We start from the raw sequence: 56,098 nt of genomic DNA on the forward strand, positions 1-56,098 counted from the left end.
ACCGACCAGTGGCTTCAACGATGTCGGTGGCGAGTGCTTCGAGTCGGTTCTGTTGTTCGCTCTGACGGTATTCTCGCCAAGATTGTTCAATCTGGATACCGACGTAGGGAGACGTTCCTCCCCATTCAGACTCGACTGCACGTTCAAACCGTTCTAATTTTGAAGCAGGTGCGTCCCAACCCAACTGGACACGATTGCCTTGACTCACGAGTTACCACCTCTACATGCCGAGTTGTCGGTGTGACAACAACGCATCAGTTCAGCTAACACGTTGTTGTCGTTTCGACAACTGACAGTAGTAGTGTAGTAGTGGCACCAGCCACTGCCACTGGCACCGCTACTGCAGTTATCCTTCTGCAGTCTTGCGGTTAGATGTGTTCGGGGAAGCTGTACTCTGGTAGGGCTATACTCTCTCCCGGCTTGTTCAGAAAAAAATGTTCTGAGTGAGTTGGCTCGGTTAGCCATATCCACGGTTGATCGGCTGGCGATGGTCCTCAGTCCTGGTGATTGATTGGTCGTGTGTTTTTCCATCTGTTTCTTCGGCTGAGACTCTAAGACCGCGCCCCCGACGCCGTCGATCGACGTCAGGTCCGTCGCCCAAACTACTGATAGTTGTAACTGCTTGGGAAACGCTTATAAACGGACCCACAGAAGGAATAAAGCAAGTTCGAGGTGATGTGGTGGTACGCATTGCACCTCGAACCTCCGGTTCTTCCGTAGGCTGGTACTGTGGTCTCGCCTTTGACCCCCTTATTATCCGGCTGTATATAAATGTCTGTGTGGGTGGTCGTTCAAACTAACCGCTGAGATCCCTACCCATTTCGATTGATGTCCAGAGTAAACATACAGCGTGCGTCTCTTACACGTCACCTCCTACTTCTTTGCAGATGGTCCTAAGTGAGTTGGTATGTCCGAAGTCCCAACAACAGTAGCGGATCGGCTCAGTGTTGTCGTCTGGTGAACGCTGTATCCCCTCCCTGCTCGCGCCTCCCGTTCGGTCGGCACTCGCTGAGGAAGGGGGCTTAGCGCCTACTTTCAGCTAAATTGCCTTGCCCTTCGACGAGTAGAATTGCGTACGTACTTTTAATTCAAGAACCTACCAATATGTGCAGCCCGATGCCCTAGTGATGTAGTCACGAAAGGGCCGCGTGCTAGAACACGCGACCGGGCTGTTCCAATCTAATCGAACAGCAATGTCCACTACAACCTCTAACCCACAAAAGGCTCTCGGCACTCTCTCGCCGAGAGACGTTCCTATCCAGCAACTGCCAGTCGTTGAATTGTCCGCTAAGCACGTTCGCCGAGCAGGTGAGTTGGCGAAAGATCGTAACAAATCGTACCATCAGATCGACGGAGGAACCACCTTCGGTGCGAACGATTCGCTGACGAGTCATCAAACCGGGATTTTAGGGGAGATGGCCATTGCCGAACTATACGCCACTGATATCGATACCGAGGTCCATCCCTTCGGAGACGGTGGAATTGACGTCCACCTTTGGGAGGGGGTCACAGCGGATGTGAAGGCAACTAAAACAGACAAGATGCAGTATCCGCAGCTCCTGGTCTGTGACGATAACACACTCACCGCCGATCTGTACTTTGTAACGCATATAACTGATTGGCACTCGGACGCTGCAAAGGTTCGTGTACTCGGCTATGCCACGAGAAGCCAGGTAGCAGAAAAAACACCCTATCCCCATCCTGGTTCCACGAAGAACTATGTGGTTGAACCGGAAGAGCTGACACTCCCGCCGCTGGTGCAAGCCTCCCATGAGTAGGTTCAATATGGTCGTGGTGACCACCGGCGCTGTTCTGGTACTATCTGGCTTGTGGATTGCCAACACCACTCTGCGCGATGTAGGATGGCTGCCCGAAGTTGGGCCTTCGACGGTTGCACTTACCGCTCTAATTGGTCCGATCATCTACTACGCAGACCGTTTGTCTGAATCGGGTACCTCTACAACAAGCAACGACGACAGAGCCGAGATAGACCCGGAGGATCTGAAAGCACGAACGGAGAGGTGGTCGGAGGAGGCCATGATCAATCCGGCCTTCCCATCAGGGCACGGACCAGAGGAGGCATCGGGTGACGGAAACTTGGCTGCGGGTAATGAATCCAACGAGGCCGCTGGCGATTCTGATGACACGTCAAGGACCTCGAAGGATGATACAGAGGTCGAAGATTCGGAATTCGAGTTCAATTGGTTGAATGAGACGGGGGTCAACTTCGCAGATATCGGTGGTATGGAAGGCCAGAAGCAAGAGCTTCTGAGAGACGTCATAACGCCGTTAAGCAATCGTGAGAAGGCAAATGCGCTCGGTGTCACAGCTCCGAATATCGTTTTTCACGGTCCGCCAGGTACCGGGAAAACCTATCTGGCGAAGGCCCTTGCGACTGAACTCGATTTGCCAGTAGCGCTCTTGAGTGGCGCTGACATCCAGAGCAAGTGGATCAACGAGTCTGCATCAACGGTCAGGGCTCTATTTGCTGAGGCTCAAGAAGTGGCTTCAAGCGAGGGTGGGGCAGTCGTGTTCATCGACGAGGTGGATTCCGTACTGAAACAGCGGACAGGTGGTGGAAATACGCATGAAGAGGACACTAAAGTTGTAAACGAGTTCTTGGGTGGCCTGGAAGAAACTGGTGAGCATAACATCGTTTTCATCGGTGCTACGAATCGTCTAAACGCGCTGGACGATGCTGGTATGCGGTCTGGACGTATCGATAAGAAGGTCCACATTGGGAAACCAGATACCGCAGCGCGTGAGGCGATTCTCCGTGCGCAACTCGACGAGCGTCGGCACGATATCTCGGATGCTGAAATCAAAGAATTGGCTGCTAGAACCGATGAAGCCGTAGCAGCAGATTTGAAAGCCATCATCGACAAAGCCGCTAAAAAGACCCTTGTCCGTGGGGGTACCGTTGTTCGTTCTCGGGACCTCCGCTGAACCAGACGAAGCACCCATTCTGTCACCGACTTTGGTCGTCGATAATACCGTTCAAGCTGTTACCCTGCAGTTAGTCGCGTTCGAGAGGCTTGAAACCGTTTCCTGAAGCAGTACTCAGACTCCCCGCCGATAATCACGAAAGTGGTTAGAAATGCATGAGTATAAGTTGATTGTCAACAGCGGTTCTATGTGCCCTCTAAACAAACTCTCGCAGTCGAGATAGACGGGACCACAGCTGGATCTCCGTCAGGTGACGCCGAATCTCCAGGGCGATTGGCGATTTCGAATCGGGAAGACACCTCTTCAGTGTTGGAGTACATACCAGTTAGAACCAGAGAAGAAACGCTGGTGATGATGTGATTATGCAACACGAGCACAGTCTCTTCGACCCGCTCTCAGGCTTGACTCTTCACGTCGGGGGCGAAATGCAATTGTTGGAGCGGGCACGTCAGTCCCCGGAACCGAAGGAGCTCGTCGTTGCGCCCGTGGAGTTACACCAACGGAACGTTCAGCGCCGACTGCGTGAAGCGAACAGGCCGAAAGACGTGTTCGAGTTCGACGATCCGGTCGGTGTGTGCCGTACCATCCTCCGCGGGGAGAGCGAATCCACGGAAGCCATCGACCGCATAGATCGTCTCGCTCTGGTCCGGGACCTACTTGACAACTCGCCGGAATCGGTGACTCCAACGGTATCTTTGCCCGCTGGAATTGACTCCCGTGGCCCGCAGCATGTTGAACAGGTCCGGGCGGAGGTAGAGGCGGTCACTAACTTCCATCCTGAGCGAATCGCGGCGTGGGAAGACGCGAGTACCGAGCTGTACGACCCGATTGATTTGGATACCGCTGAATTACTCGAAGTGGCGCTTGACGTCGAACACGGTCTCCGAGAACCGACACCGAAAGCCACCTCCGAAACGGAGCTCGTGCGTCGAGCTACTCGGGCACTGACCGCCACGGACGGGGGAGCGTGGACGAACGTGTTCGCGCATATCGATCGGCTGTCGCTCGTGGGACTCAGCAGTATCTCCGCGGACCTCGCAGATTTCGTTCACGGGCTGGTTGCGACGACGACGCTCGACGTACACGTACACTTCCGGGCGGCGACAGGGGAATACCTCAAGAGCCGGGTGCCAGCCCTGTTTGACGTGTCCGAACCCGGTCAGGTGATGTTCGAATGACTTCACCAGAGCGCCGCGCGCTGGCGCGGCCACCGCAGTCGCCCGAAGTTCCCGTCGTCGAGATGGTATCAGAGACACGCCGCGATGAAGCGCGGAGCGTGATGGCACTGGTCGCCGCTCTCAAGCAGAGAGGGGTGCCGATTCGTGATATCGCCGTCGTCGCCCGCGACCTCGATACTTATGAAGAACCGCTTTCCCGAGCCGCGGTACGACAAGGAATTACACCAGTGTTTTGGACGCAGCTCCGCGTGACGCGGACCCGTCCGTACGCACTCGTTGAATCAGTCTGTGACGCCGTCGGCGACGACGAGGTCGACAAGCGAACGCTCCTCAGACCGCTGGAACATCGGTGGACCCCATCCGATATCGATGAGGTAGACTGGCCTATAGAACCGCAGACCATCCAACGAGCGAAATCCTCCCTGCCAGAGGGAGCGCTGTCTCTCGATGAATGGATAGAGTTGGTAGAGGGGAGCGATGACGTCGATTACCGAATCGGTAGGTTCGTCCGATGGCTCGCTGACACACCGGAGCCTCACCCGGATCAGGTCGAATCTGTCCTCAGCGACGTCGTCGAGGCGTACGCCGAGCACGGGCTTCCGGAGACGGAAGCCGCTGATTCTCCAGCGCTCATGAAAACGGAGACCGAAGCGCGTGCAATCATTCGTATCCGAACCCTCGTGGAACAGCTTCCGCACAAGTTCGCAGACCGCCTCGATGAAGGATCCCTGGACCAGTCGTGGAACGCAGTCGCTGAGCTGGCGAACGTCATCGCCACGCAGCGTCCGGGGCGACGGGAACACTCGAACGCGCGCGCCGTTGACGTGCTGGAGGCTAACGACATTTGGGCGCTCGATATCCCCTATGTCCTCGCTGTCGGGTTAACGGCCAACGAGTGGCCAAGTGAAACGGCGTCCCCGATTCAACCGGAGTTTCAGGAAGCGGTGCTTCGCGGAGACGGCGAAGCGTCGAAACTCGCGCCCGACGCGTCGTGGACCGATGGCAGAGACCGAGATCACCTAGCGGACACGCTCCGTGCAGCGGCGCACGGCGTAGTCGTGACCCGTCACGTGGAGACTATCAGCGGTGACCGTGTTCACCCGTCTCCGTTTCTGGAATCTCTCGACGTCAAGGCCGTCCCCGAGACAGAGCTGCAGCGGCTGAGGAGTACGGATAGGGCGTTACCGGCCGAAGTTCGGAGGATGTTAGCTGACGAGACGGTGGAGGAAACAGATGACTGAGAACGACGACCAGAGCGGTGAAGAGCCGATTCGCCTGAGGGGCGCACAGCGAGACATCAGAGACGCGTATTTCGGTCACGACAGCGGTCTCTTCACGCTGGCTTGCGTCGCGGGTGCCGGGAAGTCGACCACCGCGTATCGTATTGCCGCGGAGGACATCCTCCGACGCTACGTTGACGGCGACTACACGCCGGAACAGCACGTTGCGGTTCTCTCTTTCAACAGCGATGAGGCTGCTGATATTGTTCCAAACGTCTGTGAGCAGCTTCGAACCATCGTCCGACACGACATCAGTCAGGTGGCGTCTGAAGTGTCCGAGGCTGAGGTCGAGATGTTGGTCCAACGCCTTCAGCAAGCGCCGTTTATGGGTACCATCGACAGTCTCTTGCGCGGCGTCTTGCGGGACTTCGCCCACGATGTCGGTTTCGACGAAATGCCATCCATAGGCAACGAGGCTCTGCTGAACCGAGTTAACGCAGAATGCTACGAGCGGCTTGAGACCGACCCGTCCCTTGCGGGACGACTCGCAGCGCTTGAGTCGGCGTACCCCTCTGGCGACTACGACGACGGTGTCGCAGACATGCTGGAGAGCGCCGTAACGTACTGCCGAGACCGGCAGCTCTCGACGTCGGCGTTCCGTGAGAAACTCGAACAGACGCGCGACGCTGTGTACGAGGACGAGCCAAAGTCGTTCGACGATATCGTCGCGGCTGTAGAGCGTATGGTTGGCGATGACGACGTCGAGGACGCTGTTCGGACAGAGATCGATCAGGGAGACCGAGAGCGACTCGTCACCGCTGACAGGACTCTCTATGCAGAGTGGTGCGGGCGAATCGATGACTTCTGCGCGTTGCTATCGGCCTACCGAGAGACGTATCGAGAGCTGACCCGCGAGTACGGTGTCCTCTCTCACACTGACGTGGCATATCTCGTTGCGTCATACCTCGACGGTACGCTTTCAGATTCCGCACAGGTGGAGAGTATCGATGCTGCTCGACGTCGGCGTGTCCTTCAGCGGTATCACGGTCGGTTGGAGAGCCTGATCATCGACGAGGCGCAGGACGTGTCCAAGGTCCAGCACGCGGCACTCTCGCAACTTGTTCGACCGGACACGCGCGTCTTCGCCTGCGGTGACGTCTTCCAATCGATCTATCGCTGGCGACACGCCGATCCGACGCTATTCCAGTCGGCGACGGCTGACGGAGAGTACCTCGGAATCGACTGGCGAACCCATTGCAACGAGACCGCGACGACGACCCATCGGTGCGTTCCGGAGGTTGCCGGAGCCATCAATTCAATTTCCGAGCCGCTGTTCTCTGATCCGGCGCGCGGTGACATCGGGGACCTCCAGACGGTGTTCTCTCCTCTCGAAGCCGCTCGGGAGGCAACAGCGGGTAAATCCGTCCACGTTTCCTCGTTCTCAAGCAATCACCGCCCGGGTTCTCCGGAGTGGGCAAACCCTGACGAAGCGAAGGGAGAAGCGGACATCTTGGCGAGGCATATCAAACAGGGACTCGCCGACGGAACGTTCACGGATCAAGACGGCGACCCGCTCGGCATTACCGTCCTGTTCCGAAAGGGCACACGGATGGGGGAATATGAATCCGCATTCGATTCCGAGGACCTCCGTGTTAGGACTGCCAGCGGGCACCTCTTCGACGACCCCGCAGTCGATGCGGTGTTCGAGGTCTGTGACTGGCTGGTCGACCCCGGATGCTCGGAGCGGACACGGCAGCTCGTGAACGCGGGTGATTTGGGCTTGGCATCACTCGATACCGCCTTCGAAACGCACAATTGGAATCTCCGCGCTGTCCTCACAGAAGCCGATGACATCTCGGAGTCGCAGAGAAAGACGCTCACCGGTCTGCAGCGACTTCGTGAGCAGCGTGACGTCGTCGAGATGCAATCTGCATCGGCGTACTTGGAAGACGTCATCGAGATGCTCGCGCTTCGCGCTGCCTCGAACAAGCGCTTCCCCGGAGTGGATGCGGAGCAGCGCGTCGCCAACCTCGACGCGCTCGTCGAGACAGTCGCTCAGTGGGAAGGAGACGAACGGTACGGCCCGAAGGAGCTACTCGACCTCGTCGCGCCGTTCCGTAACTCGCCGAGCGATGGGCCGATGCAGCCCGACATCTCAGGCTCGAATTACGACGTAGAATTCCGCACGGTCCATCGAGCCAAAGGGGATGAGGACGACGTCGTCGCCATCGCCGATCCGGGATTCGATATGTGGTCTCAAGGCCCACAGTCAGAGCGATTCGTTACGCAAGGTCCAATTGCTGGACTCGCCCCGCCTACAGACACGGAGGTGCCGACAGATATCGATATCCCACCCTTCGCCGGTGGTCTGTACAATCCCGATACAGGCCGAACACGCGATATCGGTCTCCGGTGGGCCACTGCCCGATGGCGCGATACTGTAGCTGATACCACAGACGCCGACGGACTCGTAGGACCTGACCGGCTCCAGCAAGTGGTTAGCAACGAGCGGGGCGAGGCCTGGCGGTTGCTCTACGTCGCGTTGACTCGCGCACGAGACCATCTCGTTCTTCCACTCCCACAGTCTCTCCCCTCGGGAAGCTATCGAGATCGCTGGCTCGAAAGCCTGCGAGACGGGATTTCGTTCGACGGTGGCACAGAATCCTACACCGCCTCAACCCCGACAGACCAGATAAATATCGGCGTCAACGACGTCAAGCCGTTCGCCAAACGAGAGCGAACGTCACAATCGTCGATCTCCCCCTCTGTCGCGGTTAAGCCGATACGAAGAGACCGCCTGGAGTCGTGGGTGCCGAGATTCGTCAACCCGAGCACGTTGTACCCACTCACCGAGGACCCCGACGAGTTCGCTCTCGCTCATCTCCTCGATGAGTCACTCCACACGGAAGCGAACGACGTGTCCGACGAACTTCCGCTAGAGTTCGACGAACTTGGGCCCGAAGAGGTCGGATCGGAGGTCCACGAGATTCTCACGGCCTTAGTCGACCACGGTGTTTCAGAAAATGAGCTCCGGTCGATGGACACAGTAGTCAGAGAGACCTTCGAAGAGACCCTCGATGACCGGATCAGTGACGGTGAACGTGACGGACTGTGGTCCTTCTTCGACGATGTCGTCGACGACTTTCTGTCTTCGGATCTGTGGGATTCCATCCAGAGGGCGGAGTCGGTTAGCGTGGAGAAGCCGGTCGACGGGCTTGTCGAAGTCGCAGGTGTCGAGGTCGAGGTACACGGAGAGGCGGACTTCGTCGTCGACTTACCGTGTGGCGACCGTCGCGTTACCGATGCGAAGATCACGCTCACGGAACAGACCGCGGAAACAAAGAGAAGATACGAACTACAGGTCGCCGCTTACGTGTACCTCTTCGAACAGCAGGGTGAATCGACTGAATCGATCGAACCGGCGGTCGAGACGTTCGGCGTCGAATCGGATACGGTGATGTCCGTCTGGCCAAACGAAATTACTGAACGTCGTATAGGCGAACTCCTAGATTAGCGGCTCTGTTGAAATCCTGTGCGTTCGACATCATCGTCGATGAAATAACCGTTAGGTAGATGTGCGTATCTGGCACGGATACCCGGAAGAGGACCATCTATTCGGATCGGTCAATCCACTCAGCAGGTATCAAGAACGAGCCATGCATATATCGGCCACCGTGTGTGTAATCAATGAGTTCTGCCGTCGAAGTAGTCATCCAACAGCTTAGTGCCCGCTGTACCTCTTCATCATCGACATGCGAATTCTCAAATGCGGCTTTACTGAAAGGCTCCTCAATCGAGATGATGGCGTACTCTTTAGACTCGTACACTAGATCGATTATTTCAGATTCCTCAATATCGAACTGATTTAGTGCCGATTTGAATTGGCTATAAAAATCAAAGGCAGCCCGCTCAAGCCGAGCAGAATCGTCCACCGGTATATAACCCCTCTCGACTGTGTCAAACAGCATCTCGTCCGACAGAGGGAGTTCTGCGATGCTCATACAGCACGTTAACCTCCGAACTCGCAAATATGCTTGGGACCGTGGGGTGCTTGATAGGGTCGGGCTCGGCGATCAAACACGGCTTCGTATGTTTCTTTGTCCGGAGTGTGGATCGACGCGGCACTATGCTCCGTTTTCTGGTAGCACATAGGAACCGTTGCCTACATTTTGCAAGATACCGTTCTGTATCTAACGATAGCTTGGACTCGACACCGTCGGTGTATGAAATCTTCCATGACACGCTCCTCACTCCTAATTGAGTATCAGCGAATGAAGACCCCCATTTAGGCGATGAAGAGACGATAGGCCAATTCGAACTTGTCTGCCAATAGTGATTGAAGATTGGCCAACTCAGCAAGCAGTGTAGAAATAGACGTCGAGAGCGCGTCGAATGGCCCTTTTCTGCTGGATCCCATAAGGACTAGTCAGAGATAGCTAAGAGCGTGCGAAAGAAGAACGAGATAATTCATTGAATTAGTCACTGAGAGCCAGAGGTTTAAGTCAAACAATTTCATAAACCGGTTCACTTCGAAATGGTCGACGTTTGCCTAACCATCTATCGAGCGGTCCACCAGGAGGTGGGAGACGAATGACGATTTATAAAGAAAATGGGTCAGTCGTCTCTGACGAGGAGTTACGTCCACTGAACAACCGACAAACTGAGATATACAAATCAAAACTAGAAGGGTTCGCTGACTACCTCCTCACTCAGGGGAAGGTCCCGAAGAAAAATATTGGCTACGCGGAGCGGTCTGTCAAAATAAGAATCAATCGATTCCATCGGGTCATGAAGTGGACCTGGAACAATAGTGAGAATCCATCGATTGAGTTTCTCAGAAGCAATGGTGATTCGGTGAATCAAGCTTTGGAAACGGATTCACTGAGACGGTATGACGGTGAGCGCTATCCTGGCGGCACGAAACGAAAATTCAACGATATGTTGAATAACTGGTTTGCGTTTCAGTCCGTTGAGTGGGAGCCTGAATACGAATTTAGGGATCAGGAGCCACAAAACCAACCTGACCCGTTCCGGAGAACGGAGCTCAAACAACTGTGGGAAGCTTCGCTCACATTCAAATCAATTCCGAGTTACAACAATTTGACTCCGCAGGAACGGCATCGGTGGAAAGCCCATATAGCCCAAGAACTCGGAAAACCCAAGAAGAAGGTTCAGCCCGATGATTGGGACCGGATTAACAATTGTTGGAAGATCCCTTCAATTGTCCGCACAACGCGATCACAGGGCTGGAGACCAGATCTCATCGGGAGAATGAAGGTAGATTGGTATGATCCCGACTCTCAAACGGTTCATATCCCTGCAGGTGAGGCCCCGAAGAACGATTCGTCGTGGAACCCTGAACTGACCGATGAAGGTGCAGAAACTCTTGAAAACTGGTTAGAGCAACGAAAACTCAGGGAGATCTACGACGGCCGAGATGAGATCTGGCTCACTCGGGAAGGAAACCCCTACAGCTCGGGTACACTGAACGATTTGCTCGACAGGCTCATTGAGGAAGCGGGCATCAATGAACGTGGCCGAAAGATAGTGTGGTATTCCTTTAGACATGCAGTGGGGACCTACGTCTATGAAGAGTTCAAAAGCCGGGAGATCGTCGCGGAGCAGCTCCGACAAAAAAGCAAGGAATCAGCGAGCCAATATATTCATCCGCTCCCTGAGACCAAGCGAGAAGCTTCCAACGTCCTGTGAGAGTGCTGTTATCCCATCCGATCAAGCGCGTCCTGTCGGTCCTCCACCGGCGTTTGATCGTATTTCATAGTGGTCTCGGCACTCTTGTGTCGTAGTTGGGCCTGCGCTGCAGCCAAGTCCTCTTCGCGGGTCATGTACGTACCTACGGAATGTCTAATCGCATACCAACTCATCTGCCGGTGTTCGGTGTCGATGTCGGCAATCTCGCACAGGCGATGCAACAGATATCGAAGCGCTGAAACGCCGAACGGATTCCCCTCACGAGTTAACCAGATACTCTCTGTGTCATCGTACTCGGGATACGCTCGACGTTCTTGACACCACCGAGATAGCATCTCCGCTGTTCGATCCCGTAGCCCGACAACCCAATGTTCGCGGTTCTTGGCGCTTTCTTCCTTCGGGATTCGTAGTACACTGTTATCGGTATCAATCCAGGATGTCGTCGACCGTTCGACCTCGGTCGGCCGTAATCCAGCGTCGAGACTCGTCCACACGAGGGAGGGAATTTTCCATCCGTTGGCACGCTCCCAATCCTCGGGTACTACATTTGATTTCGGTTTCTCGAATCGTTGGGCCAGGTGCTGCTTCCAGCGGTCGCGTTCAGCGGGTACCAGATTGTTGTAAGAGGGGATCGAGCCATACTCAAGCGCAGCATCACTAATCGCTCCTCTCTCTTCCTTGGTGAGATAATCTCGGGGCTGCGTACTGCTATCGGCAGCAAAGGTGATCTCGGGCTCCCACTGTCCTTTTCCTCGTTCGTGACGCAACCACTTGTAGAGCATCTTCACCGACTTCTGGCAGTTCCGTTTGTGGGTCGCGCTCACATCACGGTGAGCAAGATGGTCCATCCAAGCATCAGCATGGTCGTGGGTGAGATTCGCGGTATATCCACCTTCCATCTCCCACACGAATCGGTAGAATCGATCCATGCGATATGAACGGGGCTTGACTGTGCCCCCGGCATAGCCCGCTGCCTCGTCTGGTTTCTTTCCGTATGTCAGCAACCATCGGAGGCAGTCCTCGCGCTCGGATCGATAGTCCAGTAGCTGTCGTTGGTTCAGGAAGGACTCCGCGTTCTCAGTGACCACCGGGTACTCATTGAGGTCAAGCATTGGGGGCCTGCCCTCCGGCGGTTCGATGCGGGTCCTGTGAGTCTATTCGTAGTGACCTAATTCTGCAATCGCAGGACTGCGACGGGTGTTCGGGCCGTTCCTGCGAGTCCAATAGGTTGGCAATATTGGGAAACCGCAAGACGGCGCGGCTGTGTGTGAATCCTTCGAGTTGGCTTGGTCTGAGCATTTGGTGATCGCTCCTGAGTCTAGCAAGCCAAAACCGCAAGAAGACGACCGAATTGGATGCTCCGTCAGGGATTCGAACCCTGGTCCTTGCCGTGAGAGGGCAAGATGATTGGCCGGACTACACCAACGGAGCGGTGTGTGCACTCTGTGGTAGTTGGTGGGTACGTTTAACGGTTCTGTTTCGGCGGTGCTGTGTGTGGGTTTCACGTGTCCTGGTCGTCGTCGTCGAAGGGGGAGCCGGCGACGTCGGGTTCGTGGCCGTCGAGGCTGACGATGTTTTCGCGGCCGACGCGGAGTTTGGAGATCTGGTTGTCGTCTTCCATGTCGGAGAGGAGCATGCTGACCTTCGATTTCGACCAGCCGGTTTCGTCGACGATGTTGACTTGGCGCATGCGGCCGCCGTGGTCTTCGAGGAGGGAGATGACGCGGTCTTCGTCGGTGAGGAGTTCTTCGTCGGTGACGGCGGGTTCGGCGCTCGTCGAGCTCGCTTCGCTCGTGGTTGCTTCACCCGTGGTGGCCTCCGTTCCACCTGCGTCAGCCTCTACGGTCCCGGTTGGCGCATCGCCGCGGGTGTCGTCGTCGGTGGTGACGAGGTCGCCGCCGTATTCGCGGTAGGCGAAGGCGGCGACGAGGACGGCGACGAGTGCGAGTGCGAGCATGGGGAGCATGCCGAGGCCGTCGCCGTCGCTGTTGCCGGGGTTGGTCGTTCCACCATCGCCGCCGTCACTGCCGTCGCCACCGTCGCCGCCGCCATCGCTCGTGGTGGTGGGCGCGCTCGCGGGTTCGAGGACGGCGCGTGGGCGTTCGTCGCTGAAGTCGCGTTCGCCTTGCCAGGTGACGGAGTCGCTGGCGGCGAGGGTGTCGCCGGACGCTGCGCCGTCGGGGTCGACGCTCGCGAATTGCAGGTTCTCGCCGTGGGCGAAGACGAGTGATTGTTTGGGGCCGAGGTAGATGCCGCCGTCGAAGACGTCGCCGACGACGATCCGGCCGTCGTCGCGGACGACGGCGAACGCGTGCCATTGGAAGGAGAGTTCGAGGATGCCGATGGTGTTGAAGCGTTCTTCGATGCGCGCGCTCCGGCGGAAGTTGGTGGCTTGCATGTCGCGGCCGGTGGCGTTCCGGCCGGCGGCGGTGAGGGCGTCCGCGCGCGCCTGGAAGTCGCTGTAGAGGTCGGTGCTCTGGTTCTCGAAGCGCGTGGCGTACGTCTCGAACTGGTCGCGTTCGGTGTCGTTGGTGAGCCGGCGTTCGTACCTGATGGTGAACGTCGCGCTCCCGTTCTCGTGGGTCGTGATGAGGAACGTCGTGCTGTCGAACGACTGCGCGGTCGACGGTTCGGTTGCGTTCACTTGCGCTGCTGCTCGCGGTTGGTTCGGGTCGACGACGAGGGACCCGGCGACTACGAGCGACAGCACGAGCGCGACGACGACGAGGCGGCTCACCCGACGCATTCACACTCGCTTTGTCGGGGGGTACAAAAGAACCTATGCCTCGCTCCGTCGGTCGTTTCGGCTGGGCGACAGCTACGCCGTCGGTCGTTTCGGCTGGGCGACAGCTACGCCGTCGGTCGTTACGATTGGTCGACAACTGCTCGGTCGGTCGTTTCGGCTGGCCGACGGCTTTCCTGGTCGTCGGGTGCCCGACGCAGTGCTCTCGTCGGTCGCGCGGCTGTGGGGTGTGAGGGAATGGGTGGGGGAAGATGCCCGCGCGTTTGGGGGGATTGGCGGGCGTTGGGGGGTGGGGTGGGGGGTCCGTTGTAGATGGCAACGGACGTGGGTCGCTTGCAGGAGTGCGAGGCAGGTTACGGTTCCACGCACCGTGACGTTCGTCCTCGCATCCTACACCGTCCTTGTGGCCCAACCCACATAAAATCACCGATGGAAATTTACAAAGGCGATATGCCCGGTAGATTGCCATTAGATAGAAATAAAGGGAGCGGTATAGTATGTGGTAGGAAGGGACAACCCTATGAGACTCAGACGACCAACCGACTTCCTGATCCTCGAAGCACTGCAGGCTCACGGCCGGAACGTGGCGACGAACCTCGCCGACCACACCGGAAAGAGCCGTAAGAACATCAACAGCCGCCTCCCGGTCCTCGCGGACTACGGGCTCGTGGACAAGATCGGCCCGGCGACCCGGTCTGGCCTCTACGAACTCACGAAGAAGGGGAAGGTGGCGCTCATGTACCAGGACAAGTACGACGAGGTCGAGGACTTCGGCGAACTCGTCGAGGGCCCGCACGCGGCGGACGGCCCGTCGGCCGCGGACGCAGGCGCCGGCGCGGAGGCGGCGATGGTGCGCGGCGAGAACGAAGACGAGCTCGACGACGACGAGTAACTACTCGCGGCCGATCGCACCGAGTCCGGGCGTCGATCCCTCGACGGCGGCCACTTCCTCTCGGTGTTCGACGCAATCGAGACACCAGACCTCCGTCCGCGCGTCGGCTTCGGCGAGCGCGCCGACGGCGAACCGTGACTGCACGCGCTCGCAGCGATCACACCGGAACGACTCCTCGGGGACGTCCTGTGCGGCGATAGCTTCGTCGATGCGCGCGTACTCGCGGCGTCGCCGCCGCACGCTCGGCAGGACGGCTTCGACGGTTGCGACCGCGCGCCCGGACCAGTTACGCATACCTGTGATTGCGTCTCGTATACTCCTTAGTACTCGTCAGCTACTCTCGCCGGCAATCACCGTAGGACCGTCATGCGAGTCGTTCTCACGACGTGAGAGTGCGTCGCTGGCGCTCGATTTCAGGGCGCGAGCCGGTTCTTCCGGTTCCGCATGTGCTCGTCGTAGTACTCGAACGTGATCGGGCACCACTCGGCCGCGAGGTCGAGCACGCGCTCGGTCATCTCGCGGATCTCCCACTGCGCGTCCGCCGCTGCGCGCATGTCCGCGACGTGCATCAGCATCCGCGCGTTCATCGACATCACCATGTTCACCTCGGTCCCGATGGGGAGCACGAACCGCGCGTCCTCCGGCGGCATCCCCAGATCCAGCAGCCGCTGGTACTCCTCGACGCTGCGCGCGACGGACTCGCGGAACACCTCCTCGCGTTCCGCGACCGTCTCCTCGTCGACCTGCCCCGTCTTCTGGTTGCGTCCCACCCAGTCCGGGTCCGTCGCCGACGGCGGCGTCACCACCATCTCGCCCTCGCGGACGTCCGCGGGGTCGACCTCGTCGAAGCTCACGTACCGCATACTGCGGACGTCGAAGCTCACGTGTCGATGCCGCGTGATCTGCGCCATGCACGACCGACTGATGCCCTTCACGGCGAACACGGCGTTCGCGTGCTCGAACGGCCCATAGTGCCCGTGCGAGAGCAAATGTCCGATGAGCGTCTCCTTCTTCTCCTCGATGTCTTCACCGTCGACCGTTGCCATCGTCTCCTCGAATGACTGGTCGCCAACGAACGCTTCGCTGTAGTCGTTGCGCGCGCCCTTGCAGATTATCTCCTCTGGATTCTCCGTCGCTTCGAGTAACTGGACTTCCATTTGCGTCGATGGTCGCGGGCCGCCGGTATCAAATTGACCATCGTCCCTTGGGGACGTTGAAGGCATTGCGTGCCGTATGCTGTCGTATGTCGTACACGCTCGCTGCGGCCAGTGACGTCGAATCGGTGATGGACGAGGACTACGGCGCGATGTGGTTCCTGCGGGACGCGCTCGCGACGGAGGACCTCGGCGTCACCATCCTCGAGCTGGAGCCGAGGGCGCGCGGGAAGGAGCACGACCACGCGCACGACGGCCAGGAGGAGGTGTACGTGTGCGTGCGCGGCGTCGTCGACGTGGACTTCGACGGTGGCGCGGACGCCGACGGCGGGGAGACGGTGCGGCTTGCGGAGAACGAGGCGGTGCGCGTGAGCGCGGGGCAGACGCGCCAACTCCAGAACCGCGGCGAGGAGCGCGCGAAGCTCGTGCTCGTCGGGACGACGCCGGCCGCCTGACCGCGTTCGCGCGAGCCGGTGCGCGGGCGGCCGTTACCGCAACCAGTAACTCCGTGCCGCCGGTACTCGCTGGTATGATTTCGAATCTCGCGCGCGGCGTTCGGGCGTTCACGAGCAACGCGTTCTACGTGGACGGCGAGCGCCGCGTGCTCGTGGACGCGGGCGCGAACTTCGACGTCGTCAGTCGCATCGAGGAGCACGGTGGCGTGGATGCGCTCGTGTTGACGCACACGCACCGCGACCACGTCGGGAACCTCCCGGAGGTCGTGGACGCGTTCGACGTGGACGTCTGGGGGTTCGATACGGACCAGTCCGGCGTCGACCACGCCATCGCGGACGAGGAGCGCGTCGCGCTCGGTGACCACGAGTACGTCGCGTACCACACGCCCGGCCACAAGGACGACCACCTCTGCTTCCACAGCCCCGACGCGGGCGTGTTGTTCGCGGGCGACCTCGTCTTCCAGGGCGGGTCGTTCGGCCGCACCGACCTTGAGGAGGGCGACCATCCGCTGCTCGTCGACAGCATCGAACGCATGGTCGACGTCCTCGACGACGACCTCGCGGCGATGCACACCGGCCACGGTCCCTCGGTGACCGACGGGCCGTACCGTCACGTCGAGGCCGCGCTGGAGTCCGCGCGCGCCGCCGGCGGTCGTCGCTGACCGGCGCTACGAGAGCGCGGTGGAGACGAGCGCGTCGTACGCGACCTCGTAGGCGTCGGCGACCGCAGCGGGGTCGCGTCGGGCGTCGCTCGCGAGCGCGGGCAACGCGACGGTCGCTTCGGGCTCGCAGTGCTCGAGGACGTCGCTCGCGGTCTCCTCGAGGCGACCCTGGCGGGCGCTGCCGCCGACGACCGACCGCGCTTTCAGGTAGCGGTCGCCGTCGTAGACGCGAGCGCGCCCCGGGTCGACGACGCCGACGGCGTCGAACCCGACGTCCGAGAGCGGGACCGCGACGTCGCCGTAGGATTCGACGACCGCGCGGTCCCGAGCGCGGACGGCCTGGGCGACCGCCTCCAGTGCTCTCGCGTGCAGGTCGCGCATGACGTCGTTGAACGCCGACACGGAGTCCACGCGAACCGCGTCCGCGAGCGGCAGGCTGGACGCGGCGGACGCGGGGAGGTCCGCGTCGGCGTGCACGACGTACTCGTCGGTGCCGTCGACGGTCACGCGGTCCAGCACGAACTCGCGGTGGCTCGCGCCCAGGAGGCCGCTTCCCCCGCCGGCGCTCGGCCGCCAGAGCCGATGCAGTGGGTTGATGGCTTCGGGCGTGACCGCGTCGGCGCTCGCCGCGGCGAGGCGTCTCGCGTCCTTCCCGAACATGCGGCCGTCGCTGGTGGCACGCTGGTAGTCGTCGTGGTCGAACCAGTAGTCGTTCCCCGCCCGCGGCTTGAACCCGGTCGCGTCGACGTGCTCGCACAGTCCCGTGGAGAACGTCGTCTTCCCCGCGTCGACGCGGTCGCCGCCGGCGACGAGCAGCCTCATTCCGCGTTCTTGACGCCGTAGTACCCGGGTTCGTCGTCGCTCTGGGGTTCCGCGATGACGAGGTCGTCGCCGTTGTACACGATCCACGGGATCGCCCAGTCGAGGAGCACCGCCTCGGTGGATTCCTCGAGCGCGGCGTCCGCGTCGAGCCCCTGCATGAGGCGCGCGATCTCGTAGAGCGTGTACATCTGGTCGGGTTCGAGCAACTTCTCGGGCGTCGGGAAGTCACACGGCAGAAGTTCGTCGAAGTCGTCCTTCGGAACGGGCATACCCCTCGATTGGGTGACGGGCGTCGTAAACCAACTGGTCTCCGACGGCACACGCACGCCTCCGCCGCGACCTTGGATACGAAAGGTCTCGACGGCGCTCGGGCGGGACGCGTCGAGCACGGGCCGAATCGCTTTTGTTCCGTGACTCGGATTTCGCATCTAACGATGGTCTCGGTCACAGAAACGTACCTGATACTCCTCATCGGGTCGACGCCGTTCATCCTCGCAGCATTGAACAAGGTCCTGAACAACCTGCATCGACGCGGGTCCCGGCCGCTCGCTGCGCTCCTCGTCGGCACGCTCGTGTGGATGCTCTCCGCGCTCGCCGTCGAGGTCGCGCCCTCGTTCCGCGTGGGACTGTACGCGAACCGCATCCAGTACTTCGGTATCACGGTGGTTCCGGCGGCGTTCCTCCTGTTCGCGCTCGCGTACGTCGACCGCGAGGAGTTCGTGAACCGGTACAGCGTCGGACTGCTGTCGCTCGAACCGCTCGCCGCCATCGCGCTCGTGTGGACGAACCGCAGTCACGACCTCTGGACCGCGGGCGGCGTCGTCCGGAAGGGCGCGACGTACGTCTCCGACGGCGCGCAGGTGACGTGCGACGCCGTCATCTGCTTCGGTGACAGCGGGCAGGCGTTCGTCGCTCACACGTTCTACTCGTACGCCATCCTCCTGGCGGGCGCGGTCCTCGTCCTGTCGCGGCCGCTGCGGTCGTCCGCGGTGCCTCGCGGCCAGGCGGTGTCGATGGCCGTCGCGGTGTTCGCGCCGCTGGCCGCGAACGCGCTGTCGCTGTTCGTCCTCCCGAACGGGTTCCCTGACCTGACGCCGATCGCGTTCGGGGTGTCCGGCGTCGCCATCGCCGTCGGCCTCTACCGCTACTCGCTCGTCGAGACCGACGCGCTCACCGGCGCCGCCGGCATCGACGAACGGGACGGCGGCGCGGTCGTCGTCGACGACACGTCGGTCGCGGACCTGAACGTCGAAGCCGCGAAGGTCCTCGGCGTGGACGCGGACACCGCGGTCGGCGCCCCCGTCGAGGAGGCGTTCGCCGGACAGTCGGTCCTGCTCGACGCGCACCGGGACGACCCGCACTCGGTCGCTGACGAGACCGTCTCGGACCCGATCTCCGGCGAGACCTACGAGGTGACCGTCGAGACCGTCGAGCCCGACGGCACCCCGCGAACGGGCTGGGTGTACGGGTTCGAGACGACGGAGTGACCGAGTGCTAGGCGCGACCGCTGGTCGGTCGTGGGCGTCGCGAAGAAAATGCGGTGATGTGTTCGACTCGTCGAGTTGGGACGCGACTTACTCGTGCTTGCTGACCGTGTTCTGGTACTGCTTGGCGACGTTGTCCCAGTCGATGACGTCGAAGAAGCCGTCGATGAAGCTGCCGCGGTCCGGGCCGTAGTCGTAGTAGTACGAGTGCTCCCAGACGTCGCAGGCGAGGATGGGGTGGCTGCCCCAGAGCGCGCCCTGGTCGTGCTTGTCGACCTTGACGTTGCGAAGCTGCTTCGCGACGGGGTCGTAGACGAGGAGCGCCCAGCCGCCGGCGGCGCCGGCTGCGGCCTCGAACTCGCCCTTCCAGCCCTCGTAGGAGCCGAAGTCCTCCTCGATGCGTGCGCGGAGGTCGCCCTCGGGTTCGCCGCCACCGTTGGGGTCCATGTTCTCCCAGAACAGCGTGTGGAGGTAGTGTCCGGACCCGTTGTGCGTGACGTTACCGATGGCGCCCGCGGACGAGGAGAAGTCGCCGGATTCGCGGTTCTCGGCGAGTGTCTCTTCGGCGGCCTGGAGACCGTTCACGTAGCCCTGATGGTGGGTGTCGTGATGCCACGTGAGGACCTGTTCGCTGATGGACGGTTCGAGCGCGTCGTAGTCGTACGGAAGGGGCGGCAGTTCGGGGTTTGAATGTTCAGACATGAAGTCTCACCTCGTGCGAATATATCTCGCGTGAGCTACTTAACCGTTTAGCAGAGGTATGCTAGCACGTGGCGCACAACGGCGTGCCATCGCGATGGGGTACCACCGACTCGTGGGGAACTCACCGCGAGCCCGGGCCGACTGCGGTCGGCGTGGGGTCACGCGGCGAGTGCGACGACGAGGAGGACGAGTCCGTAGTTCGCGTCGCGCAGCAGGCAGACCCGGGCGTCGTCCCGGCCGGTGTCGACGCACCTCGTGACGCCGACGGAGGCGACGGTCGCGACGCCGAAGACGACGCCGACGGCGACGGGGAGGACGCCGGTCGCGGTGGCGGTGGCGTAGGCGGCGAGCGCGGTCGCGTCGACGGCGTACAGGAACCGGCGCGTGCGTGCGGTCCCGAAGACGACGGGGAGCGTCCGGACGCCTTCGGCGCGGTCGCCGGTGACGTCGCGGACGTTCCGGACCTCGAACGCGACCGCGGTCTGGACGAGGTAGAACGCGAACGCGACGCCGGCGGTGGCGGTGAACGCGCCGTCGACCCAGACGATGGGGAGTGCGACGGTCGGGAGCGCCCAGCTGACGGCGACGAGGAGCGTGCTCGCGCCGAGGACGTCCTTGAGACGGCGGTCGACGACGGGGAGCCGGACGCTGTAGGCGACGGCGGCGACGGCGGGGAGGAGCGTGAGCGCGAGCGCGAGCGGGCCGGCGGTCGCGGCGAGCGCGAGCGCGAGGACGGTCGCGACGCCGGTTGCGACGGCGAGCTCGCGGCGGTAGCGGCCGACGAACCGTGCGCGTTCCGGGGCGTTCGTCTCGTCCTCGGCGTCCACGAGCTTGTTCGACGCGTATATCGCGAACGCCATCAGGCCCCCGACGGCGACGGCTGGCGACAGTGCGAGGTCCAAGAGGAGGACGACGGTGAGGACCTTCGCAGCGGCGACCGCGGCGTCGACGGTGGACGTGTGCACGAGCGCACTGGCGACGCCGCTCGGGGTGGGGAGGTCGAGGCTGGGGTGGCGGTGCTGGACGCGTTCACCATCGGTTGACATACCAAAACAAATCACCACCAGCTACTTAACAATTTCTTGAGTTAAGATGTTTCCATCTGGTTACCACGAACCGAAAACTGAACTCACTCCCCGATATCGAAAATACTGCCAGTTCCTGTTGAGTCACTGCTACGAACGCTCGTCTGGACGCGGTTCGGAACGCGACCCGGTCGGTCAGACGCCCCGGTCGACAGGAGACAGAAAGTGCGGTGAGACGCCGTCAGGCGTCCGGGTCGCCGTGACGCGGGAACCGCAGCGAGACGCCGTCCTCGGTCACGGTCGTCTCGCCGCAGAGCCGTTCGACGCCCCAGTGAACGAGCCAGCACGCCAGCTCGTCGGACGAACCCACGTCCACGGTGGCGTCCGCGTCGACGCCCTCCGTCAGCAACCGACGGTGCGTCGCGGACGGGGGCGCACCGGGGATGGAAAGCGTCACACTCACCGCGGTCTCGTCCACGACCTCGATGTCGACGACGATACCGGCGGCGTCGTCGCTCTCCGCCGCGTGCGTCGCCCCGAACCGGAAGAGCGCGCGGACCGTCGGCTCGAACAGCCCCTCGCAGTACGCCCACTCGCCCAGCGGCGCGTCGACGGTCACGTCCAGTTCGGGCGACGACTCCCGGACGGCGTCCGCCTCCGCCTGCACGACCGGAACCACGTCCACCGGCTCGAAGGACTCTCCGGCCTCCAGGAGCGCCTCGAACTCCTCGGCGACGTCCCCGACCGCGAGCGCGTTCTGCGCGTGCTCGCGGATCTCCGCGGTCGCCACGGCCTCCTTTTCGGACGCCGCCCGCGTCGCGCGCGTCGACACGACGCTCATCTCGTCCCGGAGCGTCTCACGGAGCACGCGATTCAGGACCTCCGTCCGGCGCTGTCGACGTAACTCCGGCGTCGCGTCGTGGAGCGTCACCACCCACCCCGAGTGCTTCCCGCGGGACGTCGTCACCGTCGACGCGGACACCTTCACGTGCCGGTCCTCGCCGTCGACGGACAGCGTCGCCGTCTCCGCGCCGAACGCCGCGAGCTCGTCCACCGTCGACGCCGTCGGCAGCACCGACTCCACCGACTGACCCTGGAGCGCCTCGGCGTCCTCGCCGAGCAGTCCCGCCGCAGTCCCGTTCGCCTCGAGGACGGTCCCCGTGACGTCCACCGTGAGGACGCCGTCGTCGAGTTCCGCGACCACGCGGTCGTCCGCGATACGCGTCGTCACCGGCCCGGACTCCAGGAACGAGAACCGTTCGAGGACGGCGAGAGCGACGACGCCGGACAGCACGAACGAGAACGGCGTGAGGTTCACCGTCGGCGCCCACGCGAACCCCAGCAGGTGCACGACCTGGACCGCGACCGGGATGAGCGTCGCCACGACGAGCGCACCCGCTTGCGTCCGATGCGGTGATTCCGGGTCGATGACGACCTCCGTGAGGAACCACAGCGCTCCCGCGAGCAGGAAGTACTGGTGCGCGAAGAACACCCAGAACCCCGCGTTGAGCGTCGAGGCGCCGAGGCCGCCGGCGGTTGCGAGCGACCGCTCAGCCCACATGAGGTGATGCATCGGATTCGTCCACACCGCGACGAGCGTCGCTACCGGGACGACGAGCAGGCCGGCGACGGACTGCCGCGTCACGAGGTTGTCTCGCCCGGTGTACTCGAGGACGAACACGAGCCACGCGACGGGCACGAAGACCGTGCCGAGGTACTCGATGCGGAGGAAGGTGAGGTACGTCGCGTCCGTGGTCGCGAACAACTGGAGCGCGTACGCCCCACACCATATCGTGATACATACCATCTCCGCGGTGAACGCCATCGCGCCGGGACGGTCGCGCGACCGATACGACCGGACCGCGATCGCGATCGCGACGGCGAGCGTCGCCGCGAGTGCGACCAACCACGTCACGGGCGGTACCTGCAGCATCACCGCGCCACCCCGGTTTCCATCCCACCCTGCATGTTAGTGACATCACTCGGCGCCCGCGTAAATATCTACCCGCCAACATGCATCGGCGTGGCCGCTTCCGAACTGCTGGCGGGAGTATCGACTCGCAGTCGGGTAACGCGGCGGTATCGACGCAGGGGGTTGGGCGAGCGGGACGCGGCGGTCACTCGCCGCGTGCGGACTTGTACATCGCGAGCGCCGCTTCGCGGCGGTCGCCGTGGTCGACGATGGGCGCGGGATAGTCGGGTGCGACGCGGTTCCGCTCGGAGAGCGACAGTTCGTGCCAGGAGTGTATCTGGTCGGGGTCGGCGTCACGGAGCTCGGGGACGTACTCGTGGATGTACTCGGCGTCGGGGTCGTAGTCCGCGCCCTGGGTCATCGGGTTGAAGATACGGAAGTACGGCTGGGCGTCCGTGCCCGTGCTCGCCGCCCACTGCCAGCCGCCGTTGTCGTTCGCGGTGTCGTGGTCGACGAGGTGCTCGCGATAATGGGCGTATCCTTCGCGCCAGTCTATCTGGAGGTCCTTCGTGAGGAACGAGGCGACGATCATCCGGACGCGATTGTGGACGTACCCCTCCTCGCGGAGCTGGCGCATCCCGGCGTCGACGATCGGGTACCCGGTCTCGCCGCGCTTCCACGCCGCGAGCTCGTCGGGGTCGTCGCGCCACGCGATCTCGTGCTCGTAGGTCTTGTAGTTCGACGACACCACGCGCGGGTTGTAGTGGAGGACGTGCGTGTAGAACTCGCGCCACGCGAGCTGGCTGCGGAACTCGGAGACGCTCTCGCGCGCGCTCTCGTCGTCGGCGAGGTCGCGTGCGGCGCGGACCTCCTCGTCGACCTCGCGGACGCCGATGGTCCCCCACTTGAGGTCGGCGGAGAGGTGGCTCGTGCAGTCGTCGGCGGGGTAGTCGCGGCGGTCGGCGTACGCGTAGACGTCCGCGTCGAGGAAGGAGAGCAGGCGGTCGCGCGCCGCGTCGGTCCCGGCGGTGGGGAGGTCGGCGGTCGCGTCCTCGAACCCGAGGTCGCCCTGGGTGGGGAGGTCGCCGGGGTCGACGTCGACGTCCGCGGGCGTCCAGAGCGCGTCCGCGTCCGGGGCGTCGTAGGGCGCCGCTTTCTCGCGGTCGCGCCACTTCTTCCAGAAGTACGTGTACACCTGGTAGGGGTCGCCGCCGTTCGTCGTGATGCTCCCGGGCTCGTGACAGATGGCGTCCTCGAAGTCGGCTCGTTCGAGGTCGGCGTCGGCGAGGGCGTCGCGGACGTCGGCGTCGCGCTCGCGGCCGAGTCCGGAGTGCGCGCGGTTCCAGACGACGCGCTCGGCGCCGACGTCGGTCGCGACGTCGACGAGGACCTCTCGTGGGTCGCCGCGACGCACGAGGAGGTCGCTGCCGCGTTCGCGGTAGTCCGCTCGGAGCGACTCGAGGGCGTCCAGCATGAACGCGACGCGGTTCGACGAGGCGTGCGCGAGGACGTCGTCGTCGAAGACGAACACGGGGACGACGGCGCCGCGGTCAGTGGCGCTCGTCGCCGCCGCCGACAGCGAGACGTTGTCGCTGCACCGCAGGTCGTCGCGGTGCCAGTGCAGTTGCATACGTCGCCCTCGGGGCCGTGGGGTACTGAGCGTGGTGCCAACAGGTTAGGGACTCGCGGGTCGCCGCCGTGGTCGCGTGGTCGCTCAGCTCCGGCGGTGTGGCGGGACGACGCGCTCCGTCTCCGGGGCGGCGAAGGGGTTCGTGCGGATGCCGGCGCCGAACCCGAGGAGTGCCGCGAGGACGAGGACGACCGCGCCGACGGGCGGGTAGACCGCGCCGATGCCGACGATGACGACGACGGTGGCGACCCCCCAGACGGCGTCGTCGTGCCCGAGCCGCGCGGCGACGAACTCGCCGAGCGCGACCAGTCCGATGCCCGTCCAGACGACCGCGATGCTCGCGAGCACGAAAAGGATGGGTGCGGCGAGCATCGACGCGACGTCGCTCCGGGTCGCGCCGTACCAGAGCGCGCCGACCGACCCGCCGAAGAGCCCGAAGACGACGGTTCCGAGGAACGTCGTCGTGATCGAGTGCCTACGTGCTTTCCGTGCGCCGCGTTCGCCGTACTCCGGGAACAGCCCGACGAGCGTGACCGCGAGGACGACGGTGCCCGCGACGACCGTCGCCGCTCGCGCCGCCGCCGGGAGCGCCCAGAACGCGTCCCAGTACCCCGCCAGTTCGAGGAACGGGTCGATACCTGTGTTGAGTGTGATTCCGTCCATCTTCCCCCTCTGGTTTAATCATGCCGCACTATCACTTAGTTGTGCGCGTTGAATATCACGAATTCATCGTATAGCGGTTGGTAATACAAAGCCCCTTGTGGGAGATTGGAAGCCGTGCTCGGCGGCGAGTCCCGGCTCCGTTCTCGACGGCGACGTCAGAAACGTCGTACAACGAAAGTAGCGTTGTCTAGCGGTACAGGCTCTCGATGGATGCACCACGAGACCGCCGGTCGCGAGCGAGGTCGCGGTCGCGTTCAGAGCGGGGCGTCGTCGACGATGCGATCAGAGCGGGGCGTCGCCGTCGATGATGCGTTGGGCGCGCTCGGCGAGCGCCGGCACGGTCTCGCGCATCTTCGGGTAGAGGGGGTCGTCGGCGTCGCCGCTGAGGTGGCGCGCGAAGAACATCTCGCCCAGGCCCGCGAGCTTGTAGACCGCGAGCGCGCGGTAGAACCGGTCGTGCTCGTACTCGTAGCCGGTCGCGTCCTCCCAGCGCGCGACGAGGTCGCCCCGGGTCGGATACTCCTCGTGCGCGAGGAACGCGGGGAAGAACTCGTCGGCGACCGTCTCCTCGTCGCCGGGGTCGCGCCAGAACGACAGCAGCCACCCGAGGTCCGTGCGCGGGTCGCCGAGCGTCGCCATCTCCCAGTCGAACACCCCCACCAGTTCGGGGGGCGTCCCGGGCGCGAACATCACGTTGTCGAGCTTGTAGTCGCCGTGCACGAGGCTATGGGGGTGCTCTTCGGGCGCGTGCTCCTGGAGCCACGCCATCACGTCGTAGAGCGCCTCGACCTCGCGCTCCTCGGCGGTGGTGTCGAACGCCCACATGAGCTGCTGGCTCCACCGCTCGACCTGCCGCTCGGCGAACCCCTCCGGGTGCCCGAACTCGCCGAGGCCGACCGACGCGGGGTCGACGTCGTGGATCGCCGACAGCGAATCCACGAGCTCCTCGCCGAGACGCTCGCGGTGCGCGCTCGTCGCGAACCGCTCCGGTTCGTCGTCGCGGATGACGTCGCCGTCGAGCTTCCGCATCAGGAAGAACTCCGCGCCCACGACCGACTCGTCCTCGCACGCGAGCACGGTCTCCGGGAGCGGCACCGGCGTGTCCTGCAGTGCGTCCATCACGCGGTACTCGCGCAGCACGTCGTGAGCCTTGTCCGCGGTCTCGCCAGCGGGCGGCCGCCGCAGCACGTACTCGTCGTCGCCATGCGTGACGAACAGCGTCTCGTTCGAGTGCCCCGCCCGATGCCGCGCGACCGAGAACGCGTCGACCGCGCCGAGTTCGTCGTCGAGGTACGCGCGGAGCGCGTCCTCGTCCACGAGCCGGTCCGCGTACGAATCCGTCATGCCCGAGGCGTCGGGACGGCGCGTCCTAAACCCTCGGCAAGCGGCAGGCACCGGTCGGTCGCAGCTCCCGTCGCCAGCGCACGCGCCCGAGCGTCCGTCGACGTTTGCGCGTTCCACGCCCTGCAATCCTGACGAACGATTTACACCCTGGTGCGTCGTACTTGCAGGTATGGGAACGAAACGCCGTCTCGCTGCCGGTATCGTGCTCGTTGGGGTCGCGGCCGCGGCGAGCGCGTTCGCCCTCCCCGACCTCCCCGAGCGGACCGCCATCCACTTCGGGCCCGGTGGAACGCCCGACAGCTACACCTCGCCGCTGTTCGCCGCTGCGTTCGTCCCCGCGCTGATGCTCGCGCTCCTCGGGCTCTTCGAGGGCGTCGTGCGCGTCGACCCGCTCCGGGAGAACCTCCGCGAGTCCGAGGGCGTCTACGACGCGCTCGTCCTCGCCACGCTCGCGTTCCTCGTCGTCGTCCACGCGCTCGTCCTCGCGTACAACCTCGGGTACGACGTCCCCATCACGGACGCCGCGTTCGTCGCCGTCGGCGTCCTGTACGTCGCGCTCGGCGCGGCGATGCGTCGCGTCGACCGGAACTGGATCGTCGGGTTCCGGACGCCGTGGACGCTCTCGGACGACGTCGTCTGGGAGCGCACGCACGCCGTCGGCTCGATAGCGCTCGTCCTCGCCGGCGTCGTCACGGTCGCCGGGACTCTCGCCCTGCCCGCGTACGGGGTCTGGTTCGTCGTCGGTACCATCCTCGCCGTCGTCGTCTTCACGTACGCGCACTCCTACGTCCTCTACCGCCGCCGGCACCCCGACGGCGAGTCGACGACGCCCTGAGTTCGGTCGCGGAAGCCGCTCGCTGGCGACGACGCCAGACGCGCAACGTACTTCTTCCCGGCCGGTCGACCGTCGACCCGTGCAACTCGTCGCTCACCGCGGGTTCGCTCGCGAAGCCCCCGAGAACACGCTCGCCGCGGTCCGGCACGCCGCCGACGCCGGCGCGAACGCCGTCGAGGTGGACGTCCGCGCCGCCTCGGATGGCACGCCCGTCGTCGTTCACGACGCGAGCGTCGACCGCGTCACCGACGCCACGGGCGCAGTCGCGGACTTCGACCCCGACGAACTCGCCGCACTGGACGTCCTGGCGTCGGGCGAGGGCGTCCCGACGCTCGCAGCCGTCCTCGACCGCGCGAGCGACCGTGGACTCGCCGTGAACGTCGAAGTGAAGGAGCCAGCGGTGGCGGACGCCGTCGTCGACGTCGTCCACGACGCCGCGTTGCCGACGACCGCGGTCTGGGCGTCGTCGTTCGACGCCGACGCGCTCTCGCGGGTCGCAGAGGCGAGCGCCACTGGGGCCGGGGGACCGATCGACACCGCGTACCTCTCGGGGACGCGCCGCGAGGACCCCGTCACCGTCGCTCGCGACCTCGACTGCACCGCCGTTCATCCCGCGTACGACCTCGTACTCGCCGGTGACCTCGTCGAGCGCGCACACGCCGCCGGCCTCGACGTCTACGCGTGGACGCTCGACAGCCCGTGGGTCGCGCGCGTCGTCGCGAACCGCGGCGTCGACGGGCTCATCAGCGACGTCGCGCTCGCCGAGTACCGCGGTCTGCCGTAGCGTTTGGCGGGGAACCGCGTCACCGCAGTTTCCCGTAGGACGCGTCGAGGTTGATGACGGGCTCGGGGTAGTCCTCGCCGAGGACGACGCCGTGGGCTTCCTGTTCGTCGGGCGTCAGCTTCCACGGCTCGTGGGCGTACTCCGGCGGGAGGTCGCGGAGTGCCGGACACCAGCGTTTGACGTAGTCCGCGTCCGCGTCGTATTGCTTCGCCTGCTTCACGACGTTGCAGTACGAGTCGCGGCCGTCGTTCCCGACCTGGCTCTGGTACGCCCAGTTCCCGTAGTTCGCGGCCGGGTCGTAGTCGACGAGCCTGGTCTCGAAGTACGCCGCGCCCTTCCGCCAGTCCACCCGGCAGTTGTTCGCGAGGAACGAGGCGACGTTCTGGCGGCCGCGATTGCTCATGAATCCCGTGGCGTTCAGTTCGCGCATGTTCGCGTCCACGAACGGGATGCCGGTCTCGCCGCGCTTCCAGGCGTCGAGCAGGCGGTCGTTGCCCGTCCACTGGATGTTCTCGCGTTCGCGGATGCCCTCGCGCCGGAAGTGCTGGCTGCCGTGTTTCGCGAACTGGAACTGGAAGAAGTCCCGCCAGAGGAGTTCGAACCCGAGCCAGTACGTCGAGTCGTTCGACACGCGCTCGCGCTCGTAGGCCTGAACCTCGCGGTGGACGTACCGCGGGCTGAGACAGCCGAGGTTGAGCCACGGGGAGAACTTCGAGGAGTAGTCCGCGCCGAGCAGGCCGTTCCGGGTGTCCTTGTACTGGCGGAGGCGGTCGCGCTGCCAGACGTACTCGCGGACGCGTTCGAGGCCGCGGGATTCCCCGCCGTCGAAGGGGAGGACGGCGCGTTCGTCCGTCGGCGCGACGGCGTCCCAGTCGCTCGCGTCCGCGACACCGAGGTCGCTCGGGTCGGGGAGCGTGCCGGCGTCGAGGTCGCCGTCCGCGAGCGCGCTCGGGACGCCGGGAAGGCCGGGTTCGCCGAGCGGGTCGCGGGGCTCGCAGTCGGGCGCGTGCTCGACGTCCTGCCGGAACGGCGTGAACGTGTCCGGGACGTCCTCGACGGGCATCGGGAGGTCCTCGGGGTGGTAGAGCGTCGACCCCCACCGCGGTTCGAGGCGCGTCCCCTCGGGGAGCGCCTCGCGGACGCGTTCGCGGACCGCGTGCTCCTCTGGCGTCGGGTAGCGCTCGCAGTACACGACGTCCGCGTCGACCGCGTCCGCGATTCGCGAGATGGCGCGAGCGGGGTCCTCGTGCGCGAGCGCGAGGTCGCTGCCCGCGTCCCGCAGGGACTCCCGGAGGTCCGCGACGCTCTCGGCGACGAACCGCGCTCTGCGCGCGCCCGTCTTCTCGAACGCGAACGACGCGGGGCCGCCGTACTCGCGTTCGCCGTACGTCTCGGGGTCGAAGACGTAGACGGGCAGGCACTCGCCGGCGCGAGCGGCGTGGGTCAGTGCGTAGTTGTCGTGGACGCGCAGGTCCCGTCGCGCCCACCAGAGGGCCGTCTCGATGTCGCTCATACCCAGGGTAACGGCCGCGAGGAGTAATGGAGGGAACCGAACCAGTTACCCATCCCGACGCCTGCAGCGAGCGTCCCGGCGCACGCCGGCGAGGGGGCCGGCGCTCGCGACCCCGGCGCTACCGGTCACTCGCCGACGAACTGGACGCGGAACTCGCGCTTGCGCGGGCCGTCGCACTCGACGAACAGCACCGACTGCCACGTCCCCGTCTCCAGCTCGCCGTCCACGACGGGGATGGTCTCGCTCGCACCGAGGAGGGTCGCGCGGAGGTGCGAGTCCGCGTTCCCGTCCAGGCGGTCGTGCGTCCACCCCTCGTCCGCGACGACCTCCCCGAGGAAGTCGACGATGTCCCGCCTGAGCCGGTGCTCGTCCTCCTGGAGGCAGACGCCGGCGGTCGTATGGCCGACGAACACCGTCGCCACCCCCGACGCGTCCGCGGGGACGGCGTCCCGGACGTCGTCCGTGATGTCCACCGTCGTCAGGCGCTCGTCGGTCTCCAGGGCGAACGTCTCCATGACGGACGGTCTTGGCGCGGTCACCGGTTAAGCGTTCGGTCGCCGGAACCCGCCGAACGCGCCGCTCGCGCTCGCGGGACAAGACACTTACAGCCGGTCCACGGACGGTTGCGTGATGCCCTCTCCCGTCAGCGGGCGTGCTGGCGTCCTCCTGCTCGCCGCCGCCCTCGTCGCCACCACCGCCAGCGTCGGCGTCGCCACGAGCGCCGGCGCCGGCCCGGCGGCCACGAGTCACGAGGCGGGCGCCGCCGCACCCGCGGACCCGACGCTTTCGGTCCCCGACTCGCGGAACCGCTCGGCGAACCTGACCGCGACCGTCTCGCTCCCCGAAGCGGCCGAGGAACCACGACGTCTCGTCGTCCGCCTCGAATCGCTCGGCGTCGAGACGGTCGCGAACCGGACGCTCACGGTCGAACCGGGCGAGTCCGTCGCGGTGGACTTCGGTGCGTGCCGGCCCGCGCGGTCGTACGTCGTCCGCGTCTCGACGACCGACGGCGACGTTCTCGTCGCCAAACAGGTCGAGGTCGAGCGGTCGACGCCGCTCGTCGCACTCGCGGACGACCCCCGGGAGGCGTTCCGCGAGCGCGTGACGCGCAACGAGACGCTTCGCGTCGACGCCCGCCTCCATCCCTGCGTTGACCGCACGACGCTCGCGCTCGCTCCGACGGGCGACGCCGGTGGCGACGGCGACGTCGAGAGCGTCTGGTCGGCGACCGTCCGCGACGCCGACGACGACGGCTCGGTGTCGCTCGCGTGGGACGTCGACGGCGCGCGGAGCGAGGCGCTCGCGGCCGGCACTGGGACCGCGCTCGACGCCACGCGCGTCGACGCCGACGCCGGGGCGTACGGCGACTACCGCCTGTTGTCGACGACGCCCGACGGCGACGGCAGGTCCGGTCGCGTCACGGTGACGTTCGCGAAACCGACGGTCGACGTCTCCGTCGTGGACGGGAACCGGACCGCGACCGGGTCGCTCGCGGCCGCTCGCGACGCCGACCCGCGCCGCGACGAGTACGCGGTCGACGTCGTCGACGGCGACTGGGTCGTCCTCCGGGTCGACGTCGACGGGACCATCTCGTCGCTCCCCGCGGACGCGTCGCTCGTCGCGCCCGCGACCCACGAGAACGCGACCGTCCGCGTCCGGACCCAGTACCCGCTCCCCGAGGACGAATCGGTGACCGTGGACCTCGCGAACGCGACCCGGCGGTTCGACGCCGACACCGGGTCGCTCTGGTACGCGTACCGCGCGGACGCCGACAGGGACCGGACCCGCTTCGAGTACGTCGCGCTCGGAGAGACGTGGAACGCGACCGCGGCGGCGAGCGTGAACGCCGTTCCGGCGGTCCAGCTCGCACTGCAAGACGGCACGCTACTGGCGCCCGAGCGCGTGACCGTCGGCGGGGAATCCGCGCTCCCGGCGGGGACGACCCTGAACGTCTCCGTCCGCACCGCGAACGGGACCATCGCTCGCGACGACGTCGTCGTCGACGACGACCCGTTCCGGGCGAGACTCGACCTGTCCGACGTGGCGAACGGAACGAACGCGTCGGTCGTCGTCAGCGACGGCGACAGCGTCATCGCCGAGCGGGCGGTCACCGTCGCCACCCGCCCGCTGTTCGAACTCCGCGGGTTCCGCGCGAACGACGGTGGCGAGGACCAGCTCCGCGCGGGTGCGGCGAACGAGCTCCGCGCGTACGTCTGGAACCGCGGGAACGCACGGGGGAACGCCACCGTCGTCTTCGAGGTCGGGACTCACACGGTCACCCGGAACGTGACGCTCCCGGCAGAAGAGACGCGAACCGTCGACGTGTCCGTCCCGCCCGAGGCGATCCCCGACCGCGAGCGCGTGAACGTCTCGGTGTCGTTCGCCGGCGAGACCGAAAGTCGCCCGCACCTCGTCGTCCCCGCCGAGACGACGCGGCCGCCGACGACGCCGACCGCGACCACCGGAACCGAGCCCTGGCCGACGCTCGCCGGCACCGACCGCGGCACCGCCGACGGCCCCACGCCAGGATTCGGCCCGGTCGCTGCCGTCGCCGCGCTCGCAGCGGCACTCGTCGTCGCCGCCAGGCGCGCCCGCAGCGACGACGACTGAACGGCGACTCGCCTCGCACGGGCGAGGTCACGCACTCGCCGCGGCCGACGACCACCGCTCGAACCGACCGCGAGCGTCGGATGTCGGAAGCGTGGGATTCATTCGCGCGGCCACGAAAGCCCCTCGCATGCGCTGGGCGTGGGTGGTGCTCGCCGCGACGATACTTGCCGCTACGGCTCTCGCAGGGGCGACGGGTGGGGTGGCGGCTGCCAGCGACGCGACCGCCACGCTCGATTCCACTGTCACGCTCCATCCGACAGACGCGCTCGATTCGACAGACGCGCTCGACCGGCCGCGGGACGAGGCCCATGGCGTCGCCGTCGAGACGAACGCCACGTACGCACCCGACGAACCGGTGACCGTCACCGTCACCGGCCAGGAACGCAGTCTCTACGCGTTGTACGTCTACGACGCGAACGGAACGCGGCAGGCGACCAAGCGAGTGTCGCTCGAATCCGACGAGGAGACCGTGTCGTTCGGCGCGCTCCCACCGGGCTCGTACCGCGTGGTCGTCGTCGCCGTGAACGTCGGCGAGCAGGTGTCGACGACGTTCGGCGTCGGCGGCGCGTACGAACCGGGTGTCGTTCCCGAGGTGACCGTCGACCAGCCAGCGGACGTCATCTCCGTCCCGATATCGCTCCCGAACGGGACGACCCGCGCCACCGTCACCATCGCGGGCGACCGCGGCAGATACCGCGTAACCGCGACCGTCGTCGACCGCGACGGCGACGGCGAGGTCGTCCTCGACTGGAACACGTTCTACGCCGGCCGCGGGAAGGTCGCGCTCCGAACGCCAGGCGAGGACGCCGTCGTCGACGCGACCCGCGAGCGCGACCTCGACGGGTTCCTCCGCGAAGGCGAGTACCACCTGACGGTGCTCGCGAACGGCACCGTCCTCGACCGTGGTGCCGTCGTCGTCGACCTGGAACCGCTCTACACCGGCCGGATGGACGTCTTCGAGGCGCCCGCGGCCGAGTCGCCCGAAGCGAGCTTCGACCAGCGGGTGTCGACGGGGCAGGTGGAGACCGACGAGTGGTTGTTCATCGTCGTCCACACCCAGGGCGTGTTCGGCGCGGTGAACGCGACCCGCGACCTCCGGTCGGTCGGCCCCGACCAGGTCGTGCTCTCGATCACGCCCGAGAACGGCGACGGCGGCGTTCGACTCACCGCCGCGGACTACGTCGACGTCGAGGAGGGCCGCATCGTCGTCGGGTTCGCGCCCGGGTCCGACGCGCTCGCGATCGACACCCAGTACGACGTCGACTTCCGGATCATGCGCGCTCACCCCTATCGCGCCGGGGACGAGGGAATGAACGTGAACGTCCGCGTCGTCGCCGCCGGGACCGAACCGGACCGACCGGTCGTCGAACTGGAGTCCGTCGACGCCCCCGAGAGCGTGCCCGCCGACGGCCCCGCGAACTTCACGGTGACGCTCGTGAACCGCGGCGAACGAACGGGGAGCGTCCCCGTCTCGGTCACCATCGGCGGGCACGTCACCGAGCGCGAGGTCGTCGTCCCGGGGAACGGCCGGACGGTCGTCGACCTGTCGTTCGACACGTCGCGCGTGCTCGAGGGGTCTCGCCAGTACGTCGTCTCGGTGAACGGGTCGCGCGAGACCGGGACGCTCGTCGTCGGCGACGCCGACGCGGACGGCGGGCCGACGCTCGGCGACCGCAGCGACGAGGACGGCTCGCTTCCCGGGTTCGGGCCGGTGGCCGCGGGCGTCGCGCTCGCTGTCGTCGTGCTCGCCGCGCAACGCCGCAACCGGTCGTCGAACTGAGGTGACGTCGCCGACCGCCGCGGTCAGCCGTCCGCGGTCAGCGGGTGCGTACCGCCGCGTCCGGTCTCGACGAGCCGACCGATGCCGTTCTCGAGCGGGTACGTGAGGAGGGTCTGGCGAGCGCCAGCGGACGCCAGCTGGCGGGCGCGTGCGACGAACTCCTGCCAGTCGTGCACGCAGTCGACGTGCATCTCGAAGGCGTGCGCGTCACCGAGGTGCGGCGGCGGCCCGACGGTCACCGTTCGACCGCCCGCCCTCGTTCCGTTGCACCACGGACAGGTGTCCGCGGAAGCGGTCTCGAGCTCGGACGTGGACATATCCTGTATGTGGTATGCTAACGGGTTAGTTAGGCATCTCGTACGCTTGCGGACAGCCAAGCGAACCACCGTTCAGAACGAGCTTACTGCGGTGAACTCACATAAAACGGCGTGAAACGAACGAAAAACCTCGCGTTCGTGGACGAACGGTCAGGCGAGCCAGTCCTCTGGCTTCGTGTCGTAGTCCACGTCGTCCGCCGCGAGGTGACTCACCTGCTCCCACGGCACGTCGAACTCCTCGAACTCCTCGCCGTCGAACCGGAAGCGCTTCCCCTGCTCGCTGGGCTCGGGCTCCTTGTTCCGGCGGCGCGCGACCTCCCGGTCGTGGTCGCTCAACTCCTTCACGATGGTGAGGAGGTTCACGGGCCGGCCCCAGAGCTCGAACACGCGTTCGAGAACCTGCTTCGCTTGCTTGACGTCCAGCATCACGCCGTTGTACTGGTGGCCGAGCAGGAGCTCGTTCCGGTTGTCGAAGTTCCCGTCGTACACCGCGATCGTCGGCTTCCCGAAGTTCGTGAACTGCAACAGGAGCTTCTTCTTCACGTCCGCCGCGTCGACGCTCGCCACGCGATTCTGGCCGGTCGCGTGACTGAACTCGTACGTGAAGTAGTCGTTCGCATCCACGAACTCCTGCGTGAGGAACTCGTCGAGGAACGTCACGTCGTTGTGACTCTGCCGGATCTCGCGCATCCGACTCCAGCCAGCCGAGTAGTCGACGTCTTCCAACGCGTCCTCGACGCTCGCGTAGCGCGCGTCGTCGAACAGGTACCGACCGATCTGCTCCAGTTCGCTCTGGGTCGCGCTCGCGAGGAACGTCCGATTCCCGCGCTTGACGAGCGAGAAGTGCCGGCGCGCCAACCCAGCGGTCGTCAGGACCTTCCACGGGTACCCCTCGACGTCGACGTCGCCGTCCTTCGCCGCCGCGAGCGCGTCCGCGTCGACGTACTCGGCGGGCACGTCGTCGAGCGCGTCCAGGGACTCGGGCGTGATGCTCGCGAGCGCCTCGGGCGGTTCGAGCGTCGCCAGGACCTCGTCGAAGTCGACGACGTCGTCGAGGTTCCGCCACGTCACCCCGTCGACGCGGAGGAGTCGTTCGAGGACCTCGCGGCGGTTCGCGCGGTTCTCCACGTACTCCCACATCTCCATCCCTAGCTTGTACGGATTCAGGCCGGGCGACCCGAGGACGCGAGCCATGTGGTCCGCGTAGTTCAGGAACTCGTCCGCGCCCGCGAACCCCTCGTCGGTCATCATCAGGGACTCCCAGTACGCCGCCCAGCCCTCGTTCATGACCTTCGTCATCTTCTGGGGCGCGAAGTAGTACGCCTCCGCGCGCAGCATGTCGAGGACGTCCGTCTGCCACTCCGTCATCTCCATCGCACGACCCGCGTCCTCGTCGAAGCGCTTCCCGTGCCGCCGGAGGAACCCCAGGACGTCCTTCTCGGGCGTCGGCGGGAACGACGCCGGTTCGTCGTCTTCGTCCGCGAGGAACTCCTCGTCGAACACCTGTCGACGCACCTCCTCGGAGAGGTCGAGGTCCGCGAGCTTGTCCTTCACCTCGTCGTCGACCGCCACCTCGTCGTCGCCGTCCTCGGTCTCCACGGGCGCGTACGGCTCGTGCTGGTCGATGTTGTCCTCGAGCACGAGCGCGTTGTCGATCCAGCGTTCGACGGCCGCACGCTCGACCTCGGGGTCGCTCATGTACGCCGATATCGCGTTCGCGTGCCGCTCCAGCATCGCCGCCGCGTCCGCGCCCTCCCCGAACAACTGGAACCACTCGTTGTTCGCGAAGAAGTCGCTGTGGGCCTCCACGTGCGTGATGACCGCTTTCTGGTCCGCGATCGTGTTCGACTCCTGGAGGAACGCGTGCGCCGGGTCGTCGTTGTTCACGATCTCGAACGCCTTCCCGCCCGCGTACTGTCCTTGCTTCTGCTGGCGGTCGTACTGCATCCCCCACCGCCAATGGGGATAGCGATGCTGGAACCCGCCGTACGCGATGAGCTCGTTCATCTCGTCGTAGTCGACCACCCAGTAGTTCACGTCGTACGGCGCCAACCCGAGCTTCAGCGCGAGGTTACGGGCCTCCTCGACCGGCTCCTCGAGCTCGCCCGCGATCCGCTGCTTCTTGAACCGGTCCTTTTCACTCATACTGACTCACCTCGACTCGGTCCGCCGATGCGGTCCGTCATTCGTCGTCACCTCCCTCCGTCGAGAGGATGTCGTATATCGCGTCCGTCACGTCCTCCGGGCCGGAGACGTACGCCACCGCGACGTTCTCGCTGTCCCCGAAGTGACTCTGTACCTCCTCGGCGTGCGTCGCGTTGATCGCCGTCCCCGTCGGCTGGGTCTCGACGTACGCGTGCAGGTTCGCCGGAATCGCCTCCATGAGTGGTATCACGTTCTCCTCGGTGTCGTTGCTCGAGTTCTCTGAGTCGCCGGCCGCGAACACGTAGCGGTTCCACTCGCTCCAGGGGTACTCCTCTAAGAGCTGCTGGGCGAGCTCGTACGCGCTCGAGATCTTCGTCCCGCCACCGCTCCGGATGCCGAAGAACTCCTCGCGCTCGACCTGCCACGCCTCCGCGTCGTGCGCGATGTAGACGAACTCCGCGTTGTCGTACTTCCCGGTGAGGTACCAGTCCAGTGGCGTGAACACGCGCTCGACGAGCTCGCGTTTCTTCTCGCGCATCGACCCGGAGACGTCGCGGATGTTCACCACGACGACGTTCTTCTCCTTCTCCTCGATAATTTCGGGGTGCCGGTAGCGTTCGTCCTCGCGACGGAACGGCACGTGCTTGATGCCCTCGCGCTGGATCTTCGCCTGGATAGGTTCGCGGTCGACGTTCTCCTCGACCTCCTCCAGGCTCGCCCACGTCGTCTTCTCGTCGTCGGGGATCTTCGAGTACGCGTCCACGAGCCACGCCTTGCTCACGGGGATGGACTCGCCGCGCGCCCACTCGAACGCCGTCTGCGGGCCGACGCCGTCGACCTTGAGGACCTCCTTCAGGTACTCCTCGTCGAAGTCCATCGCCATCTTCCGCTTCAGGCCTTCCTTGAACATCCGCTCGAAGTCGAGCGTCGAGTTCGGCCCGGAGCGCGTGATGTCCGTGTAGGGACCTTCCTTCTCCTCGATGACGCGCTTGCCTTTCGGGTCGAGGTCCAGGCCGAGTTCCTCGTCGAGTTCCTCCGCGAACTCCTCGGGGTCCATCTCGTAGTACTCGTGCTCGCCGCCCTCCTCGCCGGGGTCGCCCTCCTCGTCGCCGTCACCCGGCTGGGGCTGGGGTTGCCCGACGGGGTCGCCCGGCTGGGCGCCCTCGCCCTGGCCGACGCCGCCCTGGTCGAGCTTGTCGTACTCGAACGCGGGCAGGTCCACGATCTTGATCGGGATGCGGACGTCGTCCCGTCCGCTCGCGCCGAGTTCGCCGTACTGGATGAACTCCGCGAGGTCCTCGCGGCGCTGTTCACCGACCTCCCGGAACCGGTCGAGGTCGTCTTTCAGTCCCATCTGTAAGCCACCTGTCCCATGACGTGTCTACTCGTGAGTTCCGCGGACGCCGCCGAGTACCCGTAGTGCTCGACGAGCGCCTCGATCGTCTTCTCCTTCACTCGCTCCGTCTCCGTCCCGCTCGGTGGGTCCTCCCACTGGCGCGGGTCGAAGTCCTCGTAGGTGCGGCGGACGTCGTCCCAGTCGTTCTCCTCCAGTACCGCCTTGATGACCGGGATGGCGGTCAGTTCGACGTCGCTCACGCTGAAGTCGTCGCCGCGTTGCTCCCACGCGTACCGGTTCAGTGCCGTGATGACCTTCTCCCGGCGGAACGCCACGACGTCCTCGCTCGGGTCGCCACCCGGCCCGTAGTCCGCGTCCTCGAACCGCCCGAGGTGCTCGACCTCGAACACCTTCATCAGGAGGGGGTCCGGGTCGACGCGCTCCCCGCGGTCGTTCGTGATGGGGTCGTCGGTCTCCAGCGCGTACACGTGCTCGACGTACTCCTCGACGGTCGCCTCGTCGACGCGACGGTCGTGCATGATCGCGTCGAGCACGTCCGTCTCCTGCTCGCCGAACACGTGGTTCTTCACGGCCGCGACGCGGGATTCGAACTCGGAGCGTTCGCCCGCCGAGAACACGGGCGCCTCCGAGAGGCCCTCCACCATCGCGTTCAGGACGTCGCGAGGCATGACCACGCTCGCGACGTCGTACTCCGGATGATGCCGGTCGCGCTCCTCGTGCAGGAGGTCCGCGAGGACGTCCCGCGTGAACGTCACCGGGATGCCGTGCTTGCCGTCCTCGTCGCCGTCGACGAACTCGAAGTCCTCGGCCTCCCGGCGCGTATCGCCGTCCTGGAGGTACCCGCGGTCGTACAGCACCGCTTTGTCCACGAGGTCGAGGTCGCTCGGCAGGTCGCCGTCCTCGAGGCGCGTGACGACCGCGTACAGCGCCGCCGCTTCGACCGTGTGCGGCGCGAACTCCTTCGGGACGAGCTCGCCGTCACCGGTCTTCACGGAGATGACGACCGGTTCGCGGATGCGCGCCTCCAGGTCGTCGTACGTCGTCGCCGTCCAGACGTCCGTCTCCCCGGTCAACTCCCGCCGGATGAGTTCGGTCTCGAGACTCAGGTTCGTCAGGTACCGGAACTCGTGCTTGTCCAGCCGTCGCTTCAACGCCTTCAGTGGGTCCATGCCCTGTCGGTCCGCGTGCTGGTTCAGCGTCGCCTCCAGGTCCGGGTTCGAGATGATGAGCAACTGGCTGTCGACGTCCATCCCGATGCCCTTATCCAGTTTCACGGACCCCTCGTCGGGGACGTTCAGGAGCTTCTGGAGGAGGTCCGCGTGCTGGGCGGCGTCCTCCACGACCGTCAGGAGGCCGTTCCCCTGACTGAGGACGCCGTCGTAACTGAACGCCTGCGGGTTCTTCCGACCGCGCGAGTCCAGCTTCTGGAGCATCCCGCGCATCCACGACCCGACCAGGCGCTCCTTCGGCGACCCGTCGTCCTCGCTGTGCAGGATGCCGATGCCGTGCCCGACGTCCACGACGTAGTTCTTCACGCGCAAGTGCTGGGGGTCACTGATCGCGGAGAAGAGGGCGTCCCTGCCCTGCCGCCGATATCGTTCCTCGAGGACGTCGTACGCCTCCCGCGAGAACGGGTCGAGGCGCTCCTCGACGCGGATCGGGAGGTCGTCGCTCCCGTCGTTCACCGCGTCGAGGATGTCCGCGCGGACCGACTCCGGGAACACCGACAGCGGATGCACCTGCACCGGGCTCTCGTACCAGTTCTCCTCGGCGGCCGCCGCCGACGCACTCGCGTCCTCGCCGTACGCGAGTCCACGACCGCCCGGACTCGCACTCGCGACGTTCCACTCGAGCGTGTACCGCCGGCCCTCGGGCGTCTTCGAGTACTCCCGGAGGCCGTTGACGAGACAGCGCTTCAGCTCGGACTTCCCGGTCGCCGTCGGCCCGTCGAACCACAGGATCTTCTCGTGCTTCCCGCGACCCGCCGCGATCGTCCGCAGGTCGTCGACGAACGCGTTCAGCACCTGCGTGTTCCCGAGGACCGCGTGCTCGCCGTCGTTGTGCGGGTCGTCGAAGAACCGGTACCGCTCGGTCTCCTCGCCCTCCTCGACGACCGACCGCGTCCCCATCGACTCGATCGCCTCCAGGAGGTACTTCGACGCGTGACTCGCGACCGTCGGCTGCTCTAACACGCGGTCGACGTACTCGTCGAGCCGCATCGGCGCCTCGTAGGTCGCCTCGAGCTCGCGGTCGACCGCCGAGACGAAGTCCTCGCCGCCCGCCATCTCAGTCACTCATCTCGGACTTTGCGACCTCCGCACCGGCGAACTCGAGGACCTCCTTCGCACCGCCGCGCGAGTATCCCTGGTCTTCGAGCGCGTCGACCCACGAGTTCCGCTCGTCGTCGTCGCTCTCGTTCGCCGACACCAAGGCGGAGAAGTTGATGTTGTGCTTCTTGTCCTCCCAGAGCTTCCGTTCGAGCGCGCGCCGCAGGCGCTCGTTGTCCGTCGGGTCGAACGTGTCGCCGGTGCGAGCGCGGCGACTCACCCAGTTACTGACCTCCTGGCGGAAGTCGTCCTTGCGGTCCTCCGGGATGTCGAGCTTCTCCTCGACGCTCCGGAGGAACGTCTCGTCGGGCTCCTGCATCTGGCCCGTTATCTCGTCCTCGACGCGGTCGTCGTCGATGTACGCCATCACGTGGTCCATGTACTTCTCGCCCTGCCGCTGGATCTCGTCGACGTCGTACGCGAGCGCGTGCCGGACGTCCTCGATGGCGCGCTCCTTGTACTCCTCGCGGACGAGCTCGAGGTACCGGTAGTACTTCTCGAAGTTCTCCTCGGGGATGGACCCGTGGTGTTCGAGGTTCTCCTCGAAGAAGTTGAACACCGTGAGCGGCGAGAGGAACCCGCGGCTGCGGTGCTTGGAGTCCATGATCGCCTCCGCGATCTCGTCGCCGATGAACCGCGGACTCACGCCCTCCATGCCCTCGCCGATCTCGGCTTTCGCCTCCGCCTCCTCGCGGAGCTTCTTCACGTCGATGTCGTCCCCGTCGTCGATCTCGCCGTTGTACGCCTTCGCCTTCTGGAGCATCTCGACGGTGTCGTTGTCCGGCTCCTCGATGCGGGTGAGGACTGCGAACAACCCCGCCATCTCCATCGCGTGCGGCTCGATGTTGATGTCCGGGACGTCCGCGTTGTTCAGCATCTTCAGGTAGATCTGGGCCTCCTCCTCGTACCCGAGGACGTACGGGAAGTCGATCCGCTTCGTGCGGTCGTTGAACGCCTCCATCTTCTCGTCGCCCTTCTTGTCCTTGTACTCGGGCATGTTCGTCCGCCCGACGATCACCTGGTCGATGTCGATACGCGGGTTGTTCTTCGGTTTGATCGTCATCTCCTGGGTGGCGTGCAGGAAGTCGTAGAGGAACTCGCGCTGGAGCTTCAGGAGCTCCTCGCCGGAGAACAGGCCGCGGTTCGCGTTACAGAACGCGCCCGAGTAGTCGAACGCTCGCGGGTCGCTCTCGCCGTAGATCGCGATCTTGGAGTAGTTGACGTCGCCCGTGAGTTCGGTCTCGTCCTGGTTCTTCTTGTCCTTCGGTTCGAACGTCTCCAGGCACTGGCGCTTGTTCTCGTTCGCGACCAGCCTGACGATCTCGACGTGGTTGTCGAGGACGCTCTCGAGGTCGTCGTCGTAGTACGCGAGCAGTTCGTCCATGTAGAACTCGCTCTCCGGGTCGAGGCTCTGCTCGTTCCGGATGGTGTACGGCGCGTCCAGTTCGGCGTTGAGGTCCGCGATGACGGCCTTCCGTTGCTCCTGGGGAAGGAGGACGAGCGGGTCCTGGTTCATCGGGGAGCGAACGGTCGCGTCCGCGGGGTCCTGGTCGTGGATGACGTCGGTGAGGTTCGTCCACCGGAACGTGTACATCCGGCCGTCGTCGCGGAGCGTGTAGTCCTCGAAGTACTCGCGGACCTGTTTGTCGAAGTGGCTCTTCCCGGACCCCACCGGTCCCAGGAGGAGTTTGATGCGTCGTTCGGGGCCGAGTCGGCGTGCGCCGGACTTGACCTTGTTGACGAACTCGTGGATGCTCTCGTGGATGACGCGCCCGAAGAACGTGTTCTCGCCGTCGTTCAGGGGGTCCTCGCTCGCGAGCTTGTACTCGACGACGCCGGCTTCCTCGTCGTACTCGGTGCCGTAGTGGTCGAACATGTCGGCGACCCGCTGGTGGGCGTTGCGCGCCACCTTCGGGTCGGCGTAACACTCGTCGAGGTACCACTGGAAGGTCTTGGTCTCCCGCAGGTCTGCGGGCATCGACTCCTTGTAGTCCTGGCTGAGGTCGCTTAGTCTCGTGTTCTTGGTCATGCTTTCACGGGCGAGCACGTTCGACCGGGCCCCCACGTCCTTTGTCGGTGGTGCTCGCTGTCCTCGGGCGTCGACCGGTGCCGTGGCGGTGGTCGCGCGGGCGGGTGCCCGCGACGACCCCACCAATCGTGGTTATTGTGGGCGTTTGTCATGCTCGCGCGCGCGTGTGGCCGTCGAGGCGGGGTGCGCGTCGAGGGCCGAGGGGTGCGAGCGGGGGCGGCAGTCGGTCGGTCGACCGAGTCGTATGATAACGGTTGGACTCGTCAGCAATAAGTCTACCTCCAACACTTATATAACATCGAATTTCCCCTTATAAATACCATCGATATCGTCTCGCGATGCGCGGTCGACCAACCCACCTGCACGACCCTCGCACACGACACCACGATAACGGCACTCGGTGCGCGGAACCGAGATACCCTTAGGTCACGCGCTCCACTCGACCGGTATGAGCGACCTCCCGGAGCCGCCGTCGGGCTGGACGGTGTGGAACGTCGACCCGGACGGCCGCGCCGTCCTCGCGTACCGCCCCGACGTCTTCAACACCACCGACCACCCCCCGGAGTGCCTCCCGACGCTGTACGTCTCCCAGGGCCGCCGAAACCACCGTCGCCCCGGCGTCGACCGCCCCGAGGCCGCGACCGGCGACTGGTTCGTCCGCCTCTACTTCGAACCCGACGTCTCCCTCGACGAGACCATGCGGTACCCCGACCGAGACGCCGCCATCGACGCCGCCTACGCGCTCGCCGCCGACTTCCACGCCGGCGACGTCGACCCACGCGACGTCTACCAGGTCCCCCGCCCCGACTACTTCGACGCCCTCGACGAACTCACCGGCGACGACGGCAGCGGTGACGACGCCCGCAGCGACGACGCCCGCAGCGACGGCTGACCGATCGACGCTCCCCTCGGGTACCAGTCGAACTCGTCCTACGCGACCCGCACCTCGAACCGCGCACCGCCGGCGTCGCTCTCGGTGACCGCGATATCCCAGTCGTGCGCCTCGACGATCTCGCGGACGATGGCCAGCCCGAATCCCGTCCCGGACGTCTGCGTCGAGTACCCGCGCTCGAAGACGGAGTCGCGGTCGGCCGCGGCGATACCCGGGCCGTCGTCCGCGACGAAGAACCCGCCCCCGTCCGGGAGGTCGCCGACGGTCACCGTCGCGTCGGCCGAGCCGTGGTCGACGGCGTTCCCAGACTGCGTCTGGGAGCTAGTCGAGCTGTGCTCGACGCTGTTCCGGAACAGGTTCTCGAACAGCTGACTGAGTCGCGAACGGTCGGCGTCGACCGTGAGCGTCGCGTCCACGACCAGCGTCGCCGCCGGCGCGTCCACGTGCGTCCAGCACGAATCGGCGAGCGCCCCGATGGCGACCGGTTCGCGGTCCCGGACCGGCCGGCCGTCGCGCGCGAGCGACAGGAGGTCCTCGATGAGCGACGTCATCCGGTCGTGCTCGTGCGCGACCGCGTCCAGGTGCTCGCTGTCGCAGTCCGCCCGCGCGAGTTCGAGTTCGCCCATCGCGACCGACAGCGGGTTCCGGAGGTCGTGACTCACCACGTCCACGAACCGCTCCAGGCGCTCGTTCTGCCGTTCGAGCGTCGCCTGGCGGTCCTCCAGCGCGCGCTCGTACTGGATGCGGTCGACCGTTCGCGCGGTGTGTGCGACGAGTAACTCGGCGAACTCGACGTCCCGCTCGTCGAACGCGTGCGTCTCCGCGGACACCGCCTGGAACACGCCGACGTCGCCGACGGGAACGCTCAACCCCGACCGGTAGAACTCCTTCGCCGGGTCGCTCTCGTCGTCCGCCGTTATCTCGTCGATGGTCGCGGACTCCCCGGACTGGAACGTCCGCCCGGCGAGCCCCTGCGTGGCGCGGACGCGACGCACGCCGTCCGCGGGCGCGCTCGACGACGACGCGACCGGTTCCAGCCACCCGTCCTCGTGGAGGATGACGCTACACATCTCGAGGTCGAGGACGTCCTCGGCGGCCGCGACCGTCCGCTCGCACGCCGTCTCGACGGTATCACACGCCTGTATCTCCATCGCCGCGGCGTGCAACGTCTTCAGCGTCTCCTCTCGACCCGATTCCATGCGTGAGACGACGGCGACCAGCCTGAAAAGCCAGTCGACTGCCACGTGCCACCATGCCACTCCACTCCTCCCGCGCGCCATCGGGCACGGTGCCCGTGCGCGGGCGGTGGGGACAGCGTAATACGCCTCCACGCGTTACGGTGGACCATGTCCACCGTCACGCTCCTCGGGTCGCGCCTCGTCGAGGAGGGCGCCCAGTTCGTCTACAACGGCGAAGCCCCCGGCTGCGAGGGGTGCCCGTACCGCAACCAGTGCCTGAACCTCACCGCGGGCGTGAAGTACGAGGTGACGTCGGTCCGCGACGGCGCGCAGACCCTCGAGTGCGCGGTCCACGACGAGGGCGTGCGCGCCGTCGAGGTCGAACCTGCGACGGTCGTCGCGAACGTCCCGAGCGCGAACGCGTACGCCGGCTCGAAGACCCAGCTCGCCGGCGAATGTCCGTACACGGAGTGCCCGAGCCACGAGTACTGCGAGCCCGACGGCGCGAGCCTCGACGAGGAGTACCGCATCAAGCGCACGAAGGGCGACCCGCCCCACGAGTTCTGCTACCTCGACCGCGACCTCACCATGGTCGAGTTCGAATCGCCCGACGAGTGACGGACTCGCCGCTCCGACGGCGGGTCGCTGGCGAGTGTGACCGCGGCCGCGTTCGCGGTGCAGACCGACCTGGCGACCGGGCGACTTTTCTCCCGTCCACCGCGAGGTGATTTCATGACCGACGATTCCGAGCGCGCCAGTGCGGACGGGGGCGATTCCGGCCCCGAGTCCCTCGATGCGCGCGTCGTGCTCGCCGAGGAACTGGCGTCCATCCGGGACCTCGCGTCGCGAGCGAGCGCGTTCGTCGCGCTCCCGGAACCGAACGTGCTCGTCGAGGACGTCCGGTCGCGGGCGCTCGAGGATCGCTACCGGACGAGCGCGACAGCGCACGCCGAACGCCTCGGGGTGGATGACCTCTCGCCGGCGGGCGTCCGCGCGTTCGCCGAGGACGTCCCCGTAGACGACCCCGTGGGGCGAGCGACGTCGTTCCTCGTTCGCCGCGCCGGCCGCCTCCAGGGACGACTCCTCGGGCAGTTCTCCCGGGACCCCGAGTCGCCCCGCGAGTACCTCGTGCTCGCGACCGCCGCCGGCCACCTCCAGCGCGCGGCCGCGGACCTCGAGGTCGCCGTGGAGACCGACGACGGCGACCTCGCGCATCACGCGAGCGTCGTCCTCGCACTCGCCGCCGCGCTGTTCGCGCTCGCCGAAGACGGCCTCGGCGCGCCCGCCGACCGCGACCCCGACGACGCCGCGACCGACGACCCGCTCCCCGAGTGGTTCTGTCTGGAGGTCGCACTCGCCGACCACCACCGGACGCTCGCCCGCGGCGACACCCCCGCGATGAACCCCCAGGAGCGCGATCACGACGCCCTCGAACACCTCCTCGTCGTCCAGGGCGCGACGCTCGCCGTCACCGAACTCGACGCCGACCCGCACGCCGTCGCCGACCTCGCCGACATCCCGCTCGAGCACCTCATCGGCGTTCTCGCGAGCGAGTAGAACGCGGCCGCTACGAAGGACGGTCGGTGCCGTCGTTCAGCCGCTACCGCGGGTATCGTTGCAGTCAGTTAGCCGACGACGCCGACGCGTTCCGCGGAGTACCCGAACGTCTCGTCGTAGCCGTGCGCGGACATCAGGACGGGATAGAACTCGGTGTCGGCGACGTGCGCGCGGTCGTCGACGCTCGCGAACGTCGTCCCGGGGGCGACCCGGGAGAAGTTCTCGACGTGGACCTCGTGACGGGACCCTGGTTCCTTCGGAACGCGCTCGAACAAGCGGAACACGGGGACCTCGCGGGACTGGGTGTGCCCGGGGATGACGCCCTGGGCTTTGAGGAACGCGCGGACGAGGTCGTACGCGTTCTCGGCCGCGCCGACCGACCCCTGGTAGCCGCACTCCACCTCGACGCACTCCGGCGCGGACGCGAAGATGCGGCCCTCGACGAAGTTCGCGCTGTCGACGAGCGCCGCCACCGGGAGTCGCGGGACGATCTGTCGCGCGAAGTCGTGGACGCCGTCCGCCACCGCGAACGGCTCGGCGGTCGACTGCGTCGAGTGCAGCGCGAGGACGCGACAGCCCTCGAGCGCCTCGCCGAGGCGGTACGCGAGCCGCGCCTCGTGCGTTTCCGCTTCGGGCGCGCCCGGGAACGCCCGGTTCATGTCCTCGTCGAGGTAGCGGACGCCGGCGTCGAGCGCGCGCTCGTTCGCCACGATGAGTTTCGCCGGCCGGTCGACCGGCGGGTCGGTCGCGAGCAGTCGCTCGACGGCGTGGACCCCGCACGGTTCGTCCCCGTGGATGGCCGCCACGACCGCAACCTCCGGCTCCCCGTCCCCGAGCGTCTCGACGCGCATCGTTCGTTCTACGGCAGTGGTCGCTCCCGCAAAAACCGTGCGGTCCGCGACGCACCGCTCTCGGGCCGTGCGTCTCGCGTCGGTCCCGGCCGCCGGAACCGGCAGGCCCTTACTCCGCGACGCCTACGCCTCGGTCGTGCAGGAGGACGCCGACGCACCCGATACCGGCGGCGCGCCCGATACCGGGGACGCACCCGATACCGGCGACGCACCCGACGAGGCTACGGTGGCCGCCGAGCCGACGGACGAGGAATCGTCGACGGTGGACGCGGACGCCGGGAGCGAAACGCAGCCCGATTCGGACGAGACGGCGACCGCGGAGGGCGTCGACACCGAGCACGTCATGAACCTCACGTTCGTCCTGACGCTCCTGTTCGGCGTGCCCACGGTCGTCGTGCTCTCGCTTTTCGTTCCGCTCGACGGCTGGGGCGAGATCATCTCGTTCGTCGTGCGCGTCGGCGCCGGCATCTGGTTCCTCACCGCCGTCGCGCTGTACGTCCGCGAACGCCGCCAGCTCTGAACGTCGGCGCGTCCGAGCGACGACCCCAGCGCGACGACCGTCAGCGCGACGACCGTCAGCGCCCGTCGTCCGTGGACGCTTCCCGGTCGAGCGGGTCCTCGAGTTCCCCCATCACGGCTTCGAGCGCGTCCGTCGCCGTGAGGAGTCCGACGACCTCGCCGTCCTCGAAGACGAGCGCGAGCTCCTGGTCCTCGGCCTGGAACTGGTCGAACGCGTCGCTCACGGTCGTCTCCGGGGAGAGCGTCGTCGGCGGCGCGGCGATGTCCTCGAACGACCGGTCGCCGGCCTTCAACGCCTCGAACTCGTCGATGATGGAGGGCGCGTACACGACGCCACGGAAGTCCGTGAGGTCGTCGCCGACGAGCGGGAACCGCGTGTGGGGCGTGTCCCGGATGCGGTCGAGGTTCTCGTCGACGGACGCGGTGGTCGACATCGCGACGACGTCGCTCGCGTCCACCATGATGTCCCTGATGGCGAGCTCGCCGACCTGGATGGCGTTCAGGACCTCGTCGCGGCGCTCCTCGGCGAGTTCGCCCTCCTCGAGGAGCGAGTGCACGCGATTCCGGAGCTGTGCGCGGGACTCGATGACGTCCTCCTCGGTCTCCAGCCACGCCCCCGTCATCTCGACGCCGAACAGCTTGAGCGTGTACTTCGCCACCCAGTCGCCGAGCGTGATGAGCGGCGAGATGAGGACGTAGAACCAGTGCAGGGGCGCTGCGCCGTACCGGCACACGAACCGGGAGCGCTCGACGCCGAGGTACGTCGGCGTCTGCTCGCCGTGCGTGAGGTGGACGAGGTTGATGATGAAGTACGCGATGAAGGCGCCGAGGCCGACGCCGGCGAGGACGGTGCCGGACGTCAGCGGGTTCACGATGGGGTTGAATAGCGCGGCGAGCGCGGGTTCGGCGACGATACCGACCGCGATACTGGACGCGGTGATGCCGACCTGGCACGTCGTCAGGTAGAGTTCGAGCTCCTGAGTCATCTCCCAGGCGCGTTCGAGTCTGGCGTCACCGTCGACGAACTCGTCTTCGGTGAACTGGCGCGCTCGCGTCAGCGCGAACTCGATGGCGACGAAGAAACCGTTCGCGAGGATGAGTGCGACGCCAGCGACGAGACGTACCCCGATCTCGGGCAGGTTCATCGTGGTCGCGGCGGGGACCACGAGGTCGGTGAAGAGTCGCAACGCTATCTCGGGCGAGTTCATGTTGGTCGCACCTGAGGCCTCACCGTGCGAGCCATTAGAAAGTTCCGACAAATTACGTAAATAGGTCGTTATCGAGCCAGCGAAATGAGGGCTGTAGATTGCGGTTCCGACAACAAGTAGTGGACAGAGTTATTCGGGTTGCGGGGTAAGTCGCGGCCGGATGCCCATTCGAGAGCTCGACGAGTTGGACAGGGAGATACTGCATCGCTTGCAGGCGGAGGCGCGAGGGACGTCGTCGACGGACGTCGCGGCGTCGCTCGACGTGTCCGCGAGCACGGTCAGGAACCGCATCCAGCGGCTCGAGGCCGACGGCGTCCTCCGCGGGTATCACGCGGACGTCGACTACGAGTCGGCGGGCTACCAGCTGTTCACGCTCATCGTCTGTACGGCACCGATACCGGAGCGCGAGGCGCTCGCGGCCGCCGCGGCGGACGTGCCGGGCGTCGTCGAGGTCCAGGAGGTGATGAAGGGCGAGTCGAACGTCCTCGTGCGCGCGGTCGGCGAGGACGGCGACGACCTCACGCGCATCGGCGAGGACCTGGACGAACTCGGACTGCACGTCTCGGACGAGGACCTGATCCGCGCCACGCACCGCAGTCCGTACGCGGGGTTCGACGTGGACGACGACGAGTGAATGGCCGATTTAGCGGTGCGTGTTCTCGACGTCCTCGGCCCAGGCGAACGCGGTGCCGGCGGCGTCTGCGGTCTCGGCGTCGCGTTCGCTGTCGCCGACGAACACGACGTCGGCGGGGTCGAGGGTGGGGTCGACGCGTTCGATGGTCTCGAGCAACGGCTCGGGGTGGGGTTTGTGGTTCTCGACGGTGTCGCGGCCGACGACGGCGTCGACGTGGTCGGCGACGCCGTGGACGTCGAGCGCGACGTGCGCTGCGGCCTCGCAGTTGAGCGTGCAGACGCCGACGGGGCGCGTCTCAGCGGCGAGCGCGTCCGCGAGCGGGAGGCGCGTGGAGGCGTGCGCGCCGTCGCGTTCGTGCCGGGAGATGACGGCTTCGACGTCGGCAGCGAGCCCGTTCGCGTTTGCGTCGGCCATGAGCGCCCAGAGGTCTCTGTCCTCGGGGTCGACGCCGGCGTCGCGGTACGCGACCGCGGCGTCAGCGCGCACGGCGTTCCAGGCGACGTCGAGGCCGACGAGCGTCCCGTCGAGGTCGTACACGACGCCAGCGTAGTCTTCGAGCACACCGGGACGTAGGACAGGGAGCGTGTTACTGCTGTCGGTCAGTCGCGGACGACGACGGTGTCCGCGACGCGGTCGCCGAGTCGACGCCGTCGGTCCGAGAGGGCGACGGTGGCGATGCCGAGCGCGTAGAACGCGGGCAGGAAGTCCACGAGTCGGAGGACGTTCCGCACCACGGCCGTCCGGAGCGAGAGCGTCGAGCCGTCGGCGTCGGCCGCGCGAATCTTCACGAGGTACTTCCCTATCGTCTGCCCGTACTGCCATTCGAGGAGGGCGTGGTAGCTCAGCGACAGTCCGAGCCAGAGGCCGAACGCGACGAGTGCCGGCGTCCCCTCGAGGCTCGCGTCGGTCTGTCCGCCGACGGTGGTGATGTCGCCGGTGACCGCGGCGATGGGGTAGATGGCGGCGAACAGTAGCACGAACCAGACCACGGAGTCGATGGCCATCGCAACGCCGCGGATGCCGATGCCACACGTCTCCGGCGCCTCGTCGTTCTCCATGCGCGACAGACGTGACGGTTCGCCTAAATGTCTTGTCCTGTCTTCTCCTGTCCTGTCGCGTCGCGACGGCTTTCGGTTGTCGACTGCACTCGCCCGTCCGCGCCGGCCCGTCGCGGCGTCGAATCGTACCGGCTTCCGAAATGGAGTGCTACTCGGATTTCAGTAAATGGTTTAATGCAGGAGGCCGTCTTCCGTGATATGCCAAGCGACGACCTCCGGAACACCATCGAGCGCGTGGGGGACCGGTTCAACCTCGGTGAGTACGAGATCGACGCGTACCTCACCGTCCTCGAGCACGGCCAGCTCACCGCGAGCGAGATCGCCGACCGAACGGAGATACCGCAACCGCGCGTCTACGACACCGTGCGGTCGCTCTCGGACCGCGGGCTCGTCGAACTCCGCGAGTCCCGCCCGATGAAGATCATCGCGGTCGACCCAGACGACGCGTTCGCGGACGTCACGTCGTCGCTCGACGAGATGATAGACGAGCTCGAAGCTCGGTACACTGCACCTGCTCGCGACACCGAGGCCGTCTCGCTCGTGAAGTCCCGCTCGACCATCCTCCGGTATCTGGAGGAGGTCATCGACGCCGCGGACTACGAGCTCGCGCTCTCGCTCACCCCGGACCTGCTCGACCGGTTCTCGGACCTCCTCAAACAGCGCAATCACGAGGGCGTCAGCATCGAACTCCTCGTCACGCCCGCCGCCGGCGCGCCCGAGTCGGACGAGTTCGACTACGCGGAGGTCGCGACGAACGTCCGCGCGCGCCGCGGCATCACGACGCCCGTCATCGCTGTCGCCGACGGCGAGTACTCGATCTACGCCACTCAGGACGCGCTCCGGGACGACCAGGACCGCTACGGCGTCATCTTCAACCGGTCCGCGCTCGGGTTCCTCGTCTCCGGGTTCTTCGGCACCGTCCTCTGGACGACCGCCGAGGAGCTGTACGCGGACGGCGAGGACCGCCCGTACCCGCGTCGATACGCGAGTATCCGCCGGTGCGTGAAGGACATCGTCGCGGAGGGCGGCGAGTTCTACGCGACCATCGACGGCCGCGACGTCGAGAACGGGACGCCGCGCGTCGTCAGCGGGAAGGTCTCCGACGTGGCGTTCGAGACGACCGAGGAGGTCGCGACGCTCACGCTCACCGACGAGGAGAGGGACGAGACGGTGACCGTCGGCGGGCAGGTCGCCGCGTTCGAGGACGTGGAAGCGCACGAGATCCGCATCGGTCGCGACAGCCCGCCGAAGAATCTGGACTGACTGACTCTGGGAGCGTACGCCGTCCGCCAGGACGGCGTTTCTGGGGTGACTGACTCTGGGAGCGTACGCCGTCCGCCAGGACGGCGTTTCTACGATGTTGACAGGTGGTCGGTTCTGCGGTGACTGACTCTGGGAGCGTACGCCGTCCGCCAGGACGGCGTTTCTACGATGTTGACAGGTGGCCGGTTCTGGGGTGACTGACTCTGGGAGCGTACGCCGTCCGCCAGGACGGCGTTTCTACGATGTTGACAGGTGGCCGGTTCTTCGATGTGGGCTGGCGGTCGGTTCGCTGCGATGGTGTCTTCGTGTGGTCCTTAGTCGGTCGTGAGCCGCGCGCGGAGGCGTGGGAGGAATGGACCGGTGGCGATGCGGTAGCCGAGGAGTGTGGGGATGGCGGCGAGCGTGAGGAAGGCGAGGAAGAGGAGGAGGTCGGTGGTGGTGAGGACGTGCGCGAGCGGGGTGGCGGTGCCGAGGAGGAGGGGGAGTTCGTATGCGACGGGGGCGAGTGCGAGGAGTGCGGCGAGCGCGTAGCACGCGGTGGCGGCGACGTCGCGGCGGGTGGGGCGGGTGTAGAGGATGCCGGCGGTGGCGATGGCGCCGACGGCGAACGCGGGGAGGCGGCCGACGAGGTCGGCGCTCAGCCACGCGAGCACGGTGCCGAGAGCGACCGCGGCGAGGAGGACGAACGCGGTCGTGGCGGCGTCGTGGCCGTCGCCGACGGCGTTCGCGAGGCGGTCGCGGAGTGCGGGTTCGGTCGCCATCAGGCGGCCCTCCTGTCCGCGTCGACGCCGGCAGCGTCCTCGCGGGGTCGCCGGACCGCTTCGCGCGGCGGGGCGGTCTCGGCGTCGGGCATCGATTCGAGCTCGTCGAACGGCGGTTCGGGACCACTCCGCCAGTCGCCGCGCGGCGCCTCGCCGCGGTCGAGTTGCGTGAACTGCTCGAGGAGCACCATCGTCACCCACGGGTCGCCGCCGAGGACGTTCGAGCCGTCCTGGAGGCCCGCCGGCCGGGTCGTCCGAGCGACGTTGTCCTCGAAGACGTTCCCGCCGTCCTCGGGTGCCCCGACGGCGAGGTCCGCGCGCCCCGAGTTCGAGACGTCGTTGTCGCGGAAGACGTTCCCCGTCGGCGGGTAGACGTTCTCGTCGACCATCGGCACCGCGACGATACCGAAGTTCGCGTGGTCGCGGACCGTGTTCCCGACGACCTCGTTATTCGTGCCGCCGGCGACGTTGATGCCGGTGCCGAACGCGGCGTACCCGAACGACTCGTCGGGCGCGTCGGCGTTGTCGTTCGCTTCGACGAGGTTGTTCTCGATGCGCGCGCTGTCCTGCGGTGGGTCGGCTTCGCTGTCCAGCGAGTTCGGGACGATGCCGCCCATGTTCCGCCGGAAGACTGAGTCCTTGACGGTGAGGTAGCCGCCGGCGTTCGTCCCAGAGTACCCGATGGCGTTGTACTCGCTCCGGACGTTCGCGATGATGGCGTGACAGGGCTTACACTGGCCGATGTAGAACCCCGAGTCGGTGTGCCCGGAGGCGTAGGAGTGCTCGTAGCGGCCGTGCTCGCTCGCGATGTTGTATATCCCATAGACCTGGTTGTTGTACGCGGTGAGGTACGACCCGCGCCAGCCGGAGACGCCCGACCAGAAGAACCCGTTCCGGACGTAGTTCCGCGCGGTCACGTTCTCGACGACGACGTCGTCGACGGTCGCGAGCACGCCGTCCTCGCGTTTGAACTCGCCGTCGAGCACGACCTCGTTCCGGTCGGTGCCGCGTATCGTGAGCCGCGGGGTGTCGGTGACCTCGACGGCCTCGTGGTACGTGCCGGGGCCGACGAGGACGAGGTCCTCGGGGTCGGCGGCGTTCACGGCGGCCTGGATGGTGTCGTAGTCGTCGGGGACGCGATGGACGGTGTACTCCTCGTAGGCGCGTGGCTCGCCGCGCTCGGGTTGGGCGGCGGGGAGGTCGTCGTCGTGGCCGTCGCGGGTGGTGCTGCCGGCGAGGGCGCTCCCGACGACCGCGTCGGCGGCGACTGCGGCCGCGCCGAGCGCGCCCGCGCCGCCGACCGCGCGGAGGACGTCGCGTCGTCGCGTCACGCCGACCACTCCGTGCTGGATGGGGACATGTCACGTGATTCGACGCGGTCGGACCTAAATCTAGCCGGTGGAATCGACGGAGACGCCGCGTGGACGGACGCTGACGCCGCCGTTCGTGCCGAGCGCGCGGTCAGCGAACGCGAACGCCGCCCTTCATCCCGAGCGCCTGATGGGGCTCGCAGTAGTACGCGTACGTTCCCGTCTCCTCGAACGTGTGCGAGAACGTCGCGCCCTCGTCGTCGTGGTACTCGCTCGCGAACGCGCCGTCGCGGTCGACGACGTTGTGCCGGCCGCCCCGGCCAGTCCACTCCCAGACGACGGTCGTCCCGACGTCGACCTCGACCGCGAGTGGGTCGAACGCCAGGCCGTCGCTGCCCGCACCGACCGCCACCGCGACCTCGCTCTCGCCGGTGCGGTCGACCGGCCCGTCGTACTCGTCGAGGTCGCCGAGCCAGTCGTCGAGCTCGCCATCGCCGCCGTCCCCACCGCCGCCGCTCAGGCAGCCGGCGAGCGCCGCGGCGGCGGTCCCGGCGGTCGCTGCCAGCAGCGCCCGTCGCCCGCATCGGTTCGTTCGCTCGTCGTCCCCTGCTACCCCGTCGCTCGTCGAGTCGGAGGATTGCACGTTCGGTTTTGTACGAGGGCCGCGTAGTAACCCTTGTGCGTCGTCGTTCGCTGCTCGCCAACTTCGCCCGCACGGCTGGCGTCGCGGCCGCTGCGACCGGGACGGCCGCCACCGCGGGCTGTCTCGGCACGGGGAGCGACGGCTACGAGCCGCCAGCGCGCGTCGAGAACCCACCGCGGGGCGTGTATCGACCGGTCGCGGCACCGCGGCTGCGGACGGTCGGCGTCGCGGACGCGGGCGCGTTCCGGCTCGCGCTCGCGTACGGGCCGCCCGTTCGGTTCTGGGAGGTCGTCGGCGAGCAGACGTACCGTCGCGCGGCCGAACCCGACGACGACGTGCACCTGGTCGCGCTCGCGTGGGACCCCGAGACGGGCGTCGTCCTCCCGGAGGTCGGACTGACGGTCGAGGTGACCCGGGACGGCGACCTCGTCGCACAGGAAGCCGTGTACGCGATGGTGTCGCAGGGGATGGGGTTCCACTACGGCGACAACTTCGCGCTCGACGGCGACGGCGAGTACGCGGCGACGGTCGCCGTCGGCGGCCTCCAGGGGCGACGCACCCGGGCGTTCGCCGACCGCTTCGGCGACCCGGCGAGTCACACGTTCGCGTTCGAGTACGCGCGCACCGACCGGGACGCGCTCGACGTCGTTCGCGCCGACGACCCCGGGACGCGCGGCGCGCTTCCGACGAACCCACCCGCGTCGATGCCCGCCGCAGCCATCCCGGAGGATCCGCCCGGGAGCCGGCTCGGGCGAGCACGGACCGCCGACGTCACGTTCGACGTCCGCGCGCTCACCGGCCGGTCGGCGAGCGAGCGCGTCGACCCGGACGCGGACGCACCCGCGGACGCTGCCTACCTCGCGGTGCTCGCGCACACGCCGTACAACGACCTCGTCCTCCCCGGGATGGGGCTGCGCGCCACCGTCGAACGCGAGGACGGGTCGACGACCGAACGCATCCTCGACCGGACGCTCGACCCCGCACTCGGCTACCACTACGGCGCGAGCGTCGACGGCCTCGCGGCCGCGACTGCGGTCCGCATCGAGACGCTCACGCCACCGCAGGTCGCGCGCCACGAGGGCTACGAGACCGCGTTCCTCGACCTCGACACCGTCCGCGTCACCGCCGACTGACCGCCAGCACCCGCTCCCGACTCGGCGCTGTCGGCACTGTTCGAGTCGTCGAGTCGAACCGAGAGAAGGGGCGCGACGGCGCCTAGAGGCCGATGACGTCGTCGAGTTCGACGTCCTCGACGCGGCCGTCGCAGACGACGCATTCGTCGATGTCTTCAGGCCCCTGTCCGCCTTCCATGTGGAGGTTCCCGCAGTCCGTGCAGACGAGTGGTTCGGCGTCGAGCATGCACGCTGCGTTTCTCGGGACGGATAGTTGATAGTTGGGGACAGATGGGTTGGTGCTCGCGGACGGACGACGGGGCGCGGACGGACGACGGGGACGACGAGCGAACCGTTCCGGCGCACCCGGTCAGTCGTCGAGCGCGCGGAGTTCCTCGTGGAGCGCGGCGGCGAGTTCCTCGAAGCGGTCCCGGGTCAGCGGGTCGGTGGTGACGAAGACGCCGTGGTCGTCGTGGATGACGCGCGTGAGGTACCCGTGGTCGAAGACGCGGATGGTGAACGTGTAGTCGCCGAGTTCGCTGTCGTCGTAGTCGGTCTGCGAGCGGAAGCCGAGGCGTTCGGTGTCGGCGAACCCGGCGACGTCGGCGTCGGGTTCCAGGTCGTCGCGGAGGTAGAGCTGGTCGACGTCGTCGGGCGTGAAGTACGTGACGCTGCGGACGCCGTCGCCGACGACGGCCCTGGTGGTTCGGACGAGCTCGGTCTCGGTCGCGTCGCTGAGCAGGTCGGACGACATACGCGAACCGTCGCCCGGCCGACGGAAGAACCGTGACACAAATTCCCACGGTCTGGGAGCGGTCGGCTGCGGTCCCCGGACGTTACAGCGATTCGACGCCCTCGTCGGTGACGACGGCGT

The 56,098-nt window shown here is 66.0% G+C and carries 53 protein-coding genes and 1 tRNA gene (2 of these 54 cut by a window edge); 21 read left to right on the forward strand and 33 right to left on the reverse strand.

The features are described from left to right. A protein-coding gene (locus VYJ16_RS08410) for a hypothetical protein (protein WP_336349865.1) crosses the window boundary here: on the reverse strand, positions 1–208 show its start. 911 nt of this gene lie to the left of the window's left edge; 208 of the gene's 1,119 nt are visible here — the first part of the coding sequence; it begins with the start codon at positions 206–208; the stop codon falls past the left edge of the window. A 1,207-nt stretch (positions 209–1,415) separates the two neighbouring features. Here VYJ16_RS08410 and VYJ16_RS08415 point away from each other — a divergent pair. From VYJ16_RS08415 to VYJ16_RS08435, 5 genes are all read left to right on the forward strand, one after another. After that, the gene (locus VYJ16_RS08415) at positions 1,416–1,778 is read left to right on the forward strand and encodes a hypothetical protein (RefSeq protein WP_336349866.1); all 363 of its coding nucleotides are present in this window, start codon (positions 1,416–1,418) and stop codon (positions 1,776–1,778) included. Further along, positions 1,771–2,946 (forward strand): ATP-binding protein, encoded by a 1,176-nt coding sequence (locus tag VYJ16_RS08420; protein ID WP_336349867.1) that lies wholly within the window; start codon positions 1,771–1,773, stop codon positions 2,944–2,946. Before VYJ16_RS08415 ends, VYJ16_RS08420 begins: the two co-directional genes overlap by 8 nt. Positions 2,947–3,308: 362 nt before the next feature. Then, a complete protein-coding gene (locus VYJ16_RS08425) occupies positions 3,309–4,124 on the forward strand; it encodes a hypothetical protein (protein WP_336349868.1) in 816 nt (271 codons plus the stop codon). Then, positions 4,121–5,365 carry a PD-(D/E)XK nuclease family protein gene (locus VYJ16_RS08430; protein WP_336349869.1) on the forward strand — a complete coding sequence of 415 codons (1,245 nt, stop codon included), beginning with the start codon at positions 4,121–4,123 and terminating at the stop codon, positions 5,363–5,365. Before VYJ16_RS08425 ends, VYJ16_RS08430 begins: the two co-directional genes overlap by 4 nt. Then, positions 5,358–8,858, forward strand: coding sequence for a UvrD-helicase domain-containing protein (locus tag VYJ16_RS08435; protein WP_336349870.1), 3,501 nt, complete (start codon positions 5,358–5,360; stop codon positions 8,856–8,858). Before VYJ16_RS08430 ends, VYJ16_RS08435 begins: the two co-directional genes overlap by 8 nt. A gap of 97 nt (positions 8,859–8,955) precedes the next feature. Here the strand turns inward: VYJ16_RS08435 and VYJ16_RS08440 are convergent, their stop codons facing one another. Next, a complete protein-coding gene (locus VYJ16_RS08440; protein ID WP_336349871.1) occupies positions 8,956–9,345 on the reverse strand; it encodes a hypothetical protein in 390 nt (129 codons plus the stop codon). Between the two features lie 589 nt (positions 9,346–9,934). Between VYJ16_RS08440 and VYJ16_RS08445 the strand changes: the two genes are divergently transcribed. Further along, complete coding sequence (locus VYJ16_RS08445) at positions 9,935–11,053, forward strand: site-specific integrase (protein ID WP_336349872.1); 1,119 nt, start codon at positions 9,935–9,937, stop codon at positions 11,051–11,053. 8 nt (positions 11,054–11,061) lie between these two features. Here VYJ16_RS08445 and VYJ16_RS08450 read toward each other — a convergent pair whose 3' ends face one another. From VYJ16_RS08450 to VYJ16_RS08460, 3 genes are all read right to left on the reverse strand, one after another. Further along, a complete protein-coding gene (locus tag VYJ16_RS08450) occupies positions 11,062–12,165 on the reverse strand; it encodes a tyrosine-type recombinase/integrase (RefSeq protein WP_336349873.1) in 1,104 nt (367 codons plus the stop codon). Between the two features lie 244 nt (positions 12,166–12,409). Then, positions 12,410–12,484, reverse strand: a tRNA-Glu gene (locus tag VYJ16_RS08455). A 70-nt stretch (positions 12,485–12,554) separates the two neighbouring features. After that, on the reverse strand, positions 12,555–13,799 hold the full coding sequence (locus VYJ16_RS08460) for a helix-turn-helix transcriptional regulator (protein WP_336349874.1): 1,245 nt from the start codon (positions 13,797–13,799) through the stop codon (positions 12,555–12,557). A gap of 517 nt (positions 13,800–14,316) precedes the next feature. On the opposite strand from VYJ16_RS08460, the gene VYJ16_RS08465 reads away from it, so the two are divergent. Further along, the gene (locus VYJ16_RS08465; RefSeq protein WP_336349875.1) at positions 14,317–14,688 is read left to right on the forward strand and encodes a winged helix-turn-helix domain-containing protein; all 372 of its coding nucleotides are present in this window, start codon (positions 14,317–14,319) and stop codon (positions 14,686–14,688) included. Here the strand turns inward: VYJ16_RS08465 and VYJ16_RS08470 are convergent, their stop codons facing one another. After that, positions 14,689–14,982, reverse strand: coding sequence for a hypothetical protein (locus VYJ16_RS08470; RefSeq protein WP_336349876.1), 294 nt, complete (start codon positions 14,980–14,982; stop codon positions 14,689–14,691). It abuts the gene before it with no gap. A gap of 119 nt (positions 14,983–15,101) precedes the next feature. Beyond that, a complete protein-coding gene (thyX, locus tag VYJ16_RS08475) occupies positions 15,102–15,845 on the reverse strand; it encodes an FAD-dependent thymidylate synthase (RefSeq protein ID WP_336349877.1) in 744 nt (247 codons plus the stop codon). A gap of 86 nt (positions 15,846–15,931) precedes the next feature. On the opposite strand from thyX, the gene VYJ16_RS08480 reads away from it, so the two are divergent. Together VYJ16_RS08480 and VYJ16_RS08485 are read left to right on the forward strand one after the other, a co-directional pair. Beyond that, complete coding sequence (locus tag VYJ16_RS08480; protein ID WP_336349878.1) at positions 15,932–16,297, forward strand: cupin domain-containing protein; 366 nt, start codon at positions 15,932–15,934, stop codon at positions 16,295–16,297. Between the two features lie 74 nt (positions 16,298–16,371). Beyond that, entirely contained in the window at positions 16,372–16,959 is a 588-nt protein-coding gene (locus VYJ16_RS08485; RefSeq protein ID WP_336349879.1) for an MBL fold metallo-hydrolase, read from the forward strand. A gap of 6 nt (positions 16,960–16,965) precedes the next feature. Here the strand turns inward: VYJ16_RS08485 and VYJ16_RS08490 are convergent, their stop codons facing one another. Continuing rightward, the gene (locus VYJ16_RS08490) at positions 16,966–17,781 is read right to left on the reverse strand and encodes an ATPase (RefSeq protein ID WP_336349880.1); all 816 of its coding nucleotides are present in this window, start codon (positions 17,779–17,781) and stop codon (positions 16,966–16,968) included. Continuing rightward, positions 17,778–18,050 (reverse strand): DUF5827 family protein, encoded by a 273-nt coding sequence (locus VYJ16_RS08495; RefSeq protein ID WP_336349881.1) that lies wholly within the window; start codon positions 18,048–18,050, stop codon positions 17,778–17,780. Before VYJ16_RS08495 ends, VYJ16_RS08490 begins: the two co-directional genes overlap by 4 nt. Positions 18,051–18,215: 165 nt before the next feature. Here VYJ16_RS08495 and VYJ16_RS08500 point away from each other — a divergent pair, with 165 nt between their 5' ends. Next, on the forward strand, positions 18,216–19,268 hold the full coding sequence (locus VYJ16_RS08500; RefSeq protein WP_336349882.1) for a histidine kinase N-terminal 7TM domain-containing protein: 1,053 nt from the start codon (positions 18,216–18,218) through the stop codon (positions 19,266–19,268). Positions 19,269–19,355: 87 nt separating this feature from the next. Here the strand turns inward: VYJ16_RS08500 and sod are convergent, their stop codons facing one another. The 6 genes from sod to VYJ16_RS08530 form a co-directional block, all read right to left on the reverse strand. Beyond that, positions 19,356–19,967 (reverse strand): superoxide dismutase, encoded by a 612-nt coding sequence (gene sod, locus VYJ16_RS08505; RefSeq protein ID WP_336349883.1) that lies wholly within the window; start codon positions 19,965–19,967, stop codon positions 19,356–19,358. 158 nt (positions 19,968–20,125) lie between these two features. Beyond that, positions 20,126–21,013 (reverse strand): UbiA family prenyltransferase, encoded by an 888-nt coding sequence (locus VYJ16_RS08510; RefSeq protein ID WP_336349884.1) that lies wholly within the window; start codon positions 21,011–21,013, stop codon positions 20,126–20,128. A gap of 220 nt (positions 21,014–21,233) precedes the next feature. Continuing rightward, positions 21,234–22,925 (reverse strand): histidine kinase N-terminal 7TM domain-containing protein, encoded by a 1,692-nt coding sequence (locus tag VYJ16_RS08515; protein WP_336349885.1) that lies wholly within the window; start codon positions 22,923–22,925, stop codon positions 21,234–21,236. Between the two features lie 184 nt (positions 22,926–23,109). Continuing rightward, positions 23,110–24,534, reverse strand: coding sequence for a cryptochrome/photolyase family protein (locus VYJ16_RS08520; protein WP_336349886.1), 1,425 nt, complete (start codon positions 24,532–24,534; stop codon positions 23,110–23,112). Positions 24,535–24,618: 84 nt separating this feature from the next. Beyond that, positions 24,619–25,197 carry a hypothetical protein gene (locus VYJ16_RS08525; RefSeq protein WP_336349887.1) on the reverse strand — a complete coding sequence of 193 codons (579 nt, stop codon included), beginning with the start codon at positions 25,195–25,197 and terminating at the stop codon, positions 24,619–24,621. Between the two features lie 282 nt (positions 25,198–25,479). Continuing rightward, a complete protein-coding gene (locus VYJ16_RS08530) occupies positions 25,480–26,541 on the reverse strand; it encodes a phosphotransferase family protein (protein WP_336349888.1) in 1,062 nt (353 codons plus the stop codon). A gap of 169 nt (positions 26,542–26,710) precedes the next feature. Between VYJ16_RS08530 and VYJ16_RS08535 the strand changes: the two genes are divergently transcribed. Continuing rightward, positions 26,711–27,376, forward strand: a complete 666-nt coding sequence (locus tag VYJ16_RS08535; protein WP_336349889.1) for an SdpI family protein — start codon at positions 26,711–26,713, stop codon at positions 27,374–27,376. 79 nt (positions 27,377–27,455) lie between these two features. Beyond that, positions 27,456–28,160 carry a glycerophosphodiester phosphodiesterase gene (locus tag VYJ16_RS08540; protein WP_336349890.1) on the forward strand — a complete coding sequence of 235 codons (705 nt, stop codon included), beginning with the start codon at positions 27,456–27,458 and terminating at the stop codon, positions 28,158–28,160. A 19-nt stretch (positions 28,161–28,179) separates the two neighbouring features. Here the strand turns inward: VYJ16_RS08540 and VYJ16_RS08545 are convergent, their stop codons facing one another. Both VYJ16_RS08545 and VYJ16_RS08550 read right to left on the reverse strand, forming a co-directional pair. Next, positions 28,180–29,673, reverse strand: a complete 1,494-nt coding sequence (locus VYJ16_RS08545; RefSeq protein ID WP_336349891.1) for a DASH family cryptochrome — start codon at positions 29,671–29,673, stop codon at positions 28,180–28,182. Between the two features lie 125 nt (positions 29,674–29,798). Beyond that, entirely contained in the window at positions 29,799–30,188 is a 390-nt protein-coding gene (locus VYJ16_RS08550) for a secondary thiamine-phosphate synthase enzyme YjbQ (protein ID WP_336349892.1), read from the reverse strand. Positions 30,189–30,303: 115 nt separating this feature from the next. Here VYJ16_RS08550 and VYJ16_RS08555 point away from each other — a divergent pair, with 115 nt between their 5' ends. Together VYJ16_RS08555 and VYJ16_RS08560 are read left to right on the forward strand one after the other, a co-directional pair. Then, positions 30,304–32,283 carry a hypothetical protein gene (locus tag VYJ16_RS08555; RefSeq protein WP_336349893.1) on the forward strand — a complete coding sequence of 660 codons (1,980 nt, stop codon included), beginning with the start codon at positions 30,304–30,306 and terminating at the stop codon, positions 32,281–32,283. Between the two features lie 127 nt (positions 32,284–32,410). Next, on the forward strand, positions 32,411–34,063 hold the full coding sequence (locus VYJ16_RS08560) for a DUF7827 domain-containing protein (protein WP_336349894.1): 1,653 nt from the start codon (positions 32,411–32,413) through the stop codon (positions 34,061–34,063). A 23-nt stretch (positions 34,064–34,086) separates the two neighbouring features. Here VYJ16_RS08560 and VYJ16_RS08565 read toward each other — a convergent pair whose 3' ends face one another. From VYJ16_RS08565 to VYJ16_RS08585, 5 genes are all read right to left on the reverse strand, one after another. Continuing rightward, entirely contained in the window at positions 34,087–34,380 is a 294-nt protein-coding gene (locus VYJ16_RS08565; RefSeq protein ID WP_336349895.1) for a hypothetical protein, read from the reverse strand. A gap of 150 nt (positions 34,381–34,530) precedes the next feature. Continuing rightward, positions 34,531–36,525 carry a SpoVR family protein gene (locus tag VYJ16_RS08570; RefSeq protein WP_336349896.1) on the reverse strand — a complete coding sequence of 665 codons (1,995 nt, stop codon included), beginning with the start codon at positions 36,523–36,525 and terminating at the stop codon, positions 34,531–34,533. A 37-nt stretch (positions 36,526–36,562) separates the two neighbouring features. Further along, complete coding sequence (locus VYJ16_RS08575; RefSeq protein WP_336349897.1) at positions 36,563–37,879, reverse strand: YeaH/YhbH family protein; 1,317 nt, start codon at positions 37,877–37,879, stop codon at positions 36,563–36,565. Then, complete coding sequence (locus VYJ16_RS08580) at positions 37,870–40,167, reverse strand: PrkA family serine protein kinase (protein WP_336351104.1); 2,298 nt, start codon at positions 40,165–40,167, stop codon at positions 37,870–37,872. Before VYJ16_RS08580 ends, VYJ16_RS08575 begins: the two co-directional genes overlap by 10 nt. A gap of 1 nt (position 40,168) precedes the next feature. Further along, on the reverse strand, positions 40,169–42,238 hold the full coding sequence (locus VYJ16_RS08585) for a PrkA family serine protein kinase (protein WP_336349898.1): 2,070 nt from the start codon (positions 42,236–42,238) through the stop codon (positions 40,169–40,171). 448 nt (positions 42,239–42,686) lie between these two features. Here VYJ16_RS08585 and VYJ16_RS08590 point away from each other — a divergent pair, with 448 nt between their 5' ends. Further along, positions 42,687–43,130, forward strand: a complete 444-nt coding sequence (locus tag VYJ16_RS08590; RefSeq protein WP_336349899.1) for a DUF5820 family protein — start codon at positions 42,687–42,689, stop codon at positions 43,128–43,130. Between the two features lie 38 nt (positions 43,131–43,168). Here the strand turns inward: VYJ16_RS08590 and VYJ16_RS08595 are convergent, their stop codons facing one another. Then, positions 43,169–44,329, reverse strand: a complete 1,161-nt coding sequence (locus tag VYJ16_RS08595) for a sensor histidine kinase (RefSeq protein WP_336349900.1) — start codon at positions 44,327–44,329, stop codon at positions 43,169–43,171. A gap of 147 nt (positions 44,330–44,476) precedes the next feature. Between VYJ16_RS08595 and VYJ16_RS08600 the strand changes: the two genes are divergently transcribed. Further along, on the forward strand, positions 44,477–44,926 hold the full coding sequence (locus tag VYJ16_RS08600) for a UPF0179 family protein (protein WP_336349901.1): 450 nt from the start codon (positions 44,477–44,479) through the stop codon (positions 44,924–44,926). Between the two features lie 114 nt (positions 44,927–45,040). Then, the gene (locus VYJ16_RS08605) at positions 45,041–45,865 is read left to right on the forward strand and encodes a hypothetical protein (RefSeq protein ID WP_336349902.1); all 825 of its coding nucleotides are present in this window, start codon (positions 45,041–45,043) and stop codon (positions 45,863–45,865) included. Between the two features lie 68 nt (positions 45,866–45,933). Here VYJ16_RS08605 and VYJ16_RS08610 read toward each other — a convergent pair whose 3' ends face one another. Then, positions 45,934–46,716 carry a M14 family metallopeptidase gene (locus VYJ16_RS08610; RefSeq protein ID WP_336349903.1) on the reverse strand — a complete coding sequence of 261 codons (783 nt, stop codon included), beginning with the start codon at positions 46,714–46,716 and terminating at the stop codon, positions 45,934–45,936. Positions 46,717–46,852: 136 nt separating this feature from the next. Between VYJ16_RS08610 and VYJ16_RS08615 the strand changes: the two genes are divergently transcribed. Then, complete coding sequence (locus VYJ16_RS08615) at positions 46,853–47,236, forward strand: DUF5822 domain-containing protein (protein WP_336349904.1); 384 nt, start codon at positions 46,853–46,855, stop codon at positions 47,234–47,236. A gap of 55 nt (positions 47,237–47,291) precedes the next feature. Here the strand turns inward: VYJ16_RS08615 and VYJ16_RS08620 are convergent, their stop codons facing one another. Further along, positions 47,292–48,380: a hemolysin family protein gene (locus tag VYJ16_RS08620; protein WP_336351105.1), complete on the reverse strand. Its 1,089-nt coding sequence runs from the start codon at positions 48,378–48,380 to the stop codon at positions 47,292–47,294. 223 nt (positions 48,381–48,603) lie between these two features. Here VYJ16_RS08620 and VYJ16_RS08625 point away from each other — a divergent pair, with 223 nt between their 5' ends. Further along, positions 48,604–49,077 (forward strand): Lrp/AsnC family transcriptional regulator, encoded by a 474-nt coding sequence (locus tag VYJ16_RS08625; RefSeq protein ID WP_336349905.1) that lies wholly within the window; start codon positions 48,604–48,606, stop codon positions 49,075–49,077. A 9-nt stretch (positions 49,078–49,086) separates the two neighbouring features. Here VYJ16_RS08625 and VYJ16_RS08630 read toward each other — a convergent pair whose 3' ends face one another. Continuing rightward, a complete protein-coding gene (locus VYJ16_RS08630) occupies positions 49,087–49,638 on the reverse strand; it encodes an HAD family hydrolase (RefSeq protein WP_336349906.1) in 552 nt (183 codons plus the stop codon). A 38-nt stretch (positions 49,639–49,676) separates the two neighbouring features. Further along, a complete protein-coding gene (locus tag VYJ16_RS08635) occupies positions 49,677–50,135 on the reverse strand; it encodes an RDD family protein (RefSeq protein ID WP_336349907.1) in 459 nt (152 codons plus the stop codon). Between the two features lie 198 nt (positions 50,136–50,333). Here VYJ16_RS08635 and trmB point away from each other — a divergent pair, with 198 nt between their 5' ends. Then, entirely contained in the window at positions 50,334–51,398 is a 1,065-nt protein-coding gene (trmB, locus tag VYJ16_RS08640; protein ID WP_336349908.1) for an HTH-type sugar sensing transcriptional regulator TrmB, read from the forward strand. A gap of 314 nt (positions 51,399–51,712) precedes the next feature. Here trmB and VYJ16_RS08645 read toward each other — a convergent pair whose 3' ends face one another. The 3 genes from VYJ16_RS08645 to VYJ16_RS08655 form a co-directional block, all read right to left on the reverse strand. Next, positions 51,713–52,159, reverse strand: a complete 447-nt coding sequence (locus VYJ16_RS08645) for a hypothetical protein (protein ID WP_336349909.1) — start codon at positions 52,157–52,159, stop codon at positions 51,713–51,715. Beyond that, positions 52,159–53,490, reverse strand: coding sequence for a right-handed parallel beta-helix repeat-containing protein (locus tag VYJ16_RS08650; protein ID WP_336349910.1), 1,332 nt, complete (start codon positions 53,488–53,490; stop codon positions 52,159–52,161). The genes VYJ16_RS08645 and VYJ16_RS08650 overlap by 1 nt, the downstream gene beginning before the upstream one ends. 130 nt (positions 53,491–53,620) lie before the next feature. Beyond that, on the reverse strand, positions 53,621–54,112 hold the full coding sequence (locus VYJ16_RS08655; protein WP_336349911.1) for a halocyanin domain-containing protein: 492 nt from the start codon (positions 54,110–54,112) through the stop codon (positions 53,621–53,623). A gap of 35 nt (positions 54,113–54,147) precedes the next feature. On the opposite strand from VYJ16_RS08655, the gene VYJ16_RS08660 reads away from it, so the two are divergent. Then, positions 54,148–55,245, forward strand: coding sequence for a DUF7350 domain-containing protein (locus VYJ16_RS08660; protein ID WP_336349912.1), 1,098 nt, complete (start codon positions 54,148–54,150; stop codon positions 55,243–55,245). A gap of 82 nt (positions 55,246–55,327) precedes the next feature. On the opposite strand, the gene VYJ16_RS08665 is transcribed toward VYJ16_RS08660, so the two are convergent. The 3 genes from VYJ16_RS08665 to VYJ16_RS08675 form a co-directional block, all read right to left on the reverse strand. Then, positions 55,328–55,471, reverse strand: coding sequence for a hypothetical protein (locus VYJ16_RS08665; protein ID WP_336349913.1), 144 nt, complete (start codon positions 55,469–55,471; stop codon positions 55,328–55,330). Between the two features lie 123 nt (positions 55,472–55,594). Beyond that, positions 55,595–55,978, reverse strand: a complete 384-nt coding sequence (locus VYJ16_RS08670; protein ID WP_336349914.1) for a DUF7522 family protein — start codon at positions 55,976–55,978, stop codon at positions 55,595–55,597. Between the two features lie 82 nt (positions 55,979–56,060). After that, on the reverse strand, positions 56,061–56,098 hold the final stretch of the coding sequence (locus VYJ16_RS08675; RefSeq protein ID WP_336349915.1) for an eIF2B alpha/beta/delta subunit family protein. The gene runs 814 nt beyond the window's last position; the window shows 38 of its 852 coding nt (coding positions 815–852); its start codon lies off the right edge, out of view; it ends in the stop codon at positions 56,061–56,063.

The organism is Halorubellus litoreus (assembly GCF_037081675.1).
In the GTDB taxonomy this organism is placed as follows: domain Archaea; phylum Halobacteriota; class Halobacteria; order Halobacteriales; family Natrialbaceae; genus Halorubellus; species Halorubellus litoreus.

Bases quoted from the DNA above. Each gene is read 5' to 3' on its own strand.
- VYJ16_RS08580 (WP_336351104.1), bottom strand. From the start codon at position 40,167: ATGGCGGGCGGCGAGGACTTCGTCTCGGCGGTCGACCGCGAGCTCGAG.
- VYJ16_RS08565 (WP_336349895.1), bottom strand. From the start codon at position 34,380: ATGTCCACGTCCGAGCTCGAGACCGCTTCCGCGGACACCTGTCCGTGG.
- VYJ16_RS08450 (WP_336349873.1), bottom strand. From the start codon at position 12,165: ATGCTTGACCTCAATGAGTACCCGGTGGTCACTGAGAACGCGGAGTCC.
- VYJ16_RS08595 (WP_336349900.1), bottom strand. From the start codon at position 44,329: ATGGAATCGGGTCGAGAGGAGACGCTGAAGACGTTGCACGCCGCGGCG.
- trmB (WP_336349908.1), top strand. From the start codon at position 50,334: ATGCCAAGCGACGACCTCCGGAACACCATCGAGCGCGTGGGGGACCGG.
- VYJ16_RS08585 (WP_336349898.1), bottom strand. From the start codon at position 42,238: ATGACCAAGAACACGAGACTAAGCGACCTCAGCCAGGACTACAAGGAG.
- VYJ16_RS08535 (WP_336349889.1), top strand. From the start codon at position 26,711: ATGGGAACGAAACGCCGTCTCGCTGCCGGTATCGTGCTCGTTGGGGTC.
- VYJ16_RS08415 (WP_336349866.1), top strand. From the start codon at position 1,416: ATGGCCATTGCCGAACTATACGCCACTGATATCGATACCGAGGTCCAT.
- VYJ16_RS08525 (WP_336349887.1), bottom strand. From the start codon at position 25,197: ATGGACGGAATCACACTCAACACAGGTATCGACCCGTTCCTCGAACTG.
- VYJ16_RS08445 (WP_336349872.1), top strand. From the start codon at position 9,935: ATGACGATTTATAAAGAAAATGGGTCAGTCGTCTCTGACGAGGAGTTA.
- VYJ16_RS08440 (WP_336349871.1), bottom strand. From the start codon at position 9,345: ATGAGCATCGCAGAACTCCCTCTGTCGGACGAGATGCTGTTTGACACA.
- VYJ16_RS08510 (WP_336349884.1), bottom strand. From the start codon at position 21,013: ATGTCAACCGATGGTGAACGCGTCCAGCACCGCCACCCCAGCCTCGAC.
- VYJ16_RS08515 (WP_336349885.1), bottom strand. From the start codon at position 22,925: ATGCTGCAGGTACCGCCCGTGACGTGGTTGGTCGCACTCGCGGCGACG.
- VYJ16_RS08635 (WP_336349907.1), bottom strand. From the start codon at position 50,135: ATGGAGAACGACGAGGCGCCGGAGACGTGTGGCATCGGCATCCGCGGC.
- VYJ16_RS08420 (WP_336349867.1), top strand. From the start codon at position 1,771: ATGAGTAGGTTCAATATGGTCGTGGTGACCACCGGCGCTGTTCTGGTA.
- VYJ16_RS08645 (WP_336349909.1), bottom strand. From the start codon at position 52,159: ATGGCGACCGAACCCGCACTCCGCGACCGCCTCGCGAACGCCGTCGGC.
- VYJ16_RS08530 (WP_336349888.1), bottom strand. From the start codon at position 26,541: ATGACGGATTCGTACGCGGACCGGCTCGTGGACGAGGACGCGCTCCGC.
- VYJ16_RS08620 (WP_336351105.1), bottom strand. From the start codon at position 48,380: ATGAACCTGCCCGAGATCGGGGTACGTCTCGTCGCTGGCGTCGCACTC.
- VYJ16_RS08490 (WP_336349880.1), bottom strand. From the start codon at position 17,781: ATGAGGCTGCTCGTCGCCGGCGGCGACCGCGTCGACGCGGGGAAGACG.
- VYJ16_RS08600 (WP_336349901.1), top strand. From the start codon at position 44,477: ATGTCCACCGTCACGCTCCTCGGGTCGCGCCTCGTCGAGGAGGGCGCC.
- VYJ16_RS08500 (WP_336349882.1), top strand. From the start codon at position 18,216: ATGGTCTCGGTCACAGAAACGTACCTGATACTCCTCATCGGGTCGACG.
- VYJ16_RS08435 (WP_336349870.1), top strand. From the start codon at position 5,358: ATGACTGAGAACGACGACCAGAGCGGTGAAGAGCCGATTCGCCTGAGG.
- VYJ16_RS08560 (WP_336349894.1), top strand. From the start codon at position 32,411: ATGCGCTGGGCGTGGGTGGTGCTCGCCGCGACGATACTTGCCGCTACG.
- VYJ16_RS08570 (WP_336349896.1), bottom strand. From the start codon at position 36,525: ATGAGTGAAAAGGACCGGTTCAAGAAGCAGCGGATCGCGGGCGAGCTC.
- VYJ16_RS08550 (WP_336349892.1), bottom strand. From the start codon at position 30,188: ATGGAGACGTTCGCCCTGGAGACCGACGAGCGCCTGACGACGGTGGAC.
- VYJ16_RS08575 (WP_336349897.1), bottom strand. From the start codon at position 37,879: ATGGGACTGAAAGACGACCTCGACCGGTTCCGGGAGGTCGGTGAACAG.
- VYJ16_RS08545 (WP_336349891.1), bottom strand. From the start codon at position 29,673: ATGAGCGACATCGAGACGGCCCTCTGGTGGGCGCGACGGGACCTGCGC.
- VYJ16_RS08485 (WP_336349879.1), top strand. From the start codon at position 16,372: ATGATTTCGAATCTCGCGCGCGGCGTTCGGGCGTTCACGAGCAACGCG.
- VYJ16_RS08665 (WP_336349913.1), bottom strand. From the start codon at position 55,471: ATGCTCGACGCCGAACCACTCGTCTGCACGGACTGCGGGAACCTCCAC.
- VYJ16_RS08480 (WP_336349878.1), top strand. From the start codon at position 15,932: ATGTCGTACACGCTCGCTGCGGCCAGTGACGTCGAATCGGTGATGGAC.
- VYJ16_RS08605 (WP_336349902.1), top strand. From the start codon at position 45,041: ATGACCGACGATTCCGAGCGCGCCAGTGCGGACGGGGGCGATTCCGGC.
- VYJ16_RS08590 (WP_336349899.1), top strand. From the start codon at position 42,687: ATGAGCGACCTCCCGGAGCCGCCGTCGGGCTGGACGGTGTGGAACGTC.
- thyX (WP_336349877.1), bottom strand. From the start codon at position 15,845: ATGGAAGTCCAGTTACTCGAAGCGACGGAGAATCCAGAGGAGATAATC.
- VYJ16_RS08555 (WP_336349893.1), top strand. From the start codon at position 30,304: ATGCCCTCTCCCGTCAGCGGGCGTGCTGGCGTCCTCCTGCTCGCCGCC.
- sod (WP_336349883.1), bottom strand. From the start codon at position 19,967: ATGTCTGAACATTCAAACCCCGAACTGCCGCCCCTTCCGTACGACTAC.
- VYJ16_RS08470 (WP_336349876.1), bottom strand. From the start codon at position 14,982: ATGCGTAACTGGTCCGGGCGCGCGGTCGCAACCGTCGAAGCCGTCCTG.
- VYJ16_RS08430 (WP_336349869.1), top strand. From the start codon at position 4,121: ATGACTTCACCAGAGCGCCGCGCGCTGGCGCGGCCACCGCAGTCGCCC.
- VYJ16_RS08465 (WP_336349875.1), top strand. From the start codon at position 14,317: ATGAGACTCAGACGACCAACCGACTTCCTGATCCTCGAAGCACTGCAG.
- VYJ16_RS08610 (WP_336349903.1), bottom strand. From the start codon at position 46,716: ATGCGCGTCGAGACGCTCGGGGACGGGGAGCCGGAGGTTGCGGTCGTG.
- VYJ16_RS08460 (WP_336349874.1), bottom strand. From the start codon at position 13,799: ATGCGTCGGGTGAGCCGCCTCGTCGTCGTCGCGCTCGTGCTGTCGCTC.
- VYJ16_RS08520 (WP_336349886.1), bottom strand. From the start codon at position 24,534: ATGCAACTGCACTGGCACCGCGACGACCTGCGGTGCAGCGACAACGTC.
- VYJ16_RS08670 (WP_336349914.1), bottom strand. From the start codon at position 55,978: ATGTCGTCCGACCTGCTCAGCGACGCGACCGAGACCGAGCTCGTCCGA.
- VYJ16_RS08495 (WP_336349881.1), bottom strand. From the start codon at position 18,050: ATGCCCGTTCCGAAGGACGACTTCGACGAACTTCTGCCGTGTGACTTC.
- VYJ16_RS08625 (WP_336349905.1), top strand. From the start codon at position 48,604: ATGCCCATTCGAGAGCTCGACGAGTTGGACAGGGAGATACTGCATCGC.
- VYJ16_RS08425 (WP_336349868.1), top strand. From the start codon at position 3,309: ATGCAACACGAGCACAGTCTCTTCGACCCGCTCTCAGGCTTGACTCTT.